This window comes from Pseudomonas sp. WS 5059, from assembly GCF_012985525.1.
In the GTDB taxonomy this organism is placed as follows: Bacteria; Pseudomonadota; Gammaproteobacteria; order Pseudomonadales; family Pseudomonadaceae; genus Aquipseudomonas.
This window is the reverse complement of sequence record NZ_JAAQWO010000003.1, coordinates 1-55970: the sequence shown is the minus strand read 5'-3', so window position 1 is coordinate 55970 and position 55970 is coordinate 1. Positions and strand designations below refer to the sequence as shown.

The following is a 55970-nucleotide window of genomic DNA, read 5'->3' as shown; positions in this document are numbered from 1 at the left end:
AATATATCCACGCCTATAAAGAACTGGGCCTGACGCTGGGCTCGGGGGTGTATGGCGCGACGTTCTTCATGCTGACCGGCTTTCACGGCGCCCACGTGACCATCGGCACGATCATTTTGTTCGTGATGCTGATGCGCATCCTCAAGGGGCATTTCAATGCCGAGCACCAGTTCGGTTTCGAGGCGGCCAGTTGGTATTGGCACTTTGTCGACGTGGTGTGGATCGGTCTGTTTTTCTTCGTCTACGTGCTGTAGCGATTTACCAGGGGGCGTGGGAAACCAGCTGGCCGCTGAAGAACCCCCAGGTGATCAGCGCCAGGGTGATCACGGCCAGTACTACACGCACGGTCAAGGCGGTGACGAGGCGATTGGAGTGGCCCTCGTCCTTGACCAGGAAGAACAAGCCACTGAACAGGCTCACAACGGTAGCGATCAGCATCAGGGCGATAGAGGCTTTGAGCATGGTCAGGCTCCAGGGCTCTTATTTTGAGGGGCGGGCAATGAGATTCAGTATAGCCAGCACAGCATCGACCTTCGCGGTAACGCCATGAAACGCTTTCGCCCCGGGATTGCCCCGACCCTGGTGGTGCTGGTGCTGCTACCGCTGATGGTGTTCCTGGGCTTTTGGCAGTTGTCCCGTGGTCAGGAAAAACAGGCACTGCTCCAGAGTTACGCCGAACGCCGGGCGGCGCAGCCCATCAGCGTTGCGCAACTGGAGACGGTGGCGGATCCGGCCTTTCGCCGCGTGCAGTTGCGCGGGCAGTTCGACGCCGCGCACAGCGTGCTGCTGGATAACCGCATGCGCGACGGCAAGGCCGGCGTCGAGTTGCTGCAACCCTTTCATGACCAGGCCAGCGGCCAGTGGCTGTTGCTCAATCGCGGCTGGCTGCCGTGGCCGGACCGGCGCACGCCGCCAGCTTTCACCACCCCCGACCAGCCTTTGAATATCAACGCCTGGGTGTATGTCGCCCCCGGCGAGACGTTCCAGTTACACGCCGACCCAGCCGCCGCGCAATGGCCACGCCTGCTGACGGCGCTGCACCCGCAGGCGCTGTGGGCCGAGCTGGAGCGCAGCGGCTTTGCCTTTGAGCTACGGGCCGAAGCGGGCCCGGCGACCTATGAAACCCAGTGGCCAGTAGTGGCCATGGGCCCGGAAAAACACCTGGGGTATGCCGTGCAGTGGTTCGCCATGGCGCTGGCGCTGCTGGGCCTTTACCTCTACCTCGGCTGGCACAACGCAAGGGAGAAGCACCATGGGAGCGGCCATGAATCCACTCAACATGTCTGACACGCCAGCGGCGCCCAACCGCAGCAAGGGGCGCTGGCAACTGATCCTGATCCTGCTGATGGTGATCGGCCCGATGGTGCTGGCGACCCTGATGTACAAGTGGCAGTTCTGGGTGCCGGACAACCGCAGCGATCATGGCGAAATGATCGGCAATGGCCAGACCCGCAGCGATATCGGCGTGCAGGCCGACGAGGACCGCTGGCAATTGCTGGTCACCGCGCCCGCGGCCTGCGCCGCCGATTGCCAGCAACTGGTCTACCTCGCGCGCCAGTTGCAGATCGGCCTGGGGCGCGATGCGTCCCGTGCCAGCCATGCCCTGGCCAGTGCGCAGCCGGTCGGCGCCGAGTATGAGGCCAAGTTGAAGGCCGAGTATCCGCAGTTGCAGCGTTTGCCCCTGGACCTGCAGACCTTCAAGCAAAACGCTGCCGCGCCGGGCGATGCGCAACTGTGGATCGTCGACCCCCACGGCAACCTGGTGCTGCGCTATGACGCGCGGGTCAAGGGCAAGGATCTGCTCAACGACCTGCGCCACCTGCTGAAACTGTCGAATATCGGATAAGGGCATCGTCATGGCCAAACCTGGATTTCGCCTCGCGCTGTTTGCCACCCTGCTGGCGCTGATTGTGGTGCTTTTGGGCGCCTACACGCGCCTGACCCATGCCGGCCTCGGTTGCCCGGACTGGCCGGGTTGCTACGGCTTTATCAGCGTGCCGAAAAGCGAGGCCCAGTTGGCCCATGCCGAGCTGCACTTCCCGGACACGCCGGTGGAGGCGGACAAGGGCTGGAACGAGATGATCCATCGCTATGCAGCAGGCACCCTGGGGCTGCTGATCGCGCTGTTGGCCACCCGCGCCTGGACCCATCGCAGGCATCCGGGGCAGCCCTTGAAGCTGCCGTTGTTTCTGCTGGCGGTGGTGCTCGCCCAGGCGGCCTTTGGCATGTGGACGGTGACGCTCAAGCTGTGGCCGCAGGTGGTCACCGGGCATTTACTGGGTGGCTTCGCGACCTTGAGCCTGTTGTTTCTGCTGACCCTGCGTTTGTCCGGGGTGTTGCCGGCGCTGATCGTGCCCCGGCGCCTGCAGTATTGGGCCACGGCCGGCCTGGTGCTGGTGATCGTGCAGATCGCCCTCGGTGGCTGGGTCAGTTCCAACTATGCGGCGGTGGCCTGTATCGATTTGCCGACCTGTCATGGTGAGTGGTGGCCGGCAGCGGACTTTGCCAATGGCTTTCACCTGACCCAGCATATCGGCCCCAACTACCTGGGCGGGCAACTGGACAGTGATGCACGCACGGCGATTCACCTGACCCATCGCCTGGGCGCGCTGGTGGTGACTGTGGCGCTGCTGGGCCTGGCCTGGCAGCTCAAGGCGGTGGGCATGACCCGCCTGGCGGGCCTGCTGCTGCTGGCCCTGGCCGTGCAGATCGGCCTGGGCCTGAGCAATGTGTACTTTCATTTGCCGCTGCCGGTGGCGGTCGCCCATAACGCCGGCGGCGCAGCGTTGTTGCTGACCCTGGTGCTGGTCAATTACCACGCCCGTACCAGCCTGGTGCGAGTCCGCCACCAAGTGCCGTTCGGTTGGCGCTTCAGCCCGCGCAAGCACGTGTCGGGTCTGATCACCCTTAAAGGAGAGATGCCATGGCGACCTTGATTGGCGAGCGTCCCGGCCAGGCTATCTGGCGTGACTACCTGGAGCTGACCAAGCCCAAGGTGGTGGTGCTGATGCTGATTACCTCGCTGGTGGGCATGTTTCTCGCCACCCGCGCCGGGGTGCCGTGGCCGGTGCTGATCTTCGGCAACCTGGGGATTGCCCTGTGTGCCGGTGGCGCGGCGGCGGTCAACCATGTGGTGGACCGGCGCATTGACGCGCTGATGGCGCGCACCCACAAGCGGCCGTTGGCTGAAGGCCGGGTTTCCCCAGCTGCCGCGCTGACGTTTGCCCTGGCGCTGGCGGTGGCCGGGCTGGCGTTGCTGCTGGCGTTTACCAACCCGTTGGCGGCCTGGCTGACCCTGGCCTCGCTGCTGGGCTATGCGGTGATCTACACCGGCTTTCTCAAGCGCGCGACACCGCAGAACATCGTGATCGGCGGCCTGGCCGGCGCGGCGCCACCATTGCTCGGCTGGGTGGCGGTCACCGGCCATGTGAGCGCCGAGCCGTTGCTGCTGGTGCTGATCATCTTCGCCTGGACCCCGCCGCACTTCTGGGCCCTGGCCATCCATCGCAAGGAGGAGTACGCCAAGGCCGATATCCCGATGCTGCCGGTGACCCACGGCGAGCACTACACCAAGGTGCATATCCTGCTGTACACCTTCGCGCTGCTGGCGGTGAGCCTGATGCCCTATGTGATCCACATGAGCGGGCTGTTGTACCTCGGTTGTGCGCTGGTTCTGGGTGCGCGCTTTCTGCAATGGGCCTGGGTGCTGTACCGTGGCAGTCGGCCGCACGCGGCGATCAATACCTTCAAGTACTCTATCTGGTACCTGTTTTTGCTATTTATCGCCCTGCTCGTAGACCACTACTTATTGTTGAACCTATGACTCGAACTCAAAAAACTGTCTTTATCCTGGTGGCCGTCGTGGCGTTGATCATGGGCCTGACCGTCAACAAAGTGCTGTCTGGCAAGGGCCAGGGCGACCCTACGGCATTGATCGACGCGGGCATTATCCTGCTGCCGCAAAGCCGCCAGCTGCCGCCCGTGACCATGACCAACCAGGACGGCCAGCCGGTGCTGGTCAATGAGTTGAAGGGCAAGTGGAGCGTGCTGTTCTTTGGCTACACCTTCTGCCCGGACATCTGCCCGACCACCCTGGCCCAACTGCGGCAGATCAAGAGCGAGCTGCCCAAGGACGTGGTGGATAAGCTGCAGGTGATCCTGGTCAGCGTTGACCCGCATCGCGATACCCCGACCCAGCTCAAGCAGTACTTGAGCTACTTCGATCCGCAATTTGCAGGGTTGACCGGGGCGAATGTGGAGGATGTGCAGAAGGTCTCGAATGCGGTGAGCATTCCGTTCATTCCGGCCGACACCAGCAAGCCGAACTACACCGTCGACCACAGCGGCAACCTGGCATTGATCGGCCCGGATGGCAGCCAGCGCGGGTTTATCCGTGCGCCGTTGAATAACCAGAAGCTGGTGGCGCAGTTGCCGGGGTTGTTGCAGCGCAACTGAGCTGACAACACAGATCAAGTGTGGGAGCTGGCTTGCCTGCGATAGCGGTGGGTCAGCCAGCCTCTTGGTTGCTGACCCACCGCTAACGCAGGCAAGCCAGCTCCCACATTTTGCTTTGCTCGGCTTCAGAGATCGTCTTTCAGATCAAACGCCGGCAGGATCGCGCCTTTGTACTTCTCGTTGATGAATTTCTTCACTTCCGGAGTGTGCAGGGCTTTGACCAGTTTTTGCACCGCGTCCGAATCCTTGTTGTCCTCGCGGGTCACCAGGATATTGACGTAAGGCGAGTCGTTGCCTTCGATCGCCAGGGCATCCTTGGACGGGTCCAGCTTGGCTTCCAGGGCGTAGTTGGTGTTGATCAGGGCCAGGTCGACCTGGGTCAGCACGCGCGGCAGGGTGGCGGCTTCCAGTTCGCGGAATTTCAGGCCTTTTTCGTTGCCGGTGATGTCCTTGATGGTCGACAGGATATCGGTCGGGTTCTTCAAGGTGATCAGGCCCTTGCTGGCCAGCAGCAATAGCGCGCGGCCGCCGTTGGTGGCGTCGTTGGGGATCACCACGTTGGCGCCGTTCGGCAGCTCGGCCAGGCTCTTGTACTTGCTGGAGTACGCGCCCAGCGGCTCCAGGTGCACGCCGGCGACGCTCACCAGGTGGGTGCCCTTGGCCTTGTTGAACTCATCCAGGTACGGCTGGTGCTGGAAGAAGTTGGCGTCCAGGCGTTTTTCGGCCACTTGTACGTTCGGCTGCACGTAGTCGGTGAACACCTTGACCTTCAGGTCCACGCCTTGCGCGGCCAGGGCCGGCTTCACGAACTCAAGGATCTCAGCGTGCGGCACCGGGGTCGCGGCGACCGTCAGGGTCTCGGCGGCGTGGGCGGAAAATGCGGCAACCGCGGCGAAAGCAACCAGTAGTTTTTTCATCCAACAAGCTCCTTGTTCGGGCATGCCGGCGGGGGCCGGCAATGGCCGTTATTTTCGAGAATAGTGGGTCACCAGCTTATCGCCGATGGTTTGCAGAATCTGCACCAGCACAATCAACATCACCACGGTCACGACCATGACGTCATCCTGGAAACGCTGGTAGCCATAGCGGATCGCCAGGTCGCCCAGCCCACCGGCACCCACCACACCCGCCATGGCGGTGTAGCCCACCAGGGCAATGGCGGTCACGGTGATTGCAGCAATGATGCCCGGCTTTGCCTCGGGCAGCAGCGCCTTGGTGATGATCTGCCGGGTGGTCGCGCCCATGGCCTGGGTCGCCTCGATGATGCCGCGATCGACCTCGCGCAGGGCGGTTTCCACCAGCCGCGCGAAGAACGTCGAAGCGCCTACCACCAGCGGTGGAATCGCGCCGGCCACGCCCAGCGAAGTGCCGGTGAGGAACACCGTGGTGGGGATCATCACAATCAGCAGAATGATAAACGGCAGCGAACGTATGGCGTTGACCACGAAGGCCAGGGCGGCATAGGTGGTTTTCTGCTCCAGCAACTGCCGTGGGCTGAACAGAAACAGCAGGATGCCCAATGGCAGGCCCACCAGCACGGTGAAAAACAGCGAGGTGCCGAGCATCAGCAGGGTGTCGTTGGTGGCCACCCAGATATCAGCCCAGTCGACGTTGTCGAAGTAATGCAGTAGCACGTCCATTAACGCAGGACCTCCATGTGCACATCGGCGGCGGTAAAGCGCGCGAACGCCGCTTCCATGTCACCGCCGGTGATGGCCAGGGTCAGTTGCCCGTAAGGGGTATCTTTGATGTGGTCGATGCGACCGGCAAGGATGCTGTAGTCCACACCCGTTTCGCGGGCGACGGTACCCAGCAGTGGCGCGTAGGTCGCTTCGCCCTGGAACGTCAGGCGCACGATGCGGCCCGGCACATGGGCGAACACATCGCGCTGCTCACCTTCATCGACCTGCTCGGCTTCTTGCACAAAGCGCTTGGTGGTCGGGTGCGTGGGGTGCAGGAACACCTGGGCCACCGGGCCTTGCTCGACAATCACCCCGGCATCCATCACCGCGACCTGGTCGCAGACACGGCGGATCACGTCCATTTCATGGGTGATCAGCACGATGGTCAGCTTCAGCTCGCGGTTGATCTCGGCCAGCAATTGCAGGACCGAGGCGGTGGTCTGTGGGTCGAGGGCGCTGGTGGCTTCGTCGCACAGCAGGATTTTCGGCTTGGTGGCCAGGGCACGGGCAATGCCGACGCGCTGCTTCTGGCCGCCGGACAGTTGCGCCGGGTACTTCCTGGCGTGGTCGGCGAGGCCGACCCGGTCCAGCAGTTCGGCCACGCGCGCATCGATCTCGCGGCGCGACAGTTCGCCCGCCAGGGTCAGCGGCAGCGCGACGTTGTCGGCAACGGTCTTGGAGGCCAGCAGGTTGAAGTGCTGGAAGATCATCCCGACCTGCTGCCGGAAACGGCGCAGGCCGTTGGCATCCAGGGCGGTGACTTCTTCGCCATCCACCTGGATCTGGCCGCCCGAAGGCTCTTCGAGGCGATTGATCAGGCGCAGCAGAGTACTTTTTCCCGCGCCGGAATGGCCGATCAGGCCAAACACCTGGCCGTTCTCGACGCGCAGGCTGGTGGGATGCAGTGCGGGGATATCCTTGCCGGCGACCCGGTAGGTTTTATGGACGTTATGAAACTCGATCACGTAGCGAACCTTGTGGGGCGCATTGAAAAGGGATCAGCGGTTAGCCGGGCGCGCATTTTAGCCTGTCCGTATAGCGTTTCTTAGCATTTATTTCGTATTCAACCAGCGATTTGGCAATAACGCGATCAAAGGTCATAAAAAAGGAACGGTAAAAAATCCCGTCAGTCACTACTTAAGCAACTCGATTTCCCGGGTGCCGTGCCCGGGGTTTTGCTCAAACGAGCCAGGGACCGCTCTGGCCTACGCAAACGAGGAGTTTTGTCTGATGAGTACCAAAAAACCCGCTACGCCGCCCAAGAGCGAGCTTGCAGGCACCGATACCCTGGACCGTGGCAACACCAATGCCAAGCTGCAAAGCCTGGAGAAGTCTCGCTCCGACGCCACCGGCCAGGCGCTGCGCACTAATCAGGGGGTGAAAATCTCCGATAACCAGAACACGTTGAAAGTCGGCGCGCGCGGGCCTTCGCTGCTGGAAGATTTCATCATGCGTGAAAAGATCACGCACTTTGACCACGAGCGTATCCCGGAGCGCATCGTGCACGCCCGCGGCACTGGCGCCCATGGCTACTTCCAGACCTATGAAAACCATTCGGCGCTGACCAAGGCGGGCTTTTTACGTGACCCTGGCCGTAAAACCCCGGTGTTCACGCGCTTTTCCACGGTGCAGGGCCCACGTGGTTCAGGCGATACGGTGCGTGACGTGCGCGGCTTTGCCGTGAAGTTCTTCACCGACGAAGGCAACTTCGACCTGGTGGGCAACAACATGCCGGTATTTTTCATTCAGGACGCGATCAAGTTTCCTGACTTCGTGCATGCGGTAAAACCTGAGCCGCACAACGAAATTCCTACCGGCGGCTCGGCCCACGATACTTTCTGGGATTTTGTCTCGCTGCAGCCGGAATCGGCGCACATGGTGATCTGGGCGATGTCCGACCGCGCCATTCCAAAAAGCCTACGCAGCATGCAGGGTTTTGGGGTGCACACGTTCCGCCTGGTGAATGCCGAGGGTCAATCCAACTTCGTCAAATTCCACTGGCGTCCGACGGCGGGCACCTGCTCCCTGGTGTGGGATGAGGCGCAAAAGCTGGCCGGTAAAGATACCGATTACCATCGTCGCGACCTGTGGGATGCGATCGAGATGGGCGATTACCCGGAGTGGGAATTGGGCGTACAGGTGATTCCGGAAGATAAGGAGCACGCGTTCGACTTCGATATTCTCGACCCGACCAAGCTGATCCCTGAAGAGTTGGTGCCCATCACCCCGCTGGGCAAGATGGTGCTCAATCGCAACCCGGACAACTTCTTCGCCGAAGTCGAACAGGTCGCGTTCTGCCCGGGGCATATCGTGCCGGGTATCGATTTCTCCAATGACCCGCTGCTGCAAGGTCGCCTGTTTTCCTACACCGATACGCAGATCAGCCGACTAGGTGGCCCGAACTTTCACCAGTTGCCGATCAATCAGCCGCTGACGCCGCTGCATAACAACCAGCGCGATGCCATGCACCGCAGCACCATCGACAAAGGCCGTGCCGCGTACGAGCCGAACTCCATCGACGGCGGCTGGCCGAAAGAAACTGCGCCGGCAGCGCAGGATGGTGGTTTCGAGTCCTACCCGGAGCGTATCGACGCGCACAAGATCCGCGAGCGCAGTGAGTCCTTTGGCGATCACTTTTCCCAGGCGCGCCTGTTTTTCAACAGCATGAGCAAGCACGAGCAGGAACACATCATCGCGGCCTATAGCTTTGAGCTGGGCAAGGTCGAGCGTGAGTTTATCCGGGCGCGCCAGGTCAATGAGATCCTGGCCAATATCGACCTCGGGCTGGCCAAGCGTGTGGCGCAGAACCTGGGCCTGCCGGCACCGAAAAAAGGCACCGTGCCGGTGCGCAAGACCGCGCCAGAGCGCTCGCCGGCCTTGAGCCAGGCCAACTTGCTGGCGGGCAATATCAAGACGCGCAAGGTGGCGATCCTGGCCGCCAATGGTGTGGATGGTGCCGCGATTGCCGCGCTGAAAAAGGCGCTGGCCGCAGAAGGTGCCCATGCCAAGTTGCTCGGGCCGACCTCAGCGCCGGTGACCACGGCCGATGGCAAGAGCCTGGCGGTGGACGCGTCGATGGAAGGCTTGCCGTCGGTGGCATTCGATGCGGTGTTTGTGCCGGGTGGGGCGAAGTCGATCCAGGCATTGAGCGGCGATGGCGTGGCGTTGCATTACCTGCTGGAGGCCTACAAGCACTTGAAGGCGATTGCCTTGGCCGGTGAGGCGAAGCAGTTGCTGGAGGTGTTGAAGCTGGAGGTGGATGCGGGGTTGATTGTGGGCGGTGATGCCAAGGCGTTGAAGGCGTTTATTGCGGCGATTGCCCAGCATCGGGTGTGGGAGCGCGAGCCTAGGGCCAAGGCGGTTCCGGCTTAAGTTTCTGGTTGTTTGACAGGGCCTCATCGCCGGCAAGCCGGCTCCCACGTTGAAATGTATTGCACTGTGGGGGCCGGCTTGCCGGCGATGGGCGTCAGTCCGCCTTACGCGGAATCAGCACCACCTGGGCCGGTATGTGTTTGAGAATCTGCCGGTGGATCTTCAGGTCATACCCTGAGTCAATCCGCTTCACTCGTTTAGTCAACAGCGTGTTCAGCCACGGGTAATCCTCGGTGCGCGGCACCTGGATGCTCACGTCACACTGGTAATTCACCACATCGGTGGCGATGGCATCCAGTTGATGGCGCAATTGCTGGATATCCGTGAGGTTCAGCGCAACCGTGGTGCTCTCGGCGGCGGGGTCGATGACCTTGGCCGGTGGCTTGGCTTCGGCGGCTTTAAGGGCGGCTTCGGCTTTATCCAGCTCGGCTTTGCGGGCGTGGGCGATGGCGCTGTTGACCCCGCCAGTCAGGGCCGGAGCCTTGGGCATCAGGGCCCGGGCGCGGCTCAAGGCAGTGGCGGCGGCGTTGACATCACCTTTTTGCAGGACGATCTGGCTGCGCTGCAAATAGGCTTCGGCCAGTTGGCGCTGATAAGGCTCCAGCGCCGGATCGTCAGGCGATTGGGCCTGCAAGGCCGCCAGTTGGTCTTCGGCGGTAGCCAGCTCACTGCTGGCCAGGTTTTGTTCCAGCTGTGCAATGGCCGCAGCGCGCGCGTCCGGCGCCTCGGGGGCGACGGGCGGGGTGCTTTGGCAGGCGCCCAGCAGCAGGGAAAATGCGGCAAGGAGCAGATAACGGGAGGTGAACGGCTTCATTCCTGCGACTCTCTAATTGCGCAAAAAACGAGCAAGTCTACACCCCTCGACGGGGCAGGACAAAACTCAGCAGAAACAGTGCGGCGGCCGTGACCACAATCGACGGCCCGGCCGGGGTGTCCTTGAACCAGGACAGCGCCAGGCCACCACACACGGCAAGCATCCCCAGCAAACTGGCGCCGACCGCCATCTGTTCCGGCGAACGTGCATGACGCTGGGCGGCTGCGGCGGGGATGATCAACAGCGACGTGATCAACAATACGCCGACAATCTTCATTGCGACAGCGATCACCACGGCGATCAGCAACATCAGGGTCATGCGCAGTGCGGGTACTGGCAAGCCTTCGACGGTGGCCAGTTGTTCGTGGACGGTAATTGCCAGCAGCGGGCGCCACAGGGCCACGAGCAGGATCAATACTGCCGCGCTGCCGCCGAGAATCCAGGCCAGGTCCGTGGGGCTGATCGCCAGCAGGTCGCCGAACAGGTAGGCCATCAGGTCGATACGTACTTCGTGCATAAAACTCAGCACCACCAGGCCCAGGGACAGGGTACTCGGCGCGAGGATCCCCAGTAGCGTGTCCGAGGCCAGGGGCTGGCGCTGTTGCAGGGTCACCAGCAGCACTGCCAGCAGCAGGCAGCCGACGGTTACCGCGATGGTCGGGCTGACGTCCAGCAAAAAGCCCAGGGCCACGCCGAGCAGGGCCGCGTGGGACAAGGTGTCGCCAAAGTAGGCCATGCGCCGCCAGACCACGAAGGAGCCCAACGGGCCCGCCACCAGCGCCAAAGCCAAGCCTGCAAGCAGGGCGTAGAGCAGAAAATCAGCCATGCTTGCAGCCATCTCCGTGGACGTGGGTATGAGGGGCGATCGGATCGGCAACTACCGCGCCATGCAGGTCATGGGCATGGTCGTGACGGTGGTGGTAAATCGCCAGGCTCTGCGCATTCTTGCCGAACAGCTCGACGAAGGCCGGGTCGCCGCTGACCTGTTCCGGGTGGCCAGAGCAGCAGACGTGGCGGTTGAGGCACACCACCTGGTCGGTAGTGCTCATCACCAGGTGCAGATCGTGGGACACCATCAGCACGCCGCAGCCATGCCGGTCGCGCAGGCGGGTGATCAGGCTGTAGAGCTCGGCCTGGCCGGCAACGTCGACGCCTTGCACCGGTTCATCGAGCACCAGCAATTCGGGCTCGCGCAGCAGGGCCCGGGCTAGCAGCACGCGCTGCATCTCGCCACCGGAGATACTTTGCACCGGGCTGTCGATGACCTGCTCGGCCCCCACTTCCTTGAGCGCGGCCAGGGCGCGGGTGCGGTCCACGCCGGGCACCAGGCGCAGGAAGCGCAGCACCGACAGCGGCAGGGTTGGGTCGACGTGCAGTTTCTGCGGCATATAGCCGATGCGCAGCTTGGGCTTGCGCCAGACGCTGCCGCTGTCGGGCTTGAGCAGGCCTAGCACGGCGCGCACCAGGGTGGTCTTGCCGGCGCCGTTGGGGCCGATCAGGGTGACGATCTGCCCCGGCTCGACGCTCAGGTCAATGTTGTCCAGCACGTTCTGGTCGGCGAATGTGACGCCGACCTGTTCCAGGCGGATTAGCGCAGTGCTCATCAAGCCCCCTGGCAGCCCGAGCAGATGCCAACCACTTCGACGGTCTGCCCTTCGACTCGGAAGCCGACATCGCCGGCGCTCTTGATAATCGCGTCGCTGATGCTTTTTTGTTCAAGCTCGATGGCGGCGTGGCACTCGCGGCAGATCAGGAACTGGCCCTGGTGCGCGTGCTCCGGGTGGTTGCAGCCGACAAAGGCGTTCAACGAGGCGATGCGGTGCACCAGGCCGTTTTCCAGCAGGAAGTCCAGCGCACGGTACACCGTGGGCGGCGCGGCGCGGCGACCGTCCTGCTCGCTGAGCACGCCGAGAATGTCGTAGGCACCCAGCGGCTTGTGGCTCTGCCACACCAGTTCCAGCACTCGCCGGCGCAGGGCGGTCAGGCGCAGGCCTTGGCGTGCGCACAGGGCGTCGGCCTCCGACAGTGCGTTGTGCACGCAGTGAGAGTGGTCGTGGGGACGGCTGGCAAGAGGTGTTTTAGGCATGAGCGGCGACAGATATTTGTGAGAGACGTTATTATGTTACCCGTTCCTGCTGACTTGAGTGCTCATCGTGTCCCGACTTTTTGCCGTTTTTGTCGTATTTGTCACCAGTTTATTGATTGCCGGGGCTGCCCAGGCCGAGGTTCGGGTGCTCACCAGCATCAAACCCTTACAGCTGATTGCCGCCGCTGTGCAGGACGGCGTGGCGGTTCCAGAGGTGTTATTGCCACCCGGAGCCTCGCCGCATAACTATGCATTGCGCCCATCCGACGTACGGCGTGTGCAATCGGTGGATCTGCTGTATTGGATCGGTCCGGACATGGAAGGCTTCCTGCCACGGGTCCTCAAGGGTCGCAACTTGCCCACGGTGGCCGTGCAGGAACTGCCGGGCCTGAAGCTGCGGCATTTCGCCGAAGATAATCACTCCCATGGCGAAGAAGCCGACGACCATGACCACGATCATCGCCCTGGCAGCCTGGATGCCCACTTGTGGTTGTCGCCGGTGAATGCGCGGGTGATTGCGGCCAGGATGGCGGCGGACTTGAGCGCGGCTGACCCCGCCAATGCAGAGCGCTACCAGAGCAACCTGCAAGCGTTCAACGGGCGCCTGGATGCCTTGGACCTGCGTTTGAAAGCGCGCCTGGCGGGTATCGCCGGCAAGCCTTACTTCGTGTTCCACGAAGCCTTCGACTACTTTGAAGATGCCTACGGCCTCAAGCACACCGGTGTGTTCAGCGTGACCGCCGAAGTGCAGCCCGGCGCCCAGCATGTGGCGGCGATGCGCACGCGCTTGCAGGAGGTGGGCAAGACCTGTGTGTTCAGCGAGCCACCCTTGCGCCCGCGCCTGGCCGAGACCCTGGTGGCTGGCCTGCCGGTGAAGCTGGCGGAATTGGATGCCCTGGGCGGCTACACCCCGGCCACGGGCCAGGGGTACGAGCAGTTGCTGGAGAAGCTGGGCAATGATTTGGCAGGGTGCCTGGAGTCACTGTAGGCACACCGCCAAACCAATGTGGGAGCGGGCTTGCCCGCGATGGCGGTGTATCAGGCGCTCATTAGGTGACTGACACGCCTCATCGCGGGCAAGCCCGCTCCCAAAGCGTTAGAGGGCGAGCGGCAGCTGGAGGGTGACCTGCTGGCGTTGTTCCAGCAGCTGTTGAAGCTCCACCGGATCGTGAATCAGCACGTCCTGCCCCGCAAACGTCTCTGCTGCAATCAGGCGGGACAGCCAGAACCGCACACACGCCACGCGCAGCATCGTCGGCCACAGCTCGGCTTCCCTGGTGCTGAACGGCCGCAGTGCCGCATAGGCGCCCAGCAGTGCGCGGGCGCGGTGGCCGTCGATCACCCCGGCGGCGTCCGAGCACCAGTCATTGAGGGCAATCGCCACGTCGTACAGCATTGGCCCGGAGCATGCGTTATAGAAGTCGATCAACCCGGTCAGGTGGGTGCCTTCGAACATCGCGTTGTCGCGAAACAGGTCGGCGTGGATATTGGCCCGTGGCAGCGTGAGGATCTGACCTTTGAGCTGCTGGATTTCATCCAGCGCCATTTGCAACAGTTGCTGTTGGTGGGCGTCGAGGTGCGAGATCAGCTGCGTGCCCTCGTCGAGCATCCAATCCAGCCCGCGATCGGTCTTGCGTTCCAGCACCTTGTCGCCCTGGGTGGCCAGGTGCAGGTGAGCGAGTAATTCACCCACTTGCACGCAATGCTGGGCATTGGCCTCCTTGATGTGCTTGCCCGCCAGGCGCGGTTGCAGCAGCGCCGGCTTGCCTGCCAATTCGCGCAGGGCCACGCCGTCGGTGGTGCGCAGGGCGTAAGGCACGGGCAGGTCGGCGTCGTGGAGTACGTCCAGCAGTTCGATGAAGAACGGCATTTCGTCCACGGGGCCGCGTTCAACCAGGGTCAGGACAAATTCGCCCTGTTCCAGGCTGATAAAGAAGTTGGTGTTTTCGCTACCAGCGGCAATCCCCTGGAAATCGAGCAGGCGGCCGAGCCCATAAGGGGCGAGAAAGGTTTCCAGCTCGGGCCGAGCCAGGGGGGTGAACACAGACATGGTTAAAACTGCCAGTACGGGCGCCGCAGGCCGCGGCGCCGATTAAAGTTAAGAAATCATTTCCATTCGAAGATCTTCCATGACGGGATCAGCATATCCGGCTGGTCCGAGCGGATGAAGTTCGCATCGGTTCCGTCCGCGCGCACCAAAAAGTACGGGGGTGCGCCCTTGGGCGTTACCTTGATGGCATACAGGAAACCGTTTTGGCGGTATTCCTGGATGGTCTTGTCGCCTTCCGTGCGAATGGTGACTTGCGGGTCTCCCGAGGGAGCGTCGTCTGCCGCCATGGCAGCCATCGGAGCGAGTGCAATCAAGCCGGTCAACAGCAGGCGATTGAATGTACGCATGATAACCTTGTCCCTTTGTTGTCATTGGTCCGGCTATTCTAGCGCCAGACCCGCCGAAAAGGTTGATCCTGCTCATGAGCCAAGCCCCCCTCGTCCTGGTGGACGGTTCTTCATATCTGTACCGCGCCTTCCACGCGCTGCCGCCGTTGACCACGTCCAAAGGCCTGCCGACCGGTGCGGTCAAGGGCGTGTTGAACATGCTCAAAAGCCTGCGCAAGCAGTACCCGGACAGCCCGTTCGCGGTCGTGTTCGACGCCAAGGGCGGGACATTTCGCGATGACATGTACGCCGAATACAAGGCCAACCGCCCGAGCATGCCCGATGACATGCGCGTGCAAATCGAGCCGCTGCACCAGAGCGTGATCGCCCTGGGCTTCCCACTGCTGTGCGTCGAAGGCGTCGAAGCGGATGACGTGATCGGCACCCTGGCCCGCAGCAGTGCTGCCGCCAACCGCCCGGTGGTGATCTCCACGGGTGACAAGGACATGGCACAGCTGGTCGATGGGCACATTACCTTGGTCAACACCATGACCGGTAGCGCCATGGACATCGACGGCGTTAAGGAGAAATTTGGGGTCGCTCCCGAGCAGATCATCGACTATCTGGCATTGATGGGCGATTCCTCCGACAACATCCCAGGCGTTCCAGGTATCGGTCCTAAGACCGCTTCGGGGCTATTGGTCGGTGTGAACGGCGGCCTGAAAGAGCTGTACGAGCAACTGGATATTGTCCCGACCTTGCCGATCCGTGGGGCCAAGACCCTGCCGGCCAAGCTGGAAGAGTATAAAGAGATGGCATTCCTGTCCTACCAGTTGGCGACCATCAAGGTCGACGTGCCCCTGGATGTTGGCCTGGAAGACTTGCACCTGATCGAGCCGGATCGCGAGAAGCTGCTGGAGCTGTACACCCTGCTGGAGTTCAAGAGCTGGATCGACGAGATTCAGCGCGATGCCAAGCGCGTCGAGCTCAAGGCCGCCGCGGACGTTGCACCGGCTCAGGTTGCAGTTGAGGCCCAGGCGCCTGTGGCCCCGGTCCAGGCGCAGTACGAGACCATCCTCGACCAGGCCCGTTTTGACGTCTGGCTGAAAAAACTCAATGACGCCAAGTTGTTTGCCTTCGATACCGAAACCACCGGTGTCGACGCCCAGCAGGCGCAACTGGTGGGGGTTTCGTTTGCCGTGCAGGCCAACGAAGCGGCCTACATCCCGCTGACCCATTCCTACATCGGCGTGCCCGAGCAATTGGATCGCGATACGGTGTTGTTGGCCCTCAAGCCGCTGCTGGAGGACCCGAACAAGCTCAAGGTCGGCCAGCACGCCAAGTTCGACATGAATATCCTGGCCAATTGCGCCATCGGCGGCGACCCGGCGCACGGCATCACCGTGCGCGGCATCGCCTTCGACACCATGCTCGAATCCTACGTGCTGAACTCCACCGCGACCCGTCACGACATGGACAGCCTGGCGAAGAAGTACCTGGAACATGACACCGTCAGCTTCCAGGACATCGCCGGCAAAGGCGCCAAGCAACTGACCTTCGACCAGATTGCCCTGGAGCAGGCCGGCCCCTACGCCGCCGAAGACGCCGATGTGACCCTGCGCCTGCACCTGGCGCTGTATGAGCAGCTCTGCGCCCTGCCGAGCCTGGCCAGCGTGCTGACGGATATCGAGATGCCATTGGTGCCGGTGCTGGCACGGATCGAGCGCCAGGGTGCCCTGGTGGATGCAGCGTTGCTTGGCGTGCAGAGCATCGAGCTGGGCAACAAGATGGTGGAGCTGGAGCGCCAGGCGTACGAGATCGCCGGTGAGGAGTTCAACCTGGGTTCGCCCAAGCAGTTGGGGGCTATCCTCTACGAAAAGCTCGGGCTGCCGGTATTGAAGAAGACTGGCAAGGGCCAGGCCTCTACCGCCGAGGAAGTACTGGCCAAACTGGCCGAAGATGACTATCCATTGCCCAAGGTGCTGATGCAGTACCGCAGCATGAGCAAGCTCAAAAGCACCTACACCGATCGTTTGCCCGAGCAGATCAACCTCCGTACCGGGCGTATCCATACCTCTTATCACCAGGCGGTGGCGGCCACCGGGCGCCTGTCGTCCAGTGATCCGAACCTGCAGAACATCCCGGTGCGCACGGCCGAAGGCCGGCGGATCCGCCAGGCGTTCGTCGCACCCAAGGGCTACAAGCTGCTGGCGGCGGACTACTCGCAAATCGAGCTGCGGATCATGGCGCACCTGTCCAAGGACGAAGGCTTGCTCAACGCCTTTCGCGACAACCTGGATGTGCACACGGCCACGGCGGCCGAGGTGTTCAAGGTCGAACTGGACGAGGTCACGTCCGATCAGCGCCGCAGCGCCAAGGCGATCAACTTCGGCCTGATCTACGGCATGGGCGCGCAGAAGCTGGGCAAGGACATTGGCGTCGATACCAAGACGGCCAAGGCCTATATAGATGTGTACTTCGCCCGCTACCCAGGGGTGCGCGAGTACATGGAGCGCACCCGCGCCCAGGCTTCCGACCAGGGCTATGTGGAAACCCTGTTCGGGCGCCGCCTGTACTTGCCGGATATTCACTCCAACAAGCCGCAGGAGCGCGCAGGCGCAGAACGCACCGCGATCAACGCGCCGATGCAGGGGACTGCCGCCGATATCATCAAGAAGGCCATGGTCAAGGTCGACAACTGGCTGACGGAGTCGGGGCTCGACGCCAAGGTCATCCTGCAGGTGCACGATGAATTGGTGGTCGAGGTCCGTGAGGACCTGGTGGCTGAAGTCAGCGAGAAGATTCGCGAGCACATGAGCAGTGCCGCGCAACTGGATGTGCCGCTGCTGGTGGAGGTCGGCGTGGGCGATAACTGGGACCAGGCGCACTGATTATCCGGCAGTGCTGCGGCATGAGGTCGCAGCGTTGCCTATAGATCGGAAATATCCGAGGGTTATTTCCAATAGTTTTTCCGGGGCGCCGGAACTTAACCCATGAAAAGTCACTCAGAGTTACTGAATGGGTGGTGAAGCCCTTCAATGCTCCTATGTTGTGTTAAGTGTTGGCAGATATCTGGACCCCGCCCTAGCGGTCCGGAACTTGGACCCCGAACTTCCCCTCCCCATACGAAGTCCGGGGTTTTTTTTGCCCGCAGAAAAGTTATTCGGCCAGTTCTGCGCCCTTGTCCGCCAGTTCCATCCAGCCTGCCAGCACGGTATAGGCATCTTCCAGGCCCATGCGCTTGGGTGCCGAGAACAGCTGGATGGTGATGGCATCACCCCAACCTTTACGGATTTGTGCCTGCACTTTGAGCAAGGTGCCCTTGGCGGCGCCGTAGGTCAGCTTGTCGGCCTTGGTCAGCAGGATGTGCATTGGCATGCCGCTGGCGACTGCCCAATCGAGCATCAGCAGGTCGAAATCGGTCATTGGATGACGGATATCCATCATCAGGATCAGCCCTTTCAAACTCTCGCGGCCACCCAGATACGCTTCCAGGTGACGCTGCCAGTGCAGCTTCAATGGGATAGGTACTTTTGCGTAACCGTAGCCCGGCAGGTCGACCAGACGCCGATCATCGTCTAGCTTGAAGAAGTTGAGCAGTTGCGTGCGGCCTGGGGTTTTCGAGGTGCGAGCCAGGCTGGCATGGGTCAGGGTGTTGAGCGCGCTGGACTTGCCGGCGTTGGAGCGCCCGGCGAAGGCCACTTCAAAGCCTTCGTCGTCGGGGCATTGGTCGACTTTGGCGGCGCTGAGCATGAACGTGGACTGTTGGCACAGACCGAGGATGGGGTTCTTGAGTTGCATGGGATTTCCGATGTGGGCGGTGCCGGGAATGGGTGCGGCAAGTAGTGTCGTTCCCGTTTCAGTAGCGCCAGTATATAATGCCGCAGATTTTGTGTGTGCTTTGTCCCAGCGAAGGATGAAGTTCACGGGAGCGATAGACCTTTATTGCGCATTAGAACGCAAAACGCTTCCAAACCCTGAAAAGGTCGACGTATGACCAAGTGGCTGCTAGCTGTCGGTGTCCTGATACCACTTTACAGTGCGCAGGCTACACAGGATCCGGAAGCTGTGTACAACCGCGTTTGCGCGGCTTGCCATGCCGGGCAGTTGCCTACGGCCCCCAAGCGGGGTGACCAGGCAGCCTGGGCGCCGAGACTGGCGCAAGGCATGGATACGCTGGTGCAGCACGTGACCCAGGGTTTCAAGGCGATGCCGCCGCGTGGTTTGTGCATGGAATGCCGTGCCGAGGATTACCAGGCCATCATCCTTTTGATGAGCGAGTAGACCCGGTTCATAACTCTATAACCTTTAGCCGTAATTGGATTAGCTGATGAACAAATTGATCGTGAGTCTGCTGTTGACCTTGGGCATCACTGGTGTTGCCCATGCTGCAGGTGACGCTACTGCTGGCCAGACAAAGGCCGCTGTATGTGGCGCCTGCCATGGACCGGACGGCAACAGCCCGGCACCCAACTTTCCAAAACTGGCGGGCCAGGGCGAGAAATACCTGACCAAGCAGATGCACGACATCAAGGACGGCAAGCGAACGGTCCTGGAAATGACCGGCATGCTGACCAATCTCAACGATCAGGACCTGGCGGATATCGCGGCGTATTTCGCCAGCCAGGCAGGCAGCGTGGGGGCGGCGGATCCAAAACTGGTCGAGCGTGGTGAAAAGCTGTTCCGTGGCGGCGACCTCGACAAAGGCCTGCCGGCCTGTACCGGCTGCCACTCCCCGGATGGCTCGGGTAACGCCGCAGCAGGTTTCCCGCACCTGGGCGGCCAGCACGCCCAGTACATCGCCAAGCAACTGACCGATTTCCGCAAGGAAGAAGCCGGTCGCGCCAACGATGGCGACGCCATGACCATGCGCACCATCGCGCGCAAATTGAGCGATGAAGACATTGCAGCGGTGGCCAGCTATATCCAGGGCCTGCACAAGTAAGGCGCGCAAGGCCGGGCGTACACCAGTGGTAACGTTAACGCTCGATTAATCCGTCGATGCAAGCATAAAAAGGGTGGCGCGGGCCGCCCTTTTTTGTGGCCGCTACCGTTACACTAACGAACTCATGCCCGTGCAGGCCTGTCATAAAAAAGGTCGCGCGAGGCGACTTTATTTGTCCAGGAGTAAAGCATGCGTAAATTGATCCTCAGCGCCGCTCTCGTCACTGCCAGCCTGTTCGGCATGACCGCCCAAGCCGCCGATGTGCCACTTGAAGCGGGTAAGACCTATGTTGAACTGGCTAATCCTGTACCGGTTTCCGTGCCGGGCAAGATCGAAGTCGTAGAGCTGTTCTGGTATGGCTGCCCGCATTGCTACTCTTTTGAACCGACCATCAACCCTTGGGCCGAAAAGCTGCCATCGGACGTGAACTTCAAGCGCATCCCGGCCATGTTCGGCGGCCCTTGGGATGCCCACGGCCAGATGTTCCTGACCCTGGAAGCCATGGGTGTGGAGCATAAGGTCCACAATGCCGTGTTCGAAGCTATCCAGAAGGATCGCAAGCCGCTGACCAAGCCTGATCAAATGGCTGACTTCCTCGCCACCCAAGGCGTGGACAAGGACAAGTTCCTCGCAACCTTCAACTCCTTCGCCATCCAGGGCCAGATCAAGCAGGCCAAGGAGCTGGCACAGAAATACGGCGTGCAAGGCGTTCCAACCCTGATCGTCAACGGCAAGTACCGCTTTGACCTCGGCTCCACCGGCGGCCCTGAAGCGACCCTGAACGTTGCCGACCAGCTGATCGCCAAAGAGCGCGCAGCCAAGTAAGGGGCCCGCCATGCGCCGCTGGGGTACAGAACGAGTGGTTGGCCTGCATGATCCGCAGGTCAACGAGCATCATCTCGCGTCCACCGGCCTGCCGGCGGGCAGCCGGCTGCGCTTGCTGAGCTTCAATATCCAGGTCGGCATCAGTACCGAAAAGTACCGGCACTACCTGACCCGTGGCTGGCAGCATCTGTTGCCCCACAATGGCCGGGCGGGCAATCTGCAGAAGATTGGCGACCTGCTGGGAGACTTCGACCTGGTGGCCCTGCAGGAGGCCGATGGTGGCAGCCTGCGTTCGGGCTACGTCAACCAGGTCGAGCACCTGGCCCAGCTCGGTGCGTTTCCCTACTGGTATCAACAACTCAATCGCAACCTCGGCAAACTCGGCCAGCACAGCAATGGTGTACTCAGCCGCCTTAAGCCCTGGGCGATCGAAGACCATCCACTGCCAGGCCCGAAAGGGCGCGGGGCGATTCTCGTGAGGTTTGGCGAGGGGCCCGAGGCGCTGGTGGTCGTCATGATGCACCTGGCGCTGGGCGCGCGTACCCGCACCATGCAGTTGGCCTACATCCGTGAGCTGATTGGCGATTACAAACACCAGGTGCTGATGGGGGACATGAACACCCACGCCAGTGACCTGTTGGAGAATTCCCCGTTGCGCGACCTCGGGCTGCTGGCGCCCCAGGTCGAAGCCACTTTCCCCAGCTGGCGCCCGCAACGTTGTCTTGATCACATCCTGTTAAGCCCGACCCTGACGCTGGAAAGTGTGCAGGTGCTGGCGCAACCCATTTCCGATCACCTGCCGGTCGCGGTAGAGATTCGTCTGCCGGGTTCGCTCACGGTTGATGCATTACCCGCGTTGAGCCCCGGCCCTCGCGGACCCCTTGCATGAGCGACGACGCCCAGCGCTGGAAAGAAAAATACCTGTTAAGCATCGAGCAACAAGAAAAGCTCGAACGCCGTTGGGCCGCGCGCCTCGACTTGCTGCGCCGTGGCCTGGTGCGCAGCACCCTGGCCGCCGAGGGCACGGACCGGGCCGTCGACCAGTGCATGAAAGAGATGCGCGATGTGGTGCGCAGCGATGACATGGACGCCGCACTCGCCGCCCTGCTGCCGCGCCTGGAAAAGGCCGTGCTGGATTCCGAGCAACGCCGTGAAACGCGGGTTGATCAGATCAGCACCGCTATGACCTCCCTGGTCACGCAATTGCAGGCGCTGCCCTTGCCCCGGGAAGTCAGTCGCCCGCTCAAGAGTTTTGCCAAGCAGTTGGACAGCCGCGTCGGCCAGGCGCGGGAAATCCCTCTGCTGCTCAGTGAATTGAGCGGCCTTCAAGGGCAGGCCCTGAGCAACCTCGAGTCGGATGACGAACCGGCTCGCCCGGGTTTGTTGCAACGTCTGTTCGGGGGCAAGGAGGCGGGTACCGAGGTTGCGCCGGTTGAGCCCGCTGCCACGGCCTCCCGGCAAAGCCCTGCTGCTCAGGCAAGCCCGGCCGCACCGGCGGTTGAGGATGCGCCCGAGCTGGCCCAGGCCCTGCGGGCTTTTGCGCCACAAGCCCAGGCCCCGCAGCCGCAGGTCACTGAGAGCGCACCTGCGCCGGTGCCTGTTGCGCCCCGGGTCGAAGTGGATGAGCTTGTGGCACCGCAGCCGCAGCCGCAGCCGCAGCCGCAGCCGCAGGTTGCCCGTATAACGCCGGTCGAAATGCCTGCTGCCGTGGTCCAGGCCCCGGAATCTGTCCAGTCTGCCGACGTGAGCGTTGTGCCGCAGCGTGAAAGTACGGTCGCAGCGCCGCAGCTCCTGCCAGAGGCGCCGCAGCCGACGGCAATCGGCAGCCTGTCATTGCCGCCGGTGCTGGATGACGAGTCGGCTGAAATCGATCCCGAGGCGTTGTACGCCCTGCCCGACTCGCCCGAGCCTTCCTACAGCTCAGTCGCCAAGCACATCGAAGACACCCTGCTCGGCCTGCTGGGCGACCTCGACCTGCCCGAGCATCACCGGCCCCAGGCCGAAGCCATGCGCGAGCGCCTGGCCCACGGGCTCAATTGGTACGAGTTGCTGCCGATCCTTGATGACCTGGCGGTATTGATGCTGGCCATCACTGATAGCGGCCAGCATGAGTTCGAAGCCTACCTCAAGCGCCTCAACGAGCGACTGGAAGCCTTCCAGGCTAACTTGCAGGCGGCCAGCGACGGGCATGCCGACAGCCGCAGCGCTGCGCGCGAGATGGATACGCAGATCCGTGAACAGATGGACGGCTTGCAAAGCAGCGTCCAGGAAGCGGCCGACCTCGATGACCTCAAGCAAGTGCTGGAAAGCCATCTTGAGGGGCTGTTGGGGGCCATGGACGAGCATCAAAAGCAGCGCGACCAGCGTGAACATGAAGTCGCCGCACGGTTGCAGGGGCTGGCGGAGCGGGTAGCAAGCATGGAGCAGGAGGCCCAGGGCTATCGTGAGCACCTTGAGGTCCAGCGCCAGAAAGCCCTGATCGATCCGCTCACCGGCTTGCCCAACCGTGCCGCCTGGAGCGAGCGCCTGGAGTCCGAGGTCAACACCTGGCATCAGCAGGGCAACAGCCTGTCGCTGGCGATGCTGGACCTCGATCACTTCAAGCGCATCAATGACAGCTACGGCCACCTGGCGGGCGACAAGGTGTTGAAGATCATCGCCAATGTGTTGGGCAAACGCCTGCGGCCGACGGACTTTATCGCGCGGTTTGGCGGTGAGGAGTTTGTCTTGCTGATGCCGGATTCGGCGCTGGGCGATGCGCTGCAACTCGGTGAGCGCCTGCGGGCAGCCATCGAGGCGTGCCCGTTTCACTTCAAGGGCGAGCGCGTGACCATCACCATGTCCATCGGCATGGCGCAGTTCCAGCCCGGCGAGCGCAGCGACCTCACACTCAAGCGCGCAGACGAAGCCTTGTATCGGGCCAAGGCGGCGGGGCGCAATCAGGTACAGGCGGGCTGAAAAGTTGTTCCATTTTGTATAGCGGGCCGCTGACCGGCAAACGGTACGTTACACTGTTGCATTATCGTCTTTAGCGTACCGTCTGTTGCCATGAAATTTCTCGTTGCTGCTCTTTTATCCCTCACACTCGCCGGCTGTGCGAGTGGCCCGCGCCTGGATACCAGCCACCCGTCGGTGAACTTCGATAATCGTATCCAGTTCGTCGTCCTGCACTACACCGCGACCAACCTGCAAGGCTCGCTGGCGCTATTGACCAAAGGCCAAGTCAGCAGCCACTACCTGATTGGCGATGATGCCCGTGCAACCATCTATAAGCTGGTGGACGAAGACAAGCGCTCCTGGCACGCCGGGGAAAGTGAGTGGATGGGCCGTACCTGGCTCAATTCCAGCTCCATTGGTATCGAGATCGTCAATCCTGGCTACCGCGACACACCCACCGGGCGTGTCTGGTATCCGTACTCCGAAGCGCAGGTCCAGTCCCTGGTGACCTTGCTCAAGGACATCAGCCAGCGCAATCGGATCAACCCTAAGTTCATTATCGGCCACAGTGATATCGCTCCCGGGCGCAAACTCGATCCGGGCCCATTGTTCCCGTGGAAGCGCCTGGCGGATCAAGGCCTGGGGATCTGGCCCGAGGCCCAGGCGGTCGCGCGGTATCAGGCCGAGTACGCCGGGCAGTTGCCGAGCATTACCTGGTTCCAGGAAGAGTTGGCACGCGTGGGCTATTCCACGCCGCAGACCGGCGAGCTGGATGTGGCGACGCGGCGGGTGCTGGCTGCGTTCCAGATGCGCTTTAGGCCGGCGTTGTTCGACGGTACGCCCGATGCGCAAAGCGCCGCGATCCTGCGGGTATTGAATCACCGCTAAGGTCTTTGATTCAGGCAAGTAAAGGGCTGCGAGCAATACCTGTGGGGACTCGACAGCCCCCACCTTTGATCTTGCACCCCTTGAGTGGTCACCGTGTGTAGTTACAGCGGCAACGCCATATAGAACTGCGTGCCCTGCCCCGGCCGGGAATAGACCCCCATGCGGCCACCGTGCAACTGCACGATCTCCTTGCACAGCGCCAGCCCCAGGCCGGCGCCGCCTTTCTTGCGGCCTACCTGGACAAATGGCTCGAAAATCCTGCCCTGCTGGCCGTAGGCGATGCCTTCGCCATTGTCCTCGACGCTGATGATCAGCCGTTCGCCATGGCGCCGCGCCTGCAGGCGAATCTGCCCGCCTTCGCTGGTATGGCGCAGGGCATTGCCGAGTAGATTGTCCAGGACCCGCTCCAATTGCGCCTGGTCGGCATGCAACCTGGGCAGTTGTGCCTGCGCCTCTACCAGCAGGTCGATGTGTTGCGCATTCGCCAGCTCGGCAAAACGTGCGCGGGCATGTTCAAGCAGATCGTTGATGTCGCACGGCGCCAGGGTGAGTTTTTGCAGGCCGTTCTGGTAGCGGGAAAAGTTGAGCAGGTCGTTGATCAGTTGCATCAAGCGCTGCATTTCTTCGTTGACCGTGTTCAGCAGGTCGGCTTCGCGGGATTCAGGAGGGAATTTCGCCCGCTCCTGGAACAGGCCGAACGCCATGTGCATGCCGGTGACCGGCGTACGCAGTTCATGGGAGGCACGCAGCACGAATTCGCTGCGCACGCGCTCGAAGGCGCGCTGCTCGGTAACGTCATGCAACACCATCACCGCGCCGAGAATATGCCCCTGGTGGTGGCTGACCGGCGTCATGCTGTAGGTCAGCAGGCGCGATTCGCCTTCGACTTCCACTTCCAGGTCGTCGGGTGCGCGCTCCAGGTTGCCGCCGCGCAGCACCAGGTGCAGTTGCTCATCCAGTTCGGGGCGTTGCAGCGCGTCGCCCAGGCCCTGCCCCAGGCGGCTCTCGTCCCAGCCCAGTTGGCGCTGGGCGACCGGGTTGAGGTGTTCCAGGTGCCCTTGGCGGTCGATCATCAGCAAGCCGTCGTCGATGCTGTCGAGCACCGCCTGCAAGCGTTGCTGGCCGGCGAGCAATTCGTCGACATTGGTCGCCTGATGCTGGCGCAGCGCTTCGGCCATGATGCCAAAGCGCCGGGTCAGTTGGTTCATTTCCGCCGCCGAAGAAATCGGCAGGGTGACATCAAAGTTGCCTTGGCCGATTTTGTCGGCTGCCTTGGCCAGGGCTTCGATCGGCCCGCCAAAGCGTCGGGCGATGCCGTGGGCGGTGATGAAGCCGATGATCAGCACCGCCAGGCCCACCAGCCCGAGCAGGCCGGCGATCCACAGGGCGCGTTCGCGAGACTGGCTTTCGGTGGCATTGATGTTTTCCAGCGCTCTTTTGTGTTCGCTGATCAGCCCATTGCGCAAGACGTTGAAGCTGGTGGTGAGTTGTTCGTTATTGCGCAGGGGCGGAGGCCTATTTTCATTTTCTTCGAACGCTTCGAGGAATGTCAGGTAATCGGCCTTGGCCTGAGAGAAACCTCCCACCCTGGCGACACTCATTTCGTGGGCGATGCCCTCGTCCAGCAGCTTGAAATACTGTTGCTTGGACGTGTTCAGCGCGACCGGGTCCGGAGTGTCGTTGAGCATCAAAATCAGCTGGTCACCCAGGGTCTGGCGCAGCTTGAGCCCCAGGTCCAGGGTAATGAAGTTGCTGCGGATCAGGGCTTCCTGGGTCTTGGCCATTTGCATGACGCTCACCAGCCCCAGCAGCAACCCGAGCAGCGCCACGGTGATCAGCGCAGAAATGCTCAGGAACAGCCGCGTGCGCAGTTTCATCGCCAGCTTCATAAGGTGCAGCTCACAGGTTGTATTGCTTGCGTTTGCGATACAGGGTCGACGCATCGATGCCCAGGGTCTTGGCCGCCTGGTCCAGGGTGTCGCTGGTGGCCAGGACGGCGCCGATATGGGCCTTTTCCAGTTCATCCAGGCTCAACGCCGCGCCGATACGCGGCGAGTTGTTGGTCGGTTGCTCGGCCATCCCCAGATGGCTGATTTCGACTTTCTCCTGGGCGCAGATGATGCTCGCGCGTTCCACGACGTTGCGTAGCTCACGGATATTGCCCGGCCAACGGTAGTTGAGCAGCGCTTCCCGGGCGTCATCGCTGAAGCCGCGAGCCGGTCGTGCGTACTCTTTGACGAAGCGCGCGAGGAAGCGGTCGGCAAGGGCCAGGATATCTTCGCTGCGTTCGCGCAGGGGCGGCAGGTGCAAGGTGATGACATTCAGGCGATACAACAAGTCCTCGCGAAAGCGTCCGTCGCGCACCATGTCTTCCAGGTTCAGGTTGGTCGCCGCCAGGATGCGCACATCGGCGCGCCGGGTGACAGGGTCACCGACCCGTTCATATTCCTTGTCCTGGATAAAACGCAGCAACTTGGGTTGCAGTGTCAGGGGAAAATCGCCGATCTCGTCAAGAAACAGCGTGCCACCATCCGCTTGGTTGACTCGGCCCAAGGTGCTTTCGCTGGCGCCGGTAAAGGCCCCGCGGCTGTGGCCGAACAGTTCGCTTTCCATCAGTTCGGCGGTCAGGGACGGGCAGTTGATGGTGACGCAGGATTTTTTCGCCCTTTTGCTCCAGCCGTGAATCGCCCGGGCCAACTCACCTTTACCTGTGCCGGATTCGCCGAGGATCAGGATATTGGCATCGGTGCCGGCCACTTGGCGGGCGGTCTCCAGCACTACCATCATCGCCGGGCTATGGGAGTCGAGGCCATCCTTGGGTTGGCGCACCTCGCCTTCCAGCGCTTCCAGGCGCGCCGATAGCTGGCGCACTTCCAGTTGCTTGGCGGTGGCCAGGCGCAGTTGGTCGGGGCTGCATGGTTTGACCAGGTAATCGGCCGCGCCTGCCTGGATCGCATCCACTGCCGTATCGACGGCCGAATGAGCGGTGACGATCACCACACGCATCCACGGTGCCTGAATGCGCATCTGCGCCAGCACGTCCAGGCCATTGTCTTCGCCCAGGCGCAGGTCCAGGAAACACAGGTCGAACACCTGGCGTTGCAACAGGGCATCGGCCTGGGCCGCGCTGTTGGCGGTGGCTACGGTATAGCCTTCATCTTCCAGGCAGTAGCGGAAGGTGCGCAGGATTGCTGACTCGTCGTCCACTAAAAGAATGCGGCCTTGAAGTTCCTTGGCGGATTCCATCTGTCCCGCGCTCCTTAAAATAAGAATGATTGATCTTGGTTAGTCCCGGAATAATCGGGCAAGTTGCATGGTTTATTCTGATTGATTCAAAGCCCTATCGCGCAGCTATCTGAGACCATTCCTACTTATATGCCTGGGCAGCGGGTTTTTAACCCTTGTTGACCCTTCGGCAGTCCTACAGCCCTCTCTGATCCCTTGATCCGACCATTGGCCATCGTGCATTTCGCACGGTGAGGATAGGCGCATCGTGCAGGATGCTGCTGATAAGAAACGCACCTATCTTTTAAGTTGCTGATTTTATTGGTTTTTATTTGGGTTAAAAACTGGCATGCACTCTGCAATACCTCTCCTACAAGCGTGATCAACGAACAAAACAACATGCGGGAGAGATTCAGGATGACTCGCCAAAGCCTCAAGCCATTGCGTGTATCGCCACTGCGCCTTCAACAGGGGCTGTTTGCCAGCCTCGCCTTGATGGTGACCTTGATCGGTGGCCAGCAATTGCAACATTGGCAGCAGAGCCAGCAGTCCGCCCCGCAGTTCGAGCGCGCACCGATGACACAGACCCATTTCCGTTCCGTTGGCAGCACCAGCGCTGACGTGACAGCCCCACGCATGATGGCGGTTGAACAGGACATTGCCCTGTACGACGAACCCGTCCAGGAACGCTGGGTGTTCTAGGCACGAACCTGCCGCCCCGTTGGGTGCGACAGGATGGCTACACAGCAGTCACTTCTATAGACGCAAAAGGAGAATCACCATGTTGAGTTGGGCAATCACATTCCTGATCATTGCCATTGTGGCTGCAGTCCTGGGCTTCGGTGGTATCGCGGGCACCGCTACGGGTATCGCCAAGATTCTCTTTGTCGTCTTCCTGGTGATGTTCATCGCTTCCTTCTTCTTTGGCCGTCGCGGTCGAGGTTGAACATGGCCAACTTGTCTTTCAAAACCCTGGCTGCCGCCCTGCTGTTGGGCGGCAGTGGCTTGGCCATGGCCGCCAATGACGGCCAGGCGCGGGCCAATGAACTGCTCAATGCCGACCCGCAGTATCGGGAAACCTGGCAGGGCGTGGTCAAGAAGGAAGAGCGCCTGCCGGAATGGGTGATCAACCTGTCGGGCACCTCTGAGCAGATGAATGCCGTGACGGAGGACGGTGATGGGTATCTGGTAGGGCCGCTGTGTGAAACGGCTGACACCTGCCTGAATAAACGCCTGATCGTTGCCTTCAGCCTTGATAAGGAAGATGCCTACGCGATGCTGGTCGAAGTCCCAGCCGGGCTTCCGGCGGACAAGTCGCCAACTAGGCATGCGGACTACCGCTTCATCGGCAAGCCTGATGAAGGCATGCAGAAGTTGCTCATGGAGCAACTGAAGAAAGATCCGAATTGGTACTAGGCCCGTCTGCGGGCCTTACCCACATGGAAACCGGCCAACTGCCTGTTTCCGTTTGCACCTGCCTGGCGGCGGTGCATGACCAGGGGGCCGGGTTGCTCTGATCAAAGTGGATCGGCGTGACCTACGGGTACAGGGAGTGCCTGCGCAAGGGCCGGGTCAGGAGAAAAGCTGCGACGCAGGTCCGCAGGCAGTTATGGCCTGACGGACTTGCGACGGGCTTGCTCAGCATCCCGTGGCACTTATGCTGTACTTAGCTGCAAATTTCCTTTCTGCATCATCACAACCGTTTCACGGTGTTGCTACGTGACCATCTATCGAGAAAGTTTGTCTACGGCCAGACCTGTTTCTTGACGGTATGCGTAGGAAATTTCAAGAGTTTTTCCCTCCCCGCAAAAAAACCGAAAATCCCTGGGCAAGCCTGAAATGACCGGTTCACGGCAGGTATGCCTGACAAAATGTCGCATTCGAACTGACCAAACAGACAGATTTATTTGCAAAAACCCATGCCGATTCGGCATAGGGTAGGCGTTTACGGCATTAGACTCTGCCCCCGCGCATCGGAATAGTTGCGCCTTTTTTCGCTTGCCAGTAAGCCATATCGGCCATCTGCGGTGACCTTCTACGGAGGTTGATGCTCACACTTTTTCGCTCCCGGGCGTTCCAGCTGGCGCATCTGCCTGAGTCCACTTGAAACAAGGGTAATGACATGAAGAAGGCAAAACTAAGCCTCGCCTGGCAGATCCTCATCGGTCTGGTGCTAGGGATTGCAATCGGTGCTGTACTCAACCACTTCAGTGCCGAAAAAGCCTGGTGGATCAGCAACGTGTTGCAACCGGCGGGCGATATCTTTATCCGCCTGATCAAGATGATCGTGATCCCGATCGTGATTTCGTCGCTGATTGTCGGAATCGCCGGTGTGGGGGATGCGAAAAAACTCGGTCGGATCGGCGTGAAGACCATCGTTTACTTCGAAGTGGTCACTACCATTGCGATTGTGGTCGGTCTGCTGTTGGCCAACCTGTTCCACCCCGGTGCCGGGATCGACATGAGTACCCTGGGTACCGTGGATATCTCCAAGTACCAGGCGACCGCCGCCGAGGTGCAGCATGAACATGCGTTCATCGAGACCATCCTCAACCTGATCCCATCGAACATCTTTGCCGCCGTGGCCCGTGGCGAGATGCTGCCGATCATCTTCTTCTCCGTGTTGTTCGGCCTGGGCTTGTCGAGCCTCAAGCCAGACCTGCGCGAACCCCTGGTCACCATGTTCCAGGGCGTGTCCGAGAGCATGTTCAAAGTCACCCACATGATCATGAAATACGCCCCTATCGGTGTATTCGCCCTGATCGCCGTGACCGTGGCCAACTTCGGCTTCGCCTCGCTGCTGCCATTGGCCAAGCTGGTAATCCTGGTCTACGTTGCCATCCTGTTCTTCGCCTTTGTGATTCTTGGCCTGATCGCCCGCCTGTTTGGCTTCTCGGTGATCAAGTTGATGCGCATCTTCAAGGATGAGCTGGTACTGGCCTACTCCACCGCCAGCTCCGAGACCGTGCTGCCGCGCGTGATCGAGAAGATGGAAGCCTACGGTGCGCCGAAAGCCATTTGCAGCTTCGTGGTGCCGACCGGTTACTCGTTCAACCTCGACGGTTCGACCCTGTACCAGAGCATCGCGGCGATCTTCATTGCCCAGCTGTATGGCATCGACCTGTCGGTTGGCCAGCAACTGATGCTGGTACTCACCCTGATGGTCACCTCCAAAGGTATCGCCGGCGTGCCGGGCGTGTCCTTCGTGGTGCTGCTGGCCACCCTGGGCAGCGTGGGTATCCCATTGGAAGGCCTGGCGTTCATCGCCGGTGTCGACCGCATCATGGACATGGCGCGTACCGCCCTGAACGTGATCGGCAACGCCCTGGCCGTGCTGGTCATCGCGCGTTGGGAAGGCATGTACGACGATGCCAAGGGCGAGCGCTACTGGAACTCCCTGCCACACTGGCGGACCAAGACCGCGCTGCCGGCTGGCGAGACCAGCCAGGGCTGATCCCTGCTTGATACGCACAAACCCCGGTAAATCCGGGGTTTGTCGTTTCTGTCAGCCCCGCTATCATTCGCCACATATTTAAAGGGGTGTGACTGATGCTCAATGGCCTGTGGCTTGGCTTCTTTGTCGTGGCAATGCTATCGGCGCTGGTGCAATGGCTGGTGGGCGGTAACGCCGGGATCTTTGCGGCGATGGTGGAGAGTATCTTCGCCATGGCCAAGCTGTCTGTGGAAGTGATGGTGCTGCTGTTCGGCACCTTGACCCTGTGGCTGGGCTTTTTGCGCATCGCCGAGAAGGCCGGGATCGTCGAGTGGCTGGCCAAGGCCCTGGGCCCGCTGTTCTTGCGGCTGATGCCGGAAGTACCGGCCGGTCACCCGGCCATCGGCTTGATCACCCTCAACTTTGCCGCCAACGGCCTGGGCCTGGATAACGCGGCGACGCCGATCGGCCTCAAGGCCATGAAGGCGCTGCAAGAGCTCAACCCGCTCCCCAACACCGCGACCAACGCGCAGATCCTGTTCCTGGTGCTCAACGCGTCTTCCCTGACCTTGCTGCCGGTGACGATCTTCATGTACCGCGCCCAGCAAGGCGCGCCCGACCCGACCCTGGTGTTCCTGCCGATCCTGCTAGCCACCAGCGCCTCGACCCTGGTAGGCCTGCTGTCGGTGGCGCTGATGCAGCGCCTGCGCCTGTGGGACCCAGTGGTGCTGGCGTACCTGATCCCCGGTGCGCTGGTGCTGGGCGGCTTCATGGCCTTGCTGGCGACGATGTCGGCCACGGCCCTGGCGGGCTTGTCTTCGATCCTCGGCAACCTCACGTTGTTTGGCCTGATCATGCTGTTTTTGCTGATCGGTGCGCTGCGCAAGGTCAAGGTCTATGAAGCGTTTGTCGAAGGCGCCAAAGAGGGCTTTGACGTCGCGAAGAACCTGCTGCCGTACCTGGTGGCGATGCTGTGTGCGGTTGGCGTACTGCGCGCTTCCGGGGCGCTGGAGTTTGGCCTCGAAGGGATTCGCCATCTGGTGGCCTGGACCGGCCTGGACACGCGCTTCGTCGATGCCTTGCCCACGGCGATGGTCAAGCCCTTCTCCGGCAGCGCGGCGCGGGCGATGCTGATCGAGACCATGCAGACCCAGGGTGTGGACAGCTTCCCGGCGCTGGTGGCGGCGACGATCCAGGGCAGTACCGAGACCACCTTCTACGTGCTGGCGGTGTACTTTGGCTCGGTGGGTATCCAGCGGGCGCGGCATGCGGTGGGGTGTGCGTTGCTGGCGGAATTGGCCGGTGTGGTGGCGGCGATTGCTGTCTGCTACTGGTTCTTTGGCTAAGCTTTAGATCGCTATCGCAGGCAAGCCAGCTCCCACATTTTGATGTGTGAACACCGTCAAATGTGGGAGCTGGCTTGCCTGCGATGAGGCCCTCAGCGTTTAGGTGCTGAGTTGCCCTGCTGCACCACCCAATCCACCACCTGCTTGTTCAACTGATCCCCCGCCAACCCAAACCCGGCCACTACCGCCGGCACCTGGGTATCACTCACCGGCTGGCGCACTTCAAAGCGCTTGGCCGCTACGATTCGCTGGTCGCTGCCGCGCACCAATCGCGCATCCAGCCGGATCACCACCTCCACCGCCGCGCCCCGGTACTCGCTCTGGAAGGCCTGCAACTGCCCGCCCAGCTCGAAATCCGCCTGCAGGTTGGTGTCATCAGTGCTCAGGAACGCCACCCGGCCATCACGCTGGAAACCGTCCAGCAGACGGTTGCGCAGCAGCACCGGCGCCGGATCGCTCCAGCGCGACTGGGCGTAGCTGCTGATCAAGTCGCCCTGGGGCACCACGGCAATGCGCGGGCTGTCGAGGAATTCACTGGCCTGCGGCTTGGCCAGGCGCAATGACCAGGTGCCCGCGCTGCCATGGGCAGGTGCTGGCGCCTGGGCCGCCGGCAGCCGGTAGACATTGGACGGATCGGCCTTGGGCAGGATCGAGCAGGCGCTGACCAGGGCCAGGGCTACCGGGAGGATCATTTGGTAAGCACGCTTCATGGCGTGAACTCCTTGTTCTTGTCACTGCCCAGCAGATACCCGCTGGGGTTGGCTTCCAGGCGACGGGTGATGGCGCGCAGGGAGCCGAGGGTATCGCGCAGCTCGCGCACGGCGGGCGCCAGTTCGTTGAGGCCCTGCATGCCGCTGTTCAGGGAGTCCTTGTTGCTGTCCAACAAACTGTTGATGGTGGCGGTGCTTTGCTCCAGGGAGCGCATGGCCCCTTCGGCGCTGCCGAACATCTGTTTGCCCTGGTCGTTGAGCAGCCCGTTGGCGTTGCGCATCAGCGCGGTGGTCTGCTCCAGGGCGCCGCCGGCCTGTTTGCTGACCTGGGCCAATTGCTGCATCACCACCTTGATATCGCCCCGTTGCTCGGCGATGGCCCCGGTGGTCTGCTCCAGGTGCGCCAGGGTGCCGCTCAGGCGGTCGACGTTAGCCGGCGAGAACATGCGGTTGGCGTTGTGCAGCAACAGGTTGATGCTGGTCATCAGGTCGTTGCTGTTGTTCAACAGCCGGGCAATGGGCGATGGCGAGGCGATGATCTGCGGCAGCTCGCCGTTCTTGCCCTTGAGCTCGGCGCTTTGTGGGGTGCCGCCGCTGAGCTGGATGATCGAGGTGCCGGTGATGCCGGTCAGCGCCAGCTTGGCCTGGGTGTCTTCCTTGATCGGTGTCTGCCCGGCCAGGCGGATGCGCGCCAGTACGCGGCGCGGGTCCTTGGGATCCAGGCGCAGGCTGGTGACATCACCGACCTTGATCCCGCTGTACTGCACCGCGCTGCCCTGGGACAGGCCGCTGACCGCTTCGTTGAAGATCACTTCGTAATCCTGGAACGCGCTGTCGACGCTGGACTTGGCCAGCCACAGGCCGAAGAGCATGGCGCCGACCACGACTATCACGCTGAACAGACCGATCATCACATGATGGGCTCGGGTTTCCATGTCATACCTCGTTGAGCTGTTGAGCGGCATCCAATGCCGCGCGGCCCCGGGGGCCATGAAAGTATTCGTGAATCCAGGCGTCGTTCGTTTGCGAAACAACATCTATGGCTCCGGCCACCAATACCTTTTTCTGCGCCAGCACCGCCACACGGTCGGTGATGGTGTAGAGCGTGTCCAGGTCATGGGTGATCAGCAGCACACTCAGGCCCAAGGCATCGCGCAGGGTCAGGATCAGTTGGTCGAATGCCGCTGCACCGATGGGGTCGAGGCCGGCGGTGGGTTCATCGAGAAACAGAATGTCCGGGTCCAGGGCCAGGGCGCGGGCCAGGGCCGCACGCTTGATCATCCCGCCGGAGAGCGACGACGGGTATTTGTCGGCCGCCGACAACGGCAGCCCGGCCAGGGCCAGCTTCACCGCCGCCAGGTGCTCGGCATCGGCGCGGCTGAGGCCGGCGTGTTCGATCAATGGCAGGGCGACGTTCTCCGTGACCGTCAGCGAGGAAAACAGCGCGCCCTTCTGGAACAGCACGCCGAAACGTCGTTCCACCAGGGAGCGCTCCTGCTCCGACAGGCTCGGCAGGTTCTGCCCGAACACCCGCACCTGCCCTTCGCTGGGCTGACGCAGGCCGATGATGCTGCGCAGCAGCACCGACTTGCCGCTGCCCGAGCCGCCGACCACGGCGAGGATCTCGCCTTTGTACAGGTCCAGGTCGAGGTTTTCATGCACGCTCTGCGGGCCAAAGCGGTTGCACAGGCCACGGACTTCGATCACCGCCTCGCTGGGCGCTCGCTGTAAACGGCTCACCAGCCCATCTCCATAAAGAACAGTGCGGCGACTGCGTCGAGCACGATCACCACGAAAATCGACTGCACCACCGCAGAGGTGGTGTGGGCGCCGACCGACTCGGCGCTGCCGCTGACCTTGAAGCCTTCCAGGCAGCCAATGGCGGCGATCAGGAAGGCAAAGAACGGCGCTTTGACCAGGCCCACCAGCAAATGCTGGACGCCAATGTCCGATTGCAACAGCGAGAGGAACATCGCCGGCGAGATATCCAGGGCCACGGCGCACACTACGCCGCCGCCGATAATCCCCGAAATCATGGCGAGAAAGGTCAGCATCGGCAGCGCTACCAGCAGCGCGAGGACGCGCGGCAGTACCAGCAACTCCATGGGGTCGAGGCCCATGGTGCGGATGGCGTCGATTTCTTCGTTGGCCTTCATCGAGCCGATCTGTGCGGTGAAGGCGCTGGCGGTGCGGCCGGCCATCAGGATCGCGGTGAGTAGGACACCGAACTCCCGCAGGAAGGAAAACGCCACGAGGTCCACGGTAAAAATACTCGCGCCGAAACTTTCCAGCACCGTGGCGCCGAGAAACGCGACCACGGCGCCCACCAAAAAGGTCAGCAAGGCGACGATGGGTGCGGCATCGAGCCCGGTCTGTTCGATATGCGCCACCATCGGCGTCAGGCGCCAGCGCTTGGGCCGGAACACGCCGCGGGCAAAGGTTGCGAGGATCAGGCCGATAAAGCCCAGCAGGGTCATGGCGTCTTGCCAGACCGTATCCACCGCGCGGCCGATGCGGGCCAACAGCTGGATGCCGGCGCTTTCCTGCGGCTCCTTGACCGGCACACAGAAGTCATTCAGGGAGCGGTAGACGGTCTTGAGCAGTGCGCGGTCGGCGGCGGGCAGACGGCAGTCGGTTTGTTCGGCGGAGTGTTCGATGCGCTCCGGGCCCAGCAGCTCTACCAGCAGCGAGGCGCCGGCGGTGTCGAGCGCACCCAGGCCGTTGAGGTCGACGCGGGTGCTGGCGTCGTACTGGCCGTCGAGGCTTGTCGACAACTTCTTCAGGGCGCTGTAATGGGCCAGCGTCCAGTCCCCGGTGACCCGCAGTTGGGGCGGCTGGGTGGATGCGTCCAGGTGGGCATTGCCTGCCGTTGTGCTACTGGTCATAAGCTCCGAGCTTGTTTGGCTATTCCACAATTGCTATGTAATAGCACGATCCGTCCTACTTTGGCGTGTCCGTTTGCGCTGTGTCAGTGACTTTAAAGCGCAACACGCCGATCACCTGGCCGTCTTCGGTCAGCACCCGTACTTGCCAGCGGCCCACGGCATTCGCCGGGAAGTTCTGCTTGTGGGTCCAGGCCCGGTAGCCTTCCTTGCGCCCGCCGTGGATATCCAGGGCGATGCGGTCGACTTCTTTGCCGTTGAACTGCCATACATGGTAGATGCGCTCGTCCAGCCCGCGCGGTGCGTTGATGGCGGTGTAGGCGTACAGGCCGCTGCTGCGCAGTTGGCTGGCGCTGACTTCCTTGAGGTCATCGCCGGGGGTGCGGTCCTGCAATTGGGTACTGATCGCCACTTCGGTCATCCACAGCGTGGCCGGCGGTACCCAACTGCGCAGGAACCAGCCTGCGCAACCAATCACCGCCGTCACGCCCAGCAGCATCAGCCAACCCTTGACGCTGCGCAGCGGCAGGCTCACGGCCAAGCTGGGGATCGACAGGGCCATCGCCACCCCCAGCGCCAGTTTGTAACTCTCGGCGGTGGTCAGGTGCAGGATGATCGGCAGCGCGGTGAGCAAGGCGGCAAACAGGGTCAGGGTGTGCAGCGCCAGAAACAGCGAGCGCTTGGGCGCCAGCCATTTGTAGTACAGCGGGTCGGTGATCGAGACGAGCGCGGCGGCGCCCAGCAAACCGGTGAAAATCGCCTGGCTGCTGTTCCAGGTGGTGGTGACGAAAAAGAACGGCAGGACAAAGAACAGGCTTTCCTGGTGGATCATCTGTGTGGCGTAGCGCAGCAGCGGTTCGGGGATTTCCCGCTTGAAGACCTTGCTGAACAGCTGGGTGAAGCTGTTTTCGAGCATCAGCCACAGCCAGCTCACCAGCATGATGATCGCGATCCAGCTGGCCATGCCTTGCTGGCGGTCCACCAGGATAAAGCTGCCCACCCCCGAGATAAAACCGCCGAGTGCGATCACCCCTGGGTAGCGCTTCATCAGTTCGAGGATGCGCTGTATGAAATGGGTCAGGTATGGCATTCGGCGGTTCGCAGTCTTTGTAGGAAAAAATCCCAGACAGAATAACGTCTTAGCCCGTTGATAGGCGTGTCATTACACAATTGCTTTGCGATAACGGCGCAGCCCGATCAGCCCAATGGCGATCAGCCCCAGCATGCCTGCGGCGCTCCAGCCCAGGGCGTCGTAACTGAGCAGCGGCTTTTCAATGCGCCAGTAGCCTTGTTGGTTGAACAGCTGGCGCATGGCCTGGTTGGTTTGCGCCAGGCTCACGGCCTTGATGCGCTTGGCCGGGTCGCTGAAGCGCCCGTCGGCGTAGTCGGCCAAGGCGCTCCAATAGTAGTCGGCCAGCGCGCTATTGCCTTGCACGGCCCAGGCCTGGCGGTCGATGGCGGCTTGTTGCAGGCGGTGAAAGGTGGCCGGGTCGAGGCCATCCTCAAGCAGCCTGGCCTTGAGGTTCTCTAGGACGTGTTCGGCCTCGGGCAGGCTCTCGCGGTCGAGGTCGGCATTCAGGCTCATGAAACCCACGCCGCCCAGCACTTCGCGCTCGCTCCAGGGGCCGTAGGACAGGCCATGCTGCAGGCGCAGCTGGCGATACAACGCCCAATCCAGGTAATCCTTGAGCAGGTCGTAGGTGGCATCGTGCTGGTCGTCCAGCATCGGCTCGGGGAACAGCCAGTGCAGCTTGGCGCCATCGCCGACCCAGCCCCGGATCAGGTCACGATGGATCGCTGCGGCGCCAAGGGTTTGCGGCAAGGCCCGGTGTTCGCTGGGGTCCACCGGTTCGAGCTGGCCATAGGTGCGTTCCAGATAGGCCGGTAGCAGTTTATCGAGGTCGCCGACGATGATCAGGGTCATGTTGTTGGGGGCGTACCAGTCCTGGCGTACCTTTTCCAACTGGGCGCGGGTCAGGTGCTCGACCTCGGCGCGCTCGGCGCATTTGAGGCCCAGCTCCACCGCCAGTTGATTGCTGGCGTTGTGCCCCAAGTCCTGGCGATCCAGCAGGCGTTGCAGGTGCGAATAGTGGCCACCGTCTTCGCGCTCGACCACTTGCTTGGCGGCGTTGATCGCCGCGTCGCTCAGTTCGGTACGGGTCAGGATCGCCTTCAGCAGGTCCAGCACCTTGCGCTGGTTACGTGCCGGGGCCTCGATGACGAAGGTGGTGTCGGCATTGCTGGTGTAGGCGTTCCACTCCCCGCCCAGGGCCTGCATCTGTTCTTCCAGCACACCTTCGCCGCCGCCATCGATGCCGCTGAACAGCAGGTGTTCGAGCAGGTGCGGCAGTTCCTTGTCGGCGCAACTGAAGTCGTCCAGGCCTACGCCGACCACCAGGCGGATCGCCACGTGCCCGCGCTCGGTGCCCGGCTTGAGCAGCAATTGCAGGCCGTTGGGCAACATATAGCCTTCGACCTGCAAGCGATCAAAGGCAAAGGCGTGGGCCGAGCCTATGAGCAGGCAGGCGAATAACAGGCGACGCATAACGGGGTTCCTGGCGGGTGATGACTTTGTGAGCAGCCAGTGTGTCAGGCACGTATTCGTCTGCTGACACACCGCTATCGCGGGCAAGCCCGCTCCCACATTGGTTGGGCGGTGTTTTTAACTGACTCCCCAGGCGTGTGGTCGTTCAGGGCGAATGGGTGATGTCGGCAATATTGTCCGTGGCCAGCGCGCCGGTCTCGGAGGTTTCCAACACTACATAAGCACTGCTGCAAAACAACGAGTTCAGGCGTTTCATGTCGGCAATCAGCTCCAGGTGCAGGGAACTGGTCTCGATGCTTTGCACGATCTTGCGTTGCAGGCGGCTGACATGGGCGTGGGCCAGGCGCCGTTCCTGGGCGCGGAAGCGGCGCTTCTCGCGCAGCAATTGGCGGGCGCTTTCCGGGTCGGCGCTGAGGAACACCGACAGGCCCAGGCGCAGGTTGGCGATCAACTGGCTGTGCAGACCGGCCAGTTCTTCCAGCCCGACTTCGGAAAACGAGCGGCGCTGGGAGGTTTTCTGCTGCTGGACCTTGCGCAGCATGCGCTCGATCAAGTCGCCGGCCAGCTTCAGGTTGATCGATAGCTCGATGATCTCGGCCCAGCGCCGGCTGTCGTGCTCACTCAGGTCTTCCCGGGGCATTTGCGCCAGGTACAGTTTGATCGCGCTGTAGAGCGCTTCGACATCATCGCTGAGGCTGCGCATTTCCTGGGTGATCGCGGTCTGTTTGCCGCGTAGCACTTCCAGCATGGCGGTCAGCATGTTGTCGATCAGGTCGCCCAGGCGCAGGGTCTCCCGCGCCGCGTTGGCCAGGGCCAGGCTTGGGGTGGTCAGCGCCGTGGGGTCAAGATGGCGGGGTTTGGCCAGGCCATTGGCCTCCGGGCGCTCCGGCAGCAGCCAGGCACACAGGCGCGCCATGGGGCCGATGGTGGGCAGCAGGATCAGGCAGCGGGTGACGTTGTAGAGCAGGTGAAAGGTGATGACCATGCCCTGGGCGCTGTAGTCCAGGGTGTCCATCCACAGCACCAGCGGGTCAAGGACGGGGATGATCAGCAGCAGGCCAATCAGCTTGTACAGCAGGCTGCCCAGGGCCACCTGGCGCCCGGCGGCGTTTTGCATGCTGGTGCTGAGGAAGGCCAGTACGCCGCTGCCGATATTGGCGCCGATCACCAGGCCAATGGCCACATGCAGGCCAATCACCCCAGCGCCGGCCAGGGTTGCGGTCAGCAGCACGGCGGCCAGGCTGGAGTAGGAAATCATCGCGAACAACGCGCCCACCAGGGCATCGAGCAGGATGTCGCCGGTCAGCGAGGCGAACAGCACCTTGACGCCCTGGGCCTGGGTAATCGGCCCGGCGGCTTCGACGATCAGTTGCAGGGCGAGAATGATCAGGCCCAGGCCGATCCCCACCCGGCCCATCTGCCCGGCGCGCGTCTGTTTGCGCGACAGGAAGAAGATCACCCCGAGAAAAATCAGCAGCGGCGACAGCCATGACAGATCCAGGGTCAGCACCCGCGCCATCAGCGCCGTACCGACATCGGCGCCGAGCATGGTCGCCAGGGCGGGCGTGAGGCCCATCAGGCCCTGGCCGACAAACGAGGTCACCAGCATCGCCGTGGCGTTGCTGCTCTGCACCATGGCGGTCACCAGGATCCCGGCAATGAACGCCAGCCAGCGCCTGGCCATGTTCTGCCCGATGACCTGGCGCAGGTTGGAACCGTAGACCCGCAGGATGCCGGTACGGACGATATGCGTGCCCCAGATCAACAGGGTCACCGCAGAAAGAAGATTGAGCAGGGTCAGCATGCTCGGCCCCCTGTATTGAGTCGTGCTCCAATGGAGCAAAAAGTGCCGCGTGCCGTTTTGTAGTGTGTACTTAAGCTGTAGTTGGCGAACGGCCTGTGCGCCAGCATCGCATAGCTAAAGTCGGCATTGAAACAAAACTGTCATGAAATCAGCTTTTTGCGGGCGAAAAAAAGGGGCCCGCAAGGGCCCCCATTTTGCTCATCTCGGGTTATTGACCCGGAATGTCCTTGCGCAGTTTCACTGGATCCTGCTGCTTTTTCTTCTTCGCGATGGCGGTACGCATCTTGATGTTGATGGCCTCGACCGCGAGGGAGAACGCCATGGCGAAGTACACGTAGCCTTTTGGCACATGCACATCGAAGGATTCGGCGATCAACACGGTACCCACGATCAACAGGAACGACAGCGCGAGCATTTTCAGCGACGGGTGCTTGTCGATGAACTCGCTGATGGTGCCGGCGGCCAGCATCATCACCAGTACGGCAACGACGATCGCGGCGACCATGACCGGTACGTGGGAAACCATGCCCACGGCGGTAATCACCGAGTCCAGGGAGAACACGATATCGATGATCGCGATCTGGATGATGGTGTAGATGAACTTGCCACCCTTGCCTTTCGGCTCTTCGTGGGTTTCGTCTTCACCTTCCAGGGCGTGGTACATCTCCTGGGAGCTTTTCCATAGCAGGAACAGGCCACCGAAGAACAGGATCAGGTCACGACCGGAAATACCCTGGCCCAATACCACGAACAGGTCGGCGGTCAGTTGCATCACCCAGGTGATCGACAGCAGCAGCAGGATCCGCGTGACCATGGCCAGGGCCAGGCCGAAGATCCGGGTGCGCGCCTGCATATGCTTGGGCATGCGGCTGACCAGGATCGAAATCATGATGATGTTATCGATGCCCAGGACGATCTCGAGTGCCGTCAAGGTGAAGAAGGCAATCCAGATCTCCGGATTGGTCAGCCATTCCATATGTGTTCCTTTGTGCGAGTGTTAGACCGCGCCGGGGTAAGGCCGGCGCAGTGGGTTGTTACGATTATAGAGTGCTGAACAGCGGGAATGTGCCCAACAACAATGCGGCGATCATTATGCACAGGCATACCAATACTGCCCACTTCAGGGTGAAGCGCTGGTGGTCGCCAAATTCGATACCGGCCAGGGCTACCAGCAGGTAAGTCGAAGGTACCAGCGGGCTGAGCAAGTGTACCGGTTGGCCAACAATCGAGGCGCGGCCCATTTCTGCGGCGGTGATGCCGTAGTGGCTGGCGGCTTCGGCCAGCACCGGCAGTACGCCGTAGTAGAACGCATCGTTGGACATGAAGAAGGTGAACGGCATGCTCACCAGCGCGGTGATCACCGCCAGGTACGGGCCCAGGGCTTCCGGGATGACCGCCAGCAGGCTCTTGGACATGGCATCGACCATGCCGGTGCCCGACAGGATCCCGGTGAAGATACCGGCGGCGAAAATCAGGCCAACCACTGCCAGCACGCTGCCCGAGTGGGCCGCAACGCGGTCTTTCTGCTGTTGCAGGCACGGGTAGTTGACGATCATCGCGATACTGAAGGCCACCATGAACAGCACTGGCAGCGGGAGCAGGCCTGCAATCAGGGTGCACATCAGGACCAGGGTCAGGGCGCCGTTGAACCAGATCAGTTTCGGGCGACGGGCATCCGGGAACTGCGAGACGCTGATTTCGCTATGGTCGATTTCATCGCCTTGCAGGTGCAACACGCCCAGGCGAGCGCGTTCACGCAGGCCGTACATATAGGCAATCACCAGGATGGCCACTACGCCGGCGGCCATGGCCGGGATCATCGGTACGAAGATGTCCGAGGGATCCACGTGCAGCGCACTGGCGGCGCGGGCGGTCGGGCCGCCCCAGGGCGTCATGTTCATCACGCCGCCGGCGAGGATGATCAGGCCGGCCATGATCCGTGGGCTCATGCCAATGCGATTGTACAAAGGCAGCATGGCGGCCACGCAGATCATATAGGTAGTGGCGCCGTCACCGTCCAGGGACACCACCAGCGCCAGCACGGCAGTACCGACCGAGACTTTCAGCGGGTCGCCCTTGACCAGCTTGAGGATTTTGCGCACGGCCGGATCGAACAGGCCGGAGTCGATCATCAAGGCAAAGTAGAGGATGGCAAACATCAGCATCACGCCGGTGGGCGCCAGCTTGGTGATGCCTTCGAGCATCATCGGGCCGATCTTCGGTGCAAAGCCACCGAACAGCGCGAACAGGATCGGCACGATGATCAGGGCGATCAGCGCCGACAGGCGCTTGGTCATGATCAGGAACATGAACGTGATGACCATGGCAAAGCCAAGGAAAGTCAGCATAGGAATACTCCAGGCGTAGCGCGGCTAGGGAATGGCGAACCGGGTGGGGTCAGCGCAGAACGAAAAGCGCGAGGCGTACGGGGGGAGTGGGGAAAAACAGGCGGGTACGAGCGGACATCAGAATCACCATTGTTGTTGTTAATTGGGCCCCTGGGCATAAAAACGCTCAGGTTGGCCAACCGGTCTATTGCCGGTAGTGAGGGCGATCCTAATCGCGAAAGCTTTCAGCCAGCTTTCGCTGGGTAAACAGGTGATGAACAGATGTTTCGTAGGATTGGTCTGGTTTTGATGTCTGTAAGGGCGCTATCGCGGGCAAGCCCTAATGCCAGTCAGTTAAGCGCAGATCCCTGTGGGAGCGGGCTTGCTCGCGAAAGCAGTGGGTCAGTCAACCTCAATGTTTGCTGGGCCGACGTCTTCGCGGCGATGCGGCGATCCGACAAGCCCGCGATGCTTCTGATCTTAAGGCAGTTGCAGGCCGCCGGCCGCCTTGTGCAAGGCCCGCAGATGCTCGCCCACCTGCTTGAGATTGGCCTCGCAGGCGGCAATTTCCGCAGCCCGCGAAGGCTCCAGCAGCGCCCTCACCTCTTTATCCAGGTCGCCGGTCAGCGATTGCAGCTGCTTCTGGCGCGATGCGCTTTCTGATTCCAGGCGCTGCCATTCCTTGGGCTGGGGCAATCCATAACCGCTGCTGCCGAGCAGCTCCGCCGGGCGGCTGAGGAAGCCGCTGTTGGCGAGGATCTGCTGCAACGTCGCATCGGCCTTGGCCATGCCGCCGTTCTTCAGCTCGCGGGCACCGAGGTAGCGTTGCTTGACCTCGTCCTGGGCGAGCATCAGTTGTTTGCGAAAGCTCGCCTGTTCCAGCAGCAGCAAGGCGGCGCTGGTGCGCAGGTCAGCCTGGTCGAACCAGGTCCTGCGTTGCTCGGCGCTCAAGGCCAGCCAGTCTTCGACCTGGGTCTGGGGGATCGGCAGGTGTTTTTTCAGCACCTCGAACATCGCCTGGTAGCGCTCGCGGAAGGAGTCGAAGTGATAACCCAGGCGCAAGGCTTCGCGGCGGTCATCCAGCACACTGGTGTCGGCCAGCCCGCGGGCCTTGAGCACTTCGAGCAAACCGTTGGGGGTGATGTTGTCCAGGGTGGTCAGTTGCGGGTTGGCGCTGCCGCTGCGCAGCAGTTTCAGGCCTTCGACCGCGCAGTTGTTGGAGAGGAAGTAGTAATTGCCGTCGTAGCTCCAGTGCATTTCGGCGGCGTGTTCGACGGTGTCGTTGATCTCTTGGCGCGTGAGGATCAAGGGCACGGACGCCAGGCCACGCAGTTCGGTCTTGGTGTACTCGTCGATGACCTGGGCCAGGGGCAGGACAAATAGGCGTGAAGGGTACTTGCCCACCAGCCCGTCCCAGCTCGATAGCTGCACGTCGCCCACGAATGCGCGGTAGGACAACACCAGGTGCTGGTCCAGGTCCAGGCGGCAATCCGGGCCACGGGGGCGGCCCGGCGCGCAGATCACCAGGCGCAGCATGCTGTGGCCCCAGCGGCTCACCAGGTTCTGGTTGGCTTCGGCCAGCAGATAGTCGATGGCGTACACGCGCTCGGGATCGACCTGGCCCAGGGGCGTCTTGGCAAAGTCGTTGCCGGCGTTGAGGAAGGCGAAGGTGTTGGCGCACGCGTCCTTGGCGGGCGGGGCCCAGCCGAAGTGTTGCTGGTAGTAACGGTACAGCGCGGGCCGGCGGCAGGCGTAGCTCGGGTCGAGGAGGAAGTACTCCATGTTGACCGCGACGAACTCCTTGGGGTTGGTGATTTCGTACAGGTCCGGACTGCGCGCCACTTGCCGGTTGTGTTGCTCGCGCTCGCCACGGCGGCCGACGTATTGCGGCCAGCCGGCCAGGTCGAGCAAGCGCGGGTCGTCGCTGAGGGTGAAGCGCCGGTCATTCTGGCCACGGCATTGATCGGGCAGGCCGATCAGGCCGGTGATGTTGTTCTGGCGGCTGCAGCGTTGGATCAACGAGCGCTGGTCCTTGGGCCACAGGCGCGCGCGGTCGTAGATGTGGGTCAGTTCATGCAAGACGGTGGCGAGCAGCTCCCGGCGCACGGTGCCGTGGGGTCGCTGGGTCTGCTGGGTGGCGGCGGTACCGTCGGTGAGGCTGGCCAATAGCCTGCGGTTGAGGTCCAGTTCGGACACCAGCGACGCCTGGCCATAGGCGTTGGCGGGCATGTCGTCGGTCCAGCCGACGTCGATGCGCCGGTCCAGTTGCTCGATGAAGCGCGGCGGCAGCGCCTGCATCGCTTCATCAAGCAATGCCTGGCTGGCCTGCTGCTGGGCTGGGCTCAAGCCGTCGGTCTTGAGCCGTAGTTGCAGGCTGGCCTGGGCGGCGTTGCCGGCCAGCAGCACCGTCGCAGCCAATAGCCAGGCGGTGAGGCGCCTCACAATGCGAGGATGGCTTCGGCGAGGACCTGGTCGCTGGCGTCGCGGGCTTCGGGCACGCGAGTTCGCAGGGTGTCGAAGGCGGCTTCCAGTTGCGCGCCACGGATATCGCCATTGCTGGCGACAAAGCTGGCGGCGTCATCGTGGGCTGCACGCACGACTTTGGAGTCACGGATAGAGGTGGTGGTGTCCGAGGTGAAATCAATGGTGCGGCCAAAGGCACGAACAATGATGTTACTGGTGGCCACGAGAGTTTGTGCCTGGGCGATATCTGCCAGCAAGAACAGGCCGAGAGAAGCTGCGATCAACGGGCGACGCATGGAATGACTCCAAAGGGTAAAGATGATTATTGGACGAGAATTGCCTGGGCCAGTTCAAGGTCACTGGACTTAAGTTTTGGCTGGGTGCGACGCAGGTAATCCAGTGCACTTTCCAGCCGGGCGCCCCGCCATTGGCCGTCAGTGGCAATAAACGCAGCAGCGTCATCCTGGGCTGCCAGTATCAATTTACGATCGAACGGCGCCGAGGTCACTTTGCTGGTGGCATAGGCGCTGGCGACGAGGCCTTGTGTGGACAGATCAAAGGCCTGGACCGGCCCGGCCCCGCACACGGCAAGCACCGTGGGAACAATCAACAAGCGGTATGAAAAAGCCATGGGACTCGACAACTGAAAACGAGCGCCAAGGCTAGCGTAATGCCCGGGCGAGAGCCAGCGCGGGTACTTCTATGCAGGAGCCGGCAAGTCGGCTCCTGCAAAACAGGCCTGGCTCAGATGGCCAGGATTGCCTGGGCCAGTTGCACATCGGTAGCGGCATTGAGTTGTGGCGCCTGTTGGCGGATCTGCGCCAGGGCGCTTTCCAGCTTCACGCCACGGATCGCGCCTTCGCTGGCGACGAAGCTGGCGGCATCGTCACGGGCAGCGCGCACGACTTTGTTGTCGCGCAGCGAGGAGGTGGCATCGGAGCTGGCGTCGGAAGTGGCTTTGAGAGCGCCCACAATCGAGTCGGTGGTCACGATCAGGCTGGTGGCGCTGGCATTGGCGGCGACGGCAAGCAGGGCTGCAGCGCTCAGCAAACGAAGACGGGACATGGGGTGACTCCTGTGTATGAGACGAACTAATGACGCGATAGTAGCTGGCGCCTATCTGTTCGGGTAGTGCGCAGTTGGAAGTGGTGGCTCACGGAGGTTATTTGACCGGTACAAATCAGCCAATGCGTAATTGTACTGGTTAATTGTTATGTTTTTTAAACTGTACCTGTCCAGGCATCGAGGATGGCTTCCACGCTATTTTTTCGTCCTCCCAGAAACAACAAAACCCGCCGCCGGTTACCCGGGGCGGGCTTTGCTACAACAATTCGGGGTGCTGGCGGTGGACCCGGTAGGTCAGGGCCAGCGGGCGCTAAATCAGCGCCAGAACGGCTTGCTCAGCTCTTCGTAGCGTTGAGCTTCGCTGATCCCGGCATCGGCCAGCAGACGCGAATCCAGACGAGCCAGTTGATGGCGGCTGGAGATGCGGCGCTGCCACAACATCAGGTTGGCGATAACGCGCAGAGGCAGGGAAGCCTGGGTGTTTACAGCTTTATCTTCGAAGAACAGTTCGGAACTGAGTGTACGTTCCATGATGACATCCTTCCGCTTGTGGCGGGATTAGGTAGTGGTTTAACTGATGCCAATGATCCTCCTCCGGCGCAAGACTCTCTAGATACAGTTCACCTGTATTGTGAGGGGCCAGTTAACTGTTTATAGCGGCTGTACTGTACGGAAATGGGGCAACTGTACCTGTCAGCACTTATTTGGTGCGTTTTAGGCGTTTTGGAAAGGATTTGTAGGGTTTTGCGGTAGGAAATGACCGGTACAGCAGTACAGTTTTTTTCAAAAGTACCGCGCTCAGTTCCAGGTGAATGCAACTGTGCTTGCATTCACCTGGATCTGTATTGATCAGCCTTTGAGCATGTGCCCGGTTTCTTCCAGGTTGATGTGCCAGCTCAAGGCTTCGCGCAGGATGTGCGGGGTGTGCCCGCCGATGGCGCAGGCGGCGGTGTAGTAGTTGTTGAGGGCGTCACGGTAGTCCGGGTGCACGCAGTTATCGATGATCACCCGTGCCCGCTCCCGTGGCGCCAGGCCGCGCAGGTCGGCCAGGCCGATCTCGGTCACGAGGATGTCGACGTCATGCTCGGTATGGTCGACATGGCTGACCATCGGCACCACGCTGGAAATCGCCCCGCCCTTGGCAATGGACTTGGTGACAAAGATCGCCAGGTGCGCGTTGCGGGCGAAATCTCCCGAGCCGCCAATGCCGTTCATCATCCGCGTACCACACACGTGGGTGGAGTTGACGTTGCCGTAGATATCGAACTCCAGCGCGGTGTTGATGCCGATGATGCCCAGGCGGCGCACCACTTCCGGGTGGTTGGAGATTTCCTGCGGGCGCAGCACCAGCTTGTCTTTGTAGCGCTCCAGGTTGCCGAACACGTCGGCATTGCGCCGCTCTGACAAGGTAATCGAACTGCCGGAGGCAAAGCTCAGCTTGCCGGCGTCGATCAGGTCGAAGGTCGAGTCCTGGAGGACTTCGGAGTACATGGTCAGGTCTTCGAACGGCGACTCGATCAACCCGCACATCACCGCGTTGGCGATATTACCGATGCCGGCTTGCAACGGGCCGAGCTTGTTGGTCATGCGTCCGGCATCCACTTCCTGCTTGAGGAAGTTGATCAGGTGATTGGCGATCCCCTGGGTGTCGCTGTCGGGCGGGGTCACTGTGGAGGCGGAGTCGGCCTGGTTGGTGATGACGATGGCGACGATCTTCTCGGGCGGGATCGGGATCGCGGTGCTGCCGATGCGATCATCCACCTTGACCAGTGGGATCGGGGTGCGGGTCGGGCGGTAGGTCGGGATATAGATGTCGTGCAGGCCTTCCAGATTCGGGTTGTGCGCCAGGTTGATCTCGATGATCACCTGCTTGGCAAAAATCGCGAAGCTGGCCGAGTTGCCCACGGAGGTGGTGGGCACGATGTGGCCTTGCTCGGTGATGGCCACAGCTTCAATCACCGCGATGTCCGGCAGCTTGAGCTGGTTGTTGCGCAGCTGTTCGACGGTTTCCGACAGATGCTGGTCGATAAACATCACTTCGCCGGCATTGATCGCCTTGCGCAGGGTGCTGTCGACCTGAAATGGCATGCGGCGCGACAACACGCCGGCTTCGGTCAGTTGCTTGTCCAGGTCGTTGCCCAGGCTGGCGCCGGTCATCAGGGTGATTTTCAGGGGCGAGGTCTTGGCACGTTCGGCCAGGGCGTGGGGCACGGCCTTGGCTTCACCGGCGCGGGTAAAGCCGCTCATGCCGACGGTCATGCCGTCCTCGATCAGGGCGGCAGCATCGGCGGCGCTCATGACCTTGTTCAACAGCGAAGGCAAGCGGATACGATCACGGTACATGGATTGTTATCTCGGGCAACGGAGGCAAGGTGGGCAGTCTAGTGATTTCAAAGGCGTTCGTCCCGCTACCATGGTCGAATGCCAGCTGGCGATTTAGAGCCTTTGGTCGGGTTTTTCCCGCTAATAAAAAACCCCAGCCTACGGGAGGCCGGGGTTTTGGGTATTGCGCTGGAGCAGTGTTTATTCGACGGCCTTGACCATGTCTTCGATGACCTTCTTCGCGTCGCCGAAGACCATCATGGTCTTGTCCAGGTAGAACAATTCGTTATCCAGGCCGGCGTAACCGCTGGCCATCGAGCGCTTGTTGACGATGATCGTCTTGGCCTTGAAGGCTTCGAGAATCGGCATGCCGGCGATCGGCGATTTCGGATCGTTCTTGGCGGCCGGGTTGACCACGTCGTTGGCGCCCAGCACCAGCACCACGTCGGCCTGGCCGAACTCGGAGTTGATGTCTTCCATCTCGAACACCTGGTCGTAAGGCACCTCGGCCTCGGCCAGCAGCACGTTCATGTGGCCAGGCATGCGGCCGGCGACCGGGTGGATCGCGTATTTCACGGTGACGCCGCGATGGGTCAGCTTCTCGGTCAGCTCTTTAAGGGCGTGTTGCGCCCGCGCGACCGCCAGGCCATAGCCTGGGACGATGATCACGGTGTCGGCGTTGGTCAGCAGGAAAGTGGCGTCGTCGGCCGAACCGGACTTCACCGGGCGCGCTTCTTTCGAACCGGCCGGCCCTGCCGCATCCGGCGTATTGCCGAAACCGCCGAGCAGCACGTTGAAGAACGAGCGGTTCATCGCCTTGCACATGATGTACGAGAGGATCGCACCGCTCGAACCCACCAGGGAGCCGGCAATGATCAGCATCGAGTTGTTCAGCGAGAAGCCGATGCCCGCCGCTGCCCAGCCGGAGTAGCTGTTGAGCATCGAGACAACCACCGGCATGTCGGCGCCGCCAATCGGGATGATGATCAGCACGCCCAGCACGAAGGCCAGGGCTAGCATCAGGGCGAAGGCACTGAGGTTGCCGGTGAACATAAACACCAGGCCCAGGCCCAGGGTGGCCAGGCCCAGCACGAGGTTCAACTTGTGCTGGCCGCCAAACTGTACCGGTGCGCCCTGGAACAGGCGGAACTTGTACTTGCCCGACAGCTTGCCGAAGGCAATGACCGAACCGGAGAAGGTAATGGCACCAATGGCTGCGCCGAGGAACAGCTCCAGGCGGTTGCCCGCAGGAATCGCGTCACCCAGTTGCTTGACGATCCCCAGGGATTGCGGCTCGACCACCGCCGCGATGGCGATAAACACCGCCGCCAGGCCGATCATGCTGTGCATGAAGGCTACCAGTTCGGGCATCTTGGTCATTTCTACGCGCTTGGCCATGATCGAACCGGCGGTGCCGCCGATCAGCAGGCCGACAATCACGTAGCCGATCCCGGCAGTGGCCAGCTCTGCACCGAGCTTATAGATGAGGCCCACGGTGGTGAGTACCGCCAGCGCCATGCCGAGCATGCCGAACAGGTTGCCGCGTCGGGACGTGGTGGGGTGCGACAGGCCCTTGAGGGCCTGGATGAAGCAGATCGACGCGATCAGGTAGAGCGTCGTCACGAGGTTCATGCTCATTACTTCTGCACCTCTTCTTTAGCCTTGGGCGCTTTCTTCTTGAACATCTCAAGCATCCTACGGGTAACCAGGAAACCGCCGAACACGTTGACGGCAGCCAGGGCCACGGCCAGGGTGCCCATGGTCTTGCCCAGCGGGGTAACGGTGAGTGCGGCGGCGAGCATGGCGCCAACGATCACAATCGCCGAAATTGCGTTGGTCACGGCCATCAGCGGCGTGTGCAGCGCGGGGGTGACGTTCCAGACCACGTGGTAACCGACATAAATCGCCAGCACGAAGATGATCAGGTTGTAGATACCGGGGGAGATAAGCTCTTCCATCGTCTGAATCCCTGCTTAGGCGTTTTTGCGGATGACTTGGCCGTCGCGGCACATCAGGCACGCGGCGACGATGTCGTCTTCGAGGTTGATTTCAAACTGCCCTTCCTTGGTGAAGACCAGCTTCAGGAAGTCCAGCAGGTTGCGCGCATACAGGGCCGAAGCATCGGCAGCGACCGCGCCGGCTAGGTTGGTCGGGCCACAGATGGTCACGCCGTTTTCCACCACCACCTGGTCGGCGACGGTCAGTGGGCAGTTGCCACCCTGGGCGGCGGCCAGGTCGATCACCACGGAGCCTGGCTTCATCTGGGCGACGGTTTCGGCGCTCAGCAGCGTCGGGGCCTTGCGACCCGGAATCAGGGCGGTGGTGATGACGATATCGGCCTGCTTGGCGCGCTCATGCACGGCCAGGGCCTGGCGCTGCATCCAGCTGGTGGGCATGGGGCGGGCGTAGCCGCCGACACCGACGGCGCATTCGCGCTCTTCATCGGTCTCGTAGGGCACGTCGACGAACTTGGCACCGAGGGACTCGATCTGCTCCTTCACGGCCGGGCGTACGTCGGACGCTTCGATGACGGCACCCAGGCGTTTCGCCGTAGCGATGGCTTGCAGGCCGGCAACACCGGCGCCGAGGATCAGCACGCGAGCGGCTTTCACCGTACCGGCGGCGGTCATCAGCATTGGCATGAAGCGCGGGTAGTGATGGGCCGCCAGCAACACTGCCTTGTAGCCGGCAATGTTGGCCTGGGACGACAGCACATCCAGGCTCTGCGCACGGGAGGTACGCGGCGCGGCCTCCAGGGCGAAGGCAGTGATGCCATGTTCGGCCAGTTGGGTGATGGTTTCGTTGCTGAACGGATTGAGCATGCCCACCAACACGGTGCCGCTTTTAATCAGCGTCAGCTCGCTGTCGCTGGGGGCGACCACCTTGAGAATCAGCTCGGCGCCAAACGCATCGCTGGCACTGCCAATGGTTGCGCCTGCCGTTTCATAGGCACTGTCGACGACGCTGGCTTTGATACCTGCACCGCTTTGTACAGTGACCTTATGGCCCTGGCCGATCAGCTTCTTGATGGTTTCCGGGGTTGCAGCAACCCGCGTTTCACCGGTCTGGGTTTCGAGAGGAACACCAATGTGCACGTCAAATCTCCTGCATGATCTTTTTGCTTTTGATTTTTGTAAAAAGGCCAGTGCACCGCGAGTGGCGCAACTGGGGCGGCCGATCAGCACGACCCCGCTGAAATGACAGCAGGGCGCGGCATTTTGCAGGCGAACTTTACGGCCTTCAAGGGATTATGACGGGTGACGAAAAATTAACTACAAGTCACCCTGTGACTGATTGTCGCAATGTGCCGGAATAACCTCTTGGAATACAGGTGTTTAAAGGGTTATCGCGGGAAAAGTCGATTTACCCAATTGTCGACATGAATAACCGATCATTGCCCCCGAATACCCGCTGTAGGGCTTGCAGCTATTGGCTTGCAGAGGGTTTTACGGTCGAACGGTACAGTCTGTCAAAAGGCGACATATACGTATATCTGTAGGTCTCTAAATTACCTGACTACAAGGTCAATAACTTGCCCGGGCCTCTAGAATTGATGGCTGTAGCGCTGTGCCTGATCAATTAGCCAGTCTCGAAAGGCGTGCAGTGATGCAGATTCGACCTTTCTTTCGGGAATCATCAGGTAATAGGCTTTGCTGCTGGTCAGCGCCTGCGGGTTGGCAATCACCAGTTGTTTCTCGCTCAGTTCCCGCTGAATAAGGAACGGTGGGATCAAGGCAATCCCCATGTCATGCATGGCCGCCTGGGACAGCATGGAGAATAGCTCGTAGCGCGGGCCTGTCATGTCCCGGGGGATATTCAGTTGTTGGGCGTTGAACCACTGGCGCCAGGCGTAGGGTCGCGTGGTTTGTTGCAGCAGTGGCAGTTCGGCGATTTCCTCTGCGCGAAAGTGCGTGCGGTTTTGCAGCAAGCGCGGGCTGCAGACGGGGACTGGATTTTCGCCCATCAGCCGATGAAATTCGGTGCCCGACCAGTCGGCATCGCCGAAATACACAGCGGCATCGAACTCGGTATCGGCAAACAGGAACGGGCGGGTGCGGTTGGTCAGGTTCACTGTGACTTCGGGGTGTTGCTGCTGGAAATCCTTCAGGCGCGGGATCAGCCACTGCGTGCCGAACGTGGGCACTACCGCCAGCTCAATCACATTGGTGCCCTGCTGTCCCATCACTGACAGGGTGTCACGCTCCACGGCATCCAATTGCGTCGCGACCCGCCGGCTATAGGAAAGCCCGGCTTCGGTGAGCTTTACCCCGCGTCGCGAGCGCCGAAACAGCTCGACACTCAAAAACTCCTCAAGGCTGGCGATCTGTCGGCAGATCGCGCCCTGGGTGATGGAAAGTTCTTGCGCGGCCTTGGTGAAGCTTTCGTGGCGGGCTGCTGCTTCAAAGCTGACCAGGGCCGTGGTGCTGGGGATCTTTCTGCGCATGTACCGTACTCTCACTAATAAAAGGCTGTTGCGCCTTTCTCAATCGTTACGGAGTGAGAAATTAGCACAAGGCTATGCAAAAACCTCGTTTGCCCTCCTCGCCTACCCGGCCTAGGCTGCATGCACGACTTTTGATTTACTTCGCGAGGACTCACTCATGGGCGGTAAGGCAAGCTTCAACTGGATCGATCCACTGCTGCTGGATCAACAGCTCACTGAAGAAGAGCGCATGGTGCGCGACAGCGCCGAGCAATTTGCCCAGGACAAGCTGGCGCCGCGCGTGCTTGAAGCCTTCCGTCATGAAAAGACCGACCCTGCGATTTTCCGTGAAATGGGCGAGACCGGCCTGCTCGGCGCCATGATTCCTGAGCAGTACGGTGGCAGTGGCTTGAACTATGTCAGCTACGGCTTGATTGCCCGGGAAGTGGAGCGTGTCGATTCCGGCTATCGCTCGATGATGAGCGTGCAGTCTTCACTGGTGATGGTGCCGATCAATGAGTTCGGCACTGAAGCGCAAAAGCAGAAGTACCTGCCCAAGCTGGCCTCGGGTGAGTGGATTGGTTGCTTTGGCCTGACCGAGCCGAACCATGGTTCGGACCCGGGCGCGATGATTACCCGCGCACGCAAGGTGGATGGCGGCTACAGCCTTACCGGCAGCAAGATGTGGATCACCAACAGCCCGATTGCCGATGTGTTTGTGGTCTGGGGCAAGGACGACGCCGGCGACATCCGTGGTTTTGTCCTGGAGAAGGGCTGGAAAGGCCTGAGTGCGCCGGCGATTCACGGCAAGGTCGGCCTGCGTGCGTCTATCACCGGTGAAATCGTCATGGACAACGTCTTCGTTCCTGAAGAAAACATCTTTCCCGATGTGCGTGGCTTGAAAGGCCCTTTCACCTGCTTGAACTCGGCCCGCTACGGCATTTCATGGGGGGCCTTGGGGGCTGCGGAGTTCTGCTGGCACACGGCGCGCCAATACACCCTGGATCGTCAACAGTTCGGGCGCCCACTGGCCGCCACGCAGTTGATCCAGAAAAAGCTCGCTGATATGCAGACCGAAATCACCCTCGCCTTGCAAGGCTGTCTGCGCCTGGGGCGGATGAAGGATGAGGGAACGGCCGCGGTGGAGATCACTTCGATCATGAAGCGCAACTCCTGCGGCAAGTCCCTGGATATCGCCCGCATGGCTCGCGACATGCTCGGTGGCAATGGCATCTCCGATGAGTTCGGGATTGCCCGGCACCTGGTCAACCTGGAAGTGGTGAATACCTACGAAGGCACGCATGACGTCCATGCGCTCATCCTCGGGCGCGCCCAGACCGGTATCCAGGCGTTCTATTAATAGGAGTGTGACCATGGGCGCGCTATCGCATCTGCGGGTGCTGGATTTGTCACGGGTGCTGGCGGGGCCTTGGGCCGGGCAGATTCTTGCTGATCTCGGCGCTGAGGTGATCAAGGTCGAACGACCTGGCAGTGGTGACGATACCCGCGCCTGGGGCCCGCCCTTCCTCAAGGATGCCTATGGTGAAAACACCAGTGAGGCGTCCTACTACTTATCGGCCAATCGTAATAAGGAGTCGGTGACTATCGACTTCACGCGGCCGGAGGGGCAGAAGCTGGTCCGGGACCTGGCGGCGAAGTCGGATATCTTGATCGAGAACTTCAAGGTGGGCGGCTTGGCGGCGTATGGCCTGGACTATGAGTCGCTCAAGGAACTCAATCCGCAGCTGATCTATTGCTCTATCACGGGGTTTGGCCAGACTGGGCCGTATGCGGCGCGCGCTGGCTATGACTTCATGATTCAGGGCCTGGGCGGTCTGATGAGTCTGACGGGGCGTCCCGAGGGTGATGAGGGCGAAGGCCCGGTCAAGGTAGGTGTGGCCCTGACCGATATTTTGACCGGACTTTACTCAGCCGTGGCGATTCTGGCGGCCATGGCGCACCGCGACCATGATGGCGGCGGCCAGCATATTGATATGGCGTTGCTGGATGTCCAGGTTGCCTGCCTGGCCAACCAGGCGATGAATTACCTGACGACGGGGGTAGCGCCTAAGCGGCTGGGTAATGCGCATCCGAATATCGTGCCGTATCAGGACTTTCCCACGGCAGATGGCGATTTCATCCTGACCGTGGGTAATGACGGCCAGTTTCGCAAGTTTGCCCAGGTCGCCGGGCAGCCGCAGTGGGCTGATGATCCACGGTTTGCTACTAATAAGCTGCGGGTGGCCAATCGGGCGGTGCTCATTCCATTGATTCGCCAGGCAACGGTGTTCAAGACCACGGCCGAGTGGGTGGCCCAGCTGGAGCAGGTGGGTGTGCCGTGTGGGCCGATCAATGACCTGGCGCAGGTGTTTGCCGATCCGCAGGTGCAGGCGCGTGGGTTGGCTATAGAGTTGCCGCACCCGTTGGCGGGCAAGGTGCCGCAGGTGGGGAGTCCTATTCGGCTGTCCAAGACGCCCGTGGAGTATCGCAGTGCGCCACCGCTCCTGGGCGAGCATACGGCTCAAGTACTCAGCCAGGTGCTGGGGTTGGGAGCGGCTCATGTGGCGGCTTTAAAGGCGGCGGGAGTTATATGAGGTGTGTCTTCTATATAGAAGGGGTTCTACATGGCAGGAGTTGGTTGTTTTTTAATCGATCGTAACTAATTGATAGAAAAGCAAAATCAAGGGTTGACGGCAGATCCTGGAAGTCTATAATTCGCCCCACTTCCGGCGCAGTCGAAACGGAAAACTCTTTGGTAAACAAAGAGTTATGTGGTTTTCGGCAGCGGGTTGCTTCAGTTCATCGGAGCCAAAAAGAAGTTGAAAAAGAGGTGTTGACAGCAGCGTGTAACGCTGTAGAATTCGCCTCCCGCTGACGAGAGATCGAAAGCGCAAGTGGTTGAAGTTGTTGAGGAAAGCCTCGAAACTTCTGAAAATAATCACTTGACAGCAAATGAGGCTGCTGTAGAATGCGCGCCTCGGTTGAGACGAAAGATCTTAACCAACCGCTCTTTAACAACTGAATCAAGCAATTCGTGTGGGTGCT

The 55970-nt window shown here is 61.4% G+C and carries 54 protein-coding genes (1 of these 54 running past the window's edge); 22 read left to right on the top strand and 32 right to left on the bottom strand.

Translation table 11 applies throughout. The annotated features are described in order from the left end of the window. A protein-coding gene (locus HBO12_RS09105; protein WP_169954106.1) for a cytochrome c oxidase subunit 3 crosses the window boundary here: on the top strand, positions 1 to 254 show its end. The gene continues 634 nt to the left of window position 1, outside the view; the window shows 254 of its 888 coding nt (coding positions 635-888); the start codon falls outside the window, past its left edge; its stop codon occupies positions 252 to 254. A 4-nt stretch (positions 255 to 258) separates the two neighbouring features. Here the strand turns inward: HBO12_RS09105 and HBO12_RS09100 are convergent, their stop codons facing one another. After that, complete coding sequence (locus HBO12_RS09100) at positions 259 to 462, bottom strand: twin transmembrane helix small protein (protein WP_170041984.1); 204 nt, start codon at positions 460 to 462, stop codon at positions 259 to 261. 84 nt (positions 463 to 546) lie between these two features. Between HBO12_RS09100 and HBO12_RS09095 the strand changes: the two genes are divergently transcribed. The 5 genes from HBO12_RS09095 to HBO12_RS09075 are packed head-to-tail and all read left to right on the top strand — an operon-like array spanning position 547 to position 4455. After that, positions 547 to 1287 carry an SURF1 family protein gene (locus HBO12_RS09095; protein ID WP_170041983.1) on the top strand — a complete coding sequence of 247 codons (741 nt, stop codon included), beginning with the start codon at positions 547 to 549 and terminating at the stop codon, positions 1285 to 1287. Beyond that, positions 1253 to 1846 carry a hypothetical protein gene (locus HBO12_RS09090; protein ID WP_170041982.1) on the top strand — a complete coding sequence of 198 codons (594 nt, stop codon included), beginning with the start codon at positions 1253 to 1255 and terminating at the stop codon, positions 1844 to 1846. Before HBO12_RS09095 ends, HBO12_RS09090 begins: the two co-directional genes overlap by 35 nt. A gap of 10 nt (positions 1847 to 1856) precedes the next feature. After that, complete coding sequence (locus HBO12_RS09085) at positions 1857 to 2936, top strand: COX15/CtaA family protein (protein WP_170041981.1); 1080 nt, start codon at positions 1857 to 1859, stop codon at positions 2934 to 2936. Beyond that, positions 2924 to 3823: a heme o synthase gene (cyoE, locus tag HBO12_RS09080; RefSeq protein WP_169954110.1), complete on the top strand. Its 900-nt coding sequence runs from the start codon at positions 2924 to 2926 to the stop codon at positions 3821 to 3823. The genes HBO12_RS09085 and cyoE overlap by 13 nt, the downstream gene beginning before the upstream one ends. Further along, positions 3820 to 4455 (top strand): SCO family protein, encoded by a 636-nt coding sequence (locus HBO12_RS09075; protein ID WP_169954111.1) that lies wholly within the window; start codon positions 3820 to 3822, stop codon positions 4453 to 4455. Before cyoE ends, HBO12_RS09075 begins: the two co-directional genes overlap by 4 nt. A 125-nt stretch (positions 4456 to 4580) precedes the next feature. On the opposite strand, the gene HBO12_RS09070 is transcribed toward HBO12_RS09075, so the two are convergent. From HBO12_RS09070 to HBO12_RS09060, 3 genes are read right to left on the bottom strand one after another with little or no spacing between them, the layout of a single operon-like run. Continuing rightward, complete coding sequence (locus tag HBO12_RS09070) at positions 4581 to 5372, bottom strand: MetQ/NlpA family ABC transporter substrate-binding protein (RefSeq protein WP_169954112.1); 792 nt, start codon at positions 5370 to 5372, stop codon at positions 4581 to 4583. 48 nt (positions 5373 to 5420) lie between these two features. Further along, a complete protein-coding gene (locus HBO12_RS09065) occupies positions 5421 to 6095 on the bottom strand; it encodes a methionine ABC transporter permease (RefSeq protein ID WP_169954113.1) in 675 nt (224 codons plus the stop codon). Next, a complete protein-coding gene (locus HBO12_RS09060) occupies positions 6095 to 7102 on the bottom strand; it encodes an ATP-binding cassette domain-containing protein (protein ID WP_170041980.1) in 1008 nt (335 codons plus the stop codon). Before HBO12_RS09060 ends, HBO12_RS09065 begins: the two co-directional genes overlap by 1 nt. A 235-nt stretch (positions 7103 to 7337) precedes the next feature. On the opposite strand from HBO12_RS09060, the gene katE reads away from it, so the two are divergent. Continuing rightward, positions 7338 to 9509, top strand: a complete 2172-nt coding sequence (gene katE, locus HBO12_RS09055) for a catalase HPII (RefSeq protein ID WP_262376969.1) — start codon at positions 7338 to 7340, stop codon at positions 9507 to 9509. 94 nt (positions 9510 to 9603) lie between these two features. Here katE and HBO12_RS09050 read toward each other — a convergent pair whose 3' ends face one another. The 4 genes from HBO12_RS09050 to zur are packed head-to-tail and all read right to left on the bottom strand — an operon-like array spanning position 9604 to position 12409. After that, the gene (locus tag HBO12_RS09050; protein WP_170041979.1) at positions 9604 to 10323 is read right to left on the bottom strand and encodes a PA5502 family lipoprotein; all 720 of its coding nucleotides are present in this window, start codon (positions 10321 to 10323) and stop codon (positions 9604 to 9606) included. 37 nt (positions 10324 to 10360) lie between these two features. Further along, entirely contained in the window at positions 10361 to 11149 is a 789-nt protein-coding gene (znuB, locus tag HBO12_RS09045; protein ID WP_029290341.1) for a zinc ABC transporter permease subunit ZnuB, read from the bottom strand. Continuing rightward, on the bottom strand, positions 11142 to 11927 hold the full coding sequence (gene znuC / locus HBO12_RS09040) for a zinc ABC transporter ATP-binding protein ZnuC (RefSeq protein ID WP_169954116.1): 786 nt from the start codon (positions 11925 to 11927) through the stop codon (positions 11142 to 11144). Before znuC ends, znuB begins: the two co-directional genes overlap by 8 nt. After that, positions 11927 to 12409, bottom strand: coding sequence for a zinc uptake transcriptional repressor Zur (gene zur / locus HBO12_RS09035; protein WP_029290345.1), 483 nt, complete (start codon positions 12407 to 12409; stop codon positions 11927 to 11929). The genes znuC and zur overlap by 1 nt, the downstream gene beginning before the upstream one ends. Before the next feature lie 58 nt (positions 12410 to 12467). Here zur and HBO12_RS09030 point away from each other — a divergent pair, with 58 nt between their 5' ends. Beyond that, positions 12468 to 13397, top strand: coding sequence for a metal ABC transporter solute-binding protein, Zn/Mn family (locus HBO12_RS09030; protein WP_170041978.1), 930 nt, complete (start codon positions 12468 to 12470; stop codon positions 13395 to 13397). A gap of 108 nt (positions 13398 to 13505) precedes the next feature. Here HBO12_RS09030 and HBO12_RS09025 read toward each other — a convergent pair whose 3' ends face one another. Together HBO12_RS09025 and HBO12_RS09020 are read right to left on the bottom strand one after the other, a co-directional pair. Continuing rightward, positions 13506 to 14459: a homoserine kinase gene (locus HBO12_RS09025; RefSeq protein ID WP_169954118.1), complete on the bottom strand. Its 954-nt coding sequence runs from the start codon at positions 14457 to 14459 to the stop codon at positions 13506 to 13508. A 56-nt stretch (positions 14460 to 14515) separates the two neighbouring features. Beyond that, positions 14516 to 14806, bottom strand: a complete 291-nt coding sequence (locus HBO12_RS09020) for a DUF2782 domain-containing protein (protein WP_104911281.1) — start codon at positions 14804 to 14806, stop codon at positions 14516 to 14518. Between the two features lie 74 nt (positions 14807 to 14880). Here HBO12_RS09020 and polA point away from each other — a divergent pair, with 74 nt between their 5' ends. Then, positions 14881 to 17676 (top strand): DNA polymerase I, encoded by a 2796-nt coding sequence (gene polA / locus HBO12_RS09015; RefSeq protein ID WP_170041977.1) that lies wholly within the window; start codon positions 14881 to 14883, stop codon positions 17674 to 17676. A gap of 268 nt (positions 17677 to 17944) precedes the next feature. Here polA and yihA read toward each other — a convergent pair whose 3' ends face one another. Beyond that, positions 17945 to 18586, bottom strand: coding sequence for a ribosome biogenesis GTP-binding protein YihA/YsxC (gene yihA / locus HBO12_RS09010; RefSeq protein ID WP_076963373.1), 642 nt, complete (start codon positions 18584 to 18586; stop codon positions 17945 to 17947). 192 nt (positions 18587 to 18778) lie between these two features. On the opposite strand from yihA, the gene HBO12_RS09005 reads away from it, so the two are divergent. The 6 genes from HBO12_RS09005 (at position 18779) to HBO12_RS08980 (ending at position 24380) form a co-directional block, all read left to right on the top strand. Next, a complete protein-coding gene (locus HBO12_RS09005) occupies positions 18779 to 19069 on the top strand; it encodes a c-type cytochrome (protein WP_169954120.1) in 291 nt (96 codons plus the stop codon). Between the two features lie 46 nt (positions 19070 to 19115). Then, a complete protein-coding gene (locus tag HBO12_RS09000; protein WP_169954121.1) occupies positions 19116 to 19730 on the top strand; it encodes a c-type cytochrome in 615 nt (204 codons plus the stop codon). Positions 19731 to 19919: 189 nt separating this feature from the next. Beyond that, a complete protein-coding gene (gene dsbA / locus HBO12_RS08995) occupies positions 19920 to 20555 on the top strand; it encodes a thiol:disulfide interchange protein DsbA (RefSeq protein WP_170041976.1) in 636 nt (211 codons plus the stop codon). A gap of 10 nt (positions 20556 to 20565) precedes the next feature. Then, positions 20566 to 21444: an endonuclease/exonuclease/phosphatase family protein gene (locus HBO12_RS08990; protein ID WP_170041975.1), complete on the top strand. Its 879-nt coding sequence runs from the start codon at positions 20566 to 20568 to the stop codon at positions 21442 to 21444. Then, entirely contained in the window at positions 21441 to 23513 is a 2073-nt protein-coding gene (locus tag HBO12_RS08985; protein WP_170041974.1) for a GGDEF domain-containing protein, read from the top strand. Before HBO12_RS08990 ends, HBO12_RS08985 begins: the two co-directional genes overlap by 4 nt. 90 nt (positions 23514 to 23603) lie before the next feature. Further along, the gene (locus tag HBO12_RS08980) at positions 23604 to 24380 is read left to right on the top strand and encodes an N-acetylmuramoyl-L-alanine amidase (protein ID WP_170041973.1); all 777 of its coding nucleotides are present in this window, start codon (positions 23604 to 23606) and stop codon (positions 24378 to 24380) included. 101 nt (positions 24381 to 24481) lie between these two features. On the opposite strand, the gene HBO12_RS08975 is transcribed toward HBO12_RS08980, so the two are convergent. Further along, positions 24482 to 26269 (bottom strand): KinB sensor domain-containing domain, encoded by a 1788-nt coding sequence (locus HBO12_RS08975; RefSeq protein ID WP_170041972.1) that lies wholly within the window; start codon positions 26267 to 26269, stop codon positions 24482 to 24484. Between the two features lie 10 nt (positions 26270 to 26279). Continuing rightward, positions 26280 to 27626, bottom strand: coding sequence for a sigma-54-dependent response regulator transcription factor AlgB (gene algB / locus HBO12_RS08970; RefSeq protein ID WP_169954127.1), 1347 nt, complete (start codon positions 27624 to 27626; stop codon positions 26280 to 26282). A 396-nt stretch (positions 27627 to 28022) separates the two neighbouring features. Between algB and HBO12_RS08965 the strand changes: the two genes are divergently transcribed. From HBO12_RS08965 to HBO12_RS08945, 5 genes are all read left to right on the top strand, one after another. Continuing rightward, a complete protein-coding gene (locus HBO12_RS08965) occupies positions 28023 to 28307 on the top strand; it encodes a hypothetical protein (RefSeq protein ID WP_169954128.1) in 285 nt (94 codons plus the stop codon). A 79-nt stretch (positions 28308 to 28386) separates the two neighbouring features. Continuing rightward, entirely contained in the window at positions 28387 to 28551 is a 165-nt protein-coding gene (locus HBO12_RS08960; RefSeq protein ID WP_003170804.1) for a DUF1328 domain-containing protein, read from the top strand. Between the two features lie 2 nt (positions 28552 to 28553). Further along, positions 28554 to 29021, top strand: coding sequence for an inhibitor of vertebrate lysozyme family protein (locus HBO12_RS08955; RefSeq protein WP_169954129.1), 468 nt, complete (start codon positions 28554 to 28556; stop codon positions 29019 to 29021). Positions 29022 to 29727: 706 nt separating this feature from the next. Then, positions 29728 to 31059 carry a glutamate/aspartate:proton symporter GltP gene (gene gltP / locus HBO12_RS08950; protein WP_057444842.1) on the top strand — a complete coding sequence of 444 codons (1332 nt, stop codon included), beginning with the start codon at positions 29728 to 29730 and terminating at the stop codon, positions 31057 to 31059. A gap of 95 nt (positions 31060 to 31154) precedes the next feature. Next, complete coding sequence (locus tag HBO12_RS08945; RefSeq protein ID WP_170041971.1) at positions 31155 to 32384, top strand: nucleoside recognition domain-containing protein; 1230 nt, start codon at positions 31155 to 31157, stop codon at positions 32382 to 32384. A gap of 92 nt (positions 32385 to 32476) precedes the next feature. Here HBO12_RS08945 and HBO12_RS08940 read toward each other — a convergent pair whose 3' ends face one another. The 19 genes from HBO12_RS08940 to HBO12_RS08850 all read right to left on the bottom strand — a co-directional run bounded on the left by HBO12_RS08940 (position 32477) and on the right by HBO12_RS08850 (position 52946). Further along, the gene (locus HBO12_RS08940) at positions 32477 to 33094 is read right to left on the bottom strand and encodes an ABC-type transport auxiliary lipoprotein family protein (RefSeq protein WP_170041970.1); all 618 of its coding nucleotides are present in this window, start codon (positions 33092 to 33094) and stop codon (positions 32477 to 32479) included. Beyond that, positions 33091 to 34029 (bottom strand): MlaD family protein, encoded by a 939-nt coding sequence (locus HBO12_RS08935; RefSeq protein WP_170041969.1) that lies wholly within the window; start codon positions 34027 to 34029, stop codon positions 33091 to 33093. The genes HBO12_RS08940 and HBO12_RS08935 overlap by 4 nt, the downstream gene beginning before the upstream one ends. A 1-nt stretch (position 34030) precedes the next feature. After that, positions 34031 to 34834 (bottom strand): ATP-binding cassette domain-containing protein, encoded by an 804-nt coding sequence (locus HBO12_RS08930; RefSeq protein ID WP_169954133.1) that lies wholly within the window; start codon positions 34832 to 34834, stop codon positions 34031 to 34033. Next, positions 34831 to 35979: an ABC transporter permease gene (locus tag HBO12_RS08925; RefSeq protein ID WP_169954134.1), complete on the bottom strand. Its 1149-nt coding sequence runs from the start codon at positions 35977 to 35979 to the stop codon at positions 34831 to 34833. The genes HBO12_RS08930 and HBO12_RS08925 overlap by 4 nt, the downstream gene beginning before the upstream one ends. 55 nt (positions 35980 to 36034) lie before the next feature. Beyond that, positions 36035 to 37066, bottom strand: coding sequence for a DUF5924 family protein (locus tag HBO12_RS08920; RefSeq protein WP_170041968.1), 1032 nt, complete (start codon positions 37064 to 37066; stop codon positions 36035 to 36037). A 72-nt stretch (positions 37067 to 37138) separates the two neighbouring features. Beyond that, a complete protein-coding gene (locus tag HBO12_RS08915; RefSeq protein WP_170041967.1) occupies positions 37139 to 38521 on the bottom strand; it encodes a M16 family metallopeptidase in 1383 nt (460 codons plus the stop codon). Positions 38522 to 38666: 145 nt separating this feature from the next. Beyond that, entirely contained in the window at positions 38667 to 40325 is a 1659-nt protein-coding gene (locus tag HBO12_RS08910) for a Na/Pi cotransporter family protein (protein WP_170041966.1), read from the bottom strand. Positions 40326 to 40533: 208 nt separating this feature from the next. Continuing rightward, positions 40534 to 41301: a TerC family protein gene (locus HBO12_RS08905; RefSeq protein WP_169954138.1), complete on the bottom strand. Its 768-nt coding sequence runs from the start codon at positions 41299 to 41301 to the stop codon at positions 40534 to 40536. Between the two features lie 64 nt (positions 41302 to 41365). After that, positions 41366 to 42673: a CitMHS family transporter gene (locus tag HBO12_RS08900; protein WP_169954139.1), complete on the bottom strand. Its 1308-nt coding sequence runs from the start codon at positions 42671 to 42673 to the stop codon at positions 41366 to 41368. A gap of 459 nt (positions 42674 to 43132) precedes the next feature. Next, positions 43133 to 45094 (bottom strand): DUF7844 domain-containing protein, encoded by a 1962-nt coding sequence (locus HBO12_RS08895; protein ID WP_169954140.1) that lies wholly within the window; start codon positions 45092 to 45094, stop codon positions 43133 to 43135. After that, the gene (locus tag HBO12_RS08890) at positions 45091 to 45411 is read right to left on the bottom strand and encodes a DUF2388 domain-containing protein (RefSeq protein WP_170041965.1); all 321 of its coding nucleotides are present in this window, start codon (positions 45409 to 45411) and stop codon (positions 45091 to 45093) included. The genes HBO12_RS08895 and HBO12_RS08890 overlap by 4 nt, the downstream gene beginning before the upstream one ends. Before the next feature lie 26 nt (positions 45412 to 45437). Next, complete coding sequence (locus tag HBO12_RS08885; protein ID WP_169954141.1) at positions 45438 to 45746, bottom strand: DUF2388 domain-containing protein; 309 nt, start codon at positions 45744 to 45746, stop codon at positions 45438 to 45440. 113 nt (positions 45747 to 45859) lie between these two features. Next, positions 45860 to 46180 (bottom strand): DUF2388 domain-containing protein, encoded by a 321-nt coding sequence (locus HBO12_RS08880; RefSeq protein ID WP_057442142.1) that lies wholly within the window; start codon positions 46178 to 46180, stop codon positions 45860 to 45862. Between the two features lie 315 nt (positions 46181 to 46495). Then, complete coding sequence (locus HBO12_RS08875; RefSeq protein WP_007911656.1) at positions 46496 to 46711, bottom strand: DUF1127 domain-containing protein; 216 nt, start codon at positions 46709 to 46711, stop codon at positions 46496 to 46498. Positions 46712 to 47029: 318 nt separating this feature from the next. Further along, complete coding sequence (locus tag HBO12_RS08870; protein WP_170041964.1) at positions 47030 to 48523, bottom strand: acetyl-CoA hydrolase/transferase family protein; 1494 nt, start codon at positions 48521 to 48523, stop codon at positions 47030 to 47032. Between the two features lie 180 nt (positions 48524 to 48703). Then, positions 48704 to 50140, bottom strand: coding sequence for an NAD(P)(+) transhydrogenase (Re/Si-specific) subunit beta (locus HBO12_RS08865; protein ID WP_038444899.1), 1437 nt, complete (start codon positions 50138 to 50140; stop codon positions 48704 to 48706). Then, positions 50140 to 50460 (bottom strand): NAD(P) transhydrogenase subunit alpha part 2, encoded by a 321-nt coding sequence (locus HBO12_RS08860; RefSeq protein ID WP_003233786.1) that lies wholly within the window; start codon positions 50458 to 50460, stop codon positions 50140 to 50142. The genes HBO12_RS08865 and HBO12_RS08860 overlap by 1 nt, the downstream gene beginning before the upstream one ends. A gap of 15 nt (positions 50461 to 50475) precedes the next feature. Then, entirely contained in the window at positions 50476 to 51597 is a 1122-nt protein-coding gene (locus tag HBO12_RS08855; protein ID WP_065942441.1) for a Re/Si-specific NAD(P)(+) transhydrogenase subunit alpha, read from the bottom strand. 449 nt (positions 51598 to 52046) lie between these two features. After that, positions 52047 to 52946: a LysR family transcriptional regulator gene (locus HBO12_RS08850; RefSeq protein WP_170041963.1), complete on the bottom strand. Its 900-nt coding sequence runs from the start codon at positions 52944 to 52946 to the stop codon at positions 52047 to 52049. A gap of 157 nt (positions 52947 to 53103) precedes the next feature. On the opposite strand from HBO12_RS08850, the gene HBO12_RS08845 reads away from it, so the two are divergent. Together HBO12_RS08845 and HBO12_RS08840 are read left to right on the top strand one after the other, a co-directional pair. Further along, a complete protein-coding gene (locus HBO12_RS08845; protein ID WP_029290432.1) occupies positions 53104 to 54285 on the top strand; it encodes an acyl-CoA dehydrogenase in 1182 nt (393 codons plus the stop codon). Positions 54286 to 54298: 13 nt separating this feature from the next. After that, positions 54299 to 55519 carry a CaiB/BaiF CoA transferase family protein gene (locus HBO12_RS08840; protein ID WP_169954147.1) on the top strand — a complete coding sequence of 407 codons (1221 nt, stop codon included), beginning with the start codon at positions 54299 to 54301 and terminating at the stop codon, positions 55517 to 55519. Positions 55520 to 55970: the final 451 nt, after the last annotated feature.

Excerpts from the sequence above, each read along its gene's own strand:
- HBO12_RS08975 (WP_170041972.1), bottom strand. The coding sequence starts at position 26,269 with ATGAAGCTGGCGATGAAACTGCGCACGCGGCTGTTCCTGAGCATTTCT.
- znuC (WP_169954116.1), bottom strand. The coding sequence starts at position 11,927 with ATGAGCACTGCGCTAATCCGCCTGGAACAGGTCGGCGTCACATTCGCC.
- HBO12_RS08915 (WP_170041967.1), bottom strand. The coding sequence starts at position 38,521 with ATGCGTCGCCTGTTATTCGCCTGCCTGCTCATAGGCTCGGCCCACGCC.
- zur (WP_029290345.1), bottom strand. The coding sequence starts at position 12,409 with ATGCCTAAAACACCTCTTGCCAGCCGTCCCCACGACCACTCTCACTGC.
- HBO12_RS08875 (WP_007911656.1), bottom strand. The coding sequence starts at position 46,711 with ATGGAACGTACACTCAGTTCCGAACTGTTCTTCGAAGATAAAGCTGTA.
- HBO12_RS08980 (WP_170041973.1), top strand. The coding sequence starts at position 23,604 with ATGAAATTTCTCGTTGCTGCTCTTTTATCCCTCACACTCGCCGGCTGT.
- HBO12_RS08880 (WP_057442142.1), bottom strand. The coding sequence starts at position 46,180 with ATGTCCCGTCTTCGTTTGCTGAGCGCTGCAGCCCTGCTTGCCGTCGCC.
- HBO12_RS08925 (WP_169954134.1), bottom strand. The coding sequence starts at position 35,979 with ATGACCAGTAGCACAACGGCAGGCAATGCCCACCTGGACGCATCCACC.
- HBO12_RS08945 (WP_170041971.1), top strand. The coding sequence starts at position 31,155 with ATGCTCAATGGCCTGTGGCTTGGCTTCTTTGTCGTGGCAATGCTATCG.
- HBO12_RS08905 (WP_169954138.1), bottom strand. The coding sequence starts at position 41,301 with ATGGAATGGCTGACCAATCCGGAGATCTGGATTGCCTTCTTCACCTTG.
- HBO12_RS08840 (WP_169954147.1), top strand. The coding sequence starts at position 54,299 with ATGGGCGCGCTATCGCATCTGCGGGTGCTGGATTTGTCACGGGTGCTG.
- HBO12_RS08955 (WP_169954129.1), top strand. The coding sequence starts at position 28,554 with ATGGCCAACTTGTCTTTCAAAACCCTGGCTGCCGCCCTGCTGTTGGGC.
- HBO12_RS09075 (WP_169954111.1), top strand. The coding sequence starts at position 3,820 with ATGACTCGAACTCAAAAAACTGTCTTTATCCTGGTGGCCGTCGTGGCG.
- znuB (WP_029290341.1), bottom strand. The coding sequence starts at position 11,149 with ATGGCTGATTTTCTGCTCTACGCCCTGCTTGCAGGCTTGGCTTTGGCG.
- HBO12_RS09085 (WP_170041981.1), top strand. The coding sequence starts at position 1,857 with ATGGCCAAACCTGGATTTCGCCTCGCGCTGTTTGCCACCCTGCTGGCG.
- algB (WP_169954127.1), bottom strand. The coding sequence starts at position 27,626 with ATGGAATCCGCCAAGGAACTTCAAGGCCGCATTCTTTTAGTGGACGAC.
- HBO12_RS08920 (WP_170041968.1), bottom strand. The coding sequence starts at position 37,066 with ATGCCATACCTGACCCATTTCATACAGCGCATCCTCGAACTGATGAAG.
- HBO12_RS08845 (WP_029290432.1), top strand. The coding sequence starts at position 53,104 with ATGGGCGGTAAGGCAAGCTTCAACTGGATCGATCCACTGCTGCTGGAT.
- HBO12_RS09095 (WP_170041983.1), top strand. The coding sequence starts at position 547 with ATGAAACGCTTTCGCCCCGGGATTGCCCCGACCCTGGTGGTGCTGGTG.
- HBO12_RS09000 (WP_169954121.1), top strand. The coding sequence starts at position 19,116 with ATGAACAAATTGATCGTGAGTCTGCTGTTGACCTTGGGCATCACTGGT.
- yihA (WP_076963373.1), bottom strand. The coding sequence starts at position 18,586 with ATGCAACTCAAGAACCCCATCCTCGGTCTGTGCCAACAGTCCACGTTC.
- dsbA (WP_170041976.1), top strand. The coding sequence starts at position 19,920 with ATGCGTAAATTGATCCTCAGCGCCGCTCTCGTCACTGCCAGCCTGTTC.
- HBO12_RS09005 (WP_169954120.1), top strand. The coding sequence starts at position 18,779 with ATGACCAAGTGGCTGCTAGCTGTCGGTGTCCTGATACCACTTTACAGT.
- HBO12_RS08990 (WP_170041975.1), top strand. The coding sequence starts at position 20,566 with ATGCGCCGCTGGGGTACAGAACGAGTGGTTGGCCTGCATGATCCGCAG.
- HBO12_RS09020 (WP_104911281.1), bottom strand. The coding sequence starts at position 14,806 with ATGCGTACATTCAATCGCCTGCTGTTGACCGGCTTGATTGCACTCGCT.
- HBO12_RS08940 (WP_170041970.1), bottom strand. The coding sequence starts at position 33,094 with ATGAAGCGTGCTTACCAAATGATCCTCCCGGTAGCCCTGGCCCTGGTC.
- HBO12_RS09100 (WP_170041984.1), bottom strand. The coding sequence starts at position 462 with ATGCTCAAAGCCTCTATCGCCCTGATGCTGATCGCTACCGTTGTGAGC.
- HBO12_RS09090 (WP_170041982.1), top strand. The coding sequence starts at position 1,253 with ATGGGAGCGGCCATGAATCCACTCAACATGTCTGACACGCCAGCGGCG.
- HBO12_RS08900 (WP_169954139.1), bottom strand. The coding sequence starts at position 42,673 with ATGCTGACTTTCCTTGGCTTTGCCATGGTCATCACGTTCATGTTCCTG.
- gltP (WP_057444842.1), top strand. The coding sequence starts at position 29,728 with ATGAAGAAGGCAAAACTAAGCCTCGCCTGGCAGATCCTCATCGGTCTG.
- HBO12_RS08865 (WP_038444899.1), bottom strand. The coding sequence starts at position 50,140 with ATGAGCATGAACCTCGTGACGACGCTCTACCTGATCGCGTCGATCTGC.
- HBO12_RS08960 (WP_003170804.1), top strand. The coding sequence starts at position 28,387 with ATGTTGAGTTGGGCAATCACATTCCTGATCATTGCCATTGTGGCTGCA.
- HBO12_RS08985 (WP_170041974.1), top strand. The coding sequence starts at position 21,441 with ATGAGCGACGACGCCCAGCGCTGGAAAGAAAAATACCTGTTAAGCATC.
- HBO12_RS08860 (WP_003233786.1), bottom strand. The coding sequence starts at position 50,460 with ATGGAAGAGCTTATCTCCCCCGGTATCTACAACCTGATCATCTTCGTG.
- HBO12_RS09070 (WP_169954112.1), bottom strand. The coding sequence starts at position 5,372 with ATGAAAAAACTACTGGTTGCTTTCGCCGCGGTTGCCGCATTTTCCGCC.
- HBO12_RS09050 (WP_170041979.1), bottom strand. The coding sequence starts at position 10,323 with ATGAAGCCGTTCACCTCCCGTTATCTGCTCCTTGCCGCATTTTCCCTG.
- HBO12_RS08910 (WP_170041966.1), bottom strand. The coding sequence starts at position 40,325 with ATGCTGACCCTGCTCAATCTTCTTTCTGCGGTGACCCTGTTGATCTGG.
- cyoE (WP_169954110.1), top strand. The coding sequence starts at position 2,924 with ATGGCGACCTTGATTGGCGAGCGTCCCGGCCAGGCTATCTGGCGTGAC.
- HBO12_RS08885 (WP_169954141.1), bottom strand. The coding sequence starts at position 45,746 with ATGGCTTTTTCATACCGCTTGTTGATTGTTCCCACGGTGCTTGCCGTG.
- HBO12_RS08890 (WP_170041965.1), bottom strand. The coding sequence starts at position 45,411 with ATGCGTCGCCCGTTGATCGCAGCTTCTCTCGGCCTGTTCTTGCTGGCA.
- HBO12_RS08850 (WP_170041963.1), bottom strand. The coding sequence starts at position 52,946 with ATGCGCAGAAAGATCCCCAGCACCACGGCCCTGGTCAGCTTTGAAGCA.
- HBO12_RS09065 (WP_169954113.1), bottom strand. The coding sequence starts at position 6,095 with ATGGACGTGCTACTGCATTACTTCGACAACGTCGACTGGGCTGATATC.
- HBO12_RS08965 (WP_169954128.1), top strand. The coding sequence starts at position 28,023 with ATGACTCGCCAAAGCCTCAAGCCATTGCGTGTATCGCCACTGCGCCTT.
- HBO12_RS08870 (WP_170041964.1), bottom strand. The coding sequence starts at position 48,523 with ATGTACCGTGATCGTATCCGCTTGCCTTCGCTGTTGAACAAGGTCATG.
- HBO12_RS09025 (WP_169954118.1), bottom strand. The coding sequence starts at position 14,459 with ATGTCTGTGTTCACCCCCCTGGCTCGGCCCGAGCTGGAAACCTTTCTC.
- polA (WP_170041977.1), top strand. The coding sequence starts at position 14,881 with ATGAGCCAAGCCCCCCTCGTCCTGGTGGACGGTTCTTCATATCTGTAC.
- HBO12_RS08935 (WP_170041969.1), bottom strand. The coding sequence starts at position 34,029 with ATGGAAACCCGAGCCCATCATGTGATGATCGGTCTGTTCAGCGTGATA.